General features: G+C 37.2%; 92 protein-coding genes (2 of these 92 only partly in view). All 92 read left to right on the top strand.

Translation table 11 applies throughout. The features are described from left to right. Positions 1-52, top strand: the final stretch of a protein-coding gene (locus tag AC1Q8N_RS26495) for a hypothetical protein (protein WP_176523179.1). Its footprint begins 116 nt before the window's first position; the window shows 52 of its 168 coding nt (coding positions 117-168); its start codon lies beyond the left edge, outside the window; it ends in the stop codon at positions 50-52. Continuing rightward, entirely contained in the window at positions 49-255 is a 207-nt protein-coding gene (locus AC1Q8N_RS26490; protein WP_098392861.1) for a hypothetical protein, read from the top strand. The genes AC1Q8N_RS26495 and AC1Q8N_RS26490 overlap by 4 nt, the downstream gene beginning before the upstream one ends. After that, positions 252-551, top strand: coding sequence for a hypothetical protein (locus tag AC1Q8N_RS26485; RefSeq protein ID WP_016094882.1), 300 nt, complete (start codon positions 252-254; stop codon positions 549-551). Before AC1Q8N_RS26490 ends, AC1Q8N_RS26485 begins: the two co-directional genes overlap by 4 nt. Positions 552-576: 25 nt before the next feature. Further along, positions 577-735: a hypothetical protein gene (locus tag AC1Q8N_RS26480; RefSeq protein WP_180228904.1), complete on the top strand. Its 159-nt coding sequence runs from the start codon at positions 577-579 to the stop codon at positions 733-735. Positions 736-743: 8 nt separating this feature from the next. Beyond that, a complete protein-coding gene (locus AC1Q8N_RS26475; RefSeq protein ID WP_098392860.1) occupies positions 744-1154 on the top strand; it encodes a hypothetical protein in 411 nt (136 codons plus the stop codon). Beyond that, positions 1154-1501, top strand: coding sequence for a hypothetical protein (locus tag AC1Q8N_RS26470; RefSeq protein WP_098392859.1), 348 nt, complete (start codon positions 1154-1156; stop codon positions 1499-1501). The genes AC1Q8N_RS26475 and AC1Q8N_RS26470 overlap by 1 nt, the downstream gene beginning before the upstream one ends. Next, positions 1494-1757, top strand: coding sequence for a hypothetical protein (locus tag AC1Q8N_RS26465; protein ID WP_098640114.1), 264 nt, complete (start codon positions 1494-1496; stop codon positions 1755-1757). The genes AC1Q8N_RS26470 and AC1Q8N_RS26465 overlap by 8 nt, the downstream gene beginning before the upstream one ends. A gap of 82 nt (positions 1758-1839) precedes the next feature. Continuing rightward, positions 1840-2436: a YorH family phage-derived protein gene (locus AC1Q8N_RS26460; protein WP_098392857.1), complete on the top strand. Its 597-nt coding sequence runs from the start codon at positions 1840-1842 to the stop codon at positions 2434-2436. Positions 2437-2529: 93 nt separating this feature from the next. Next, a complete protein-coding gene (locus tag AC1Q8N_RS26455) occupies positions 2530-4002 on the top strand; it encodes a hypothetical protein (RefSeq protein WP_493521470.1) in 1473 nt (490 codons plus the stop codon). A gap of 15 nt (positions 4003-4017) precedes the next feature. Next, complete coding sequence (locus AC1Q8N_RS26450) at positions 4018-5076, top strand: DNA primase (protein ID WP_098392855.1); 1059 nt, start codon at positions 4018-4020, stop codon at positions 5074-5076. A gap of 79 nt (positions 5077-5155) precedes the next feature. Continuing rightward, positions 5156-6772, top strand: coding sequence for a single-stranded-DNA-specific exonuclease RecJ (locus tag AC1Q8N_RS26445; RefSeq protein WP_493521469.1), 1617 nt, complete (start codon positions 5156-5158; stop codon positions 6770-6772). 128 nt (positions 6773-6900) lie between these two features. After that, positions 6901-7104, top strand: coding sequence for an Acb2/Tad1 domain-containing protein (locus AC1Q8N_RS26440; RefSeq protein ID WP_098392853.1), 204 nt, complete (start codon positions 6901-6903; stop codon positions 7102-7104). Positions 7105-7122: 18 nt separating this feature from the next. Continuing rightward, complete coding sequence (locus AC1Q8N_RS26435; RefSeq protein ID WP_098640117.1) at positions 7123-7437, top strand: hypothetical protein; 315 nt, start codon at positions 7123-7125, stop codon at positions 7435-7437. A 12-nt stretch (positions 7438-7449) separates the two neighbouring features. Continuing rightward, positions 7450-7665, top strand: coding sequence for a hypothetical protein (locus AC1Q8N_RS26430; RefSeq protein WP_098392851.1), 216 nt, complete (start codon positions 7450-7452; stop codon positions 7663-7665). A 495-nt stretch (positions 7666-8160) separates the two neighbouring features. Then, positions 8161-8304: a hypothetical protein gene (locus AC1Q8N_RS26425; protein ID WP_176545316.1), complete on the top strand. Its 144-nt coding sequence runs from the start codon at positions 8161-8163 to the stop codon at positions 8302-8304. Positions 8305-8362: 58 nt separating this feature from the next. Further along, the gene (locus AC1Q8N_RS26420) at positions 8363-8944 is read left to right on the top strand and encodes a hypothetical protein (protein WP_098640118.1); all 582 of its coding nucleotides are present in this window, start codon (positions 8363-8365) and stop codon (positions 8942-8944) included. Positions 8945-9183: 239 nt separating this feature from the next. After that, positions 9184-10320, top strand: a complete 1137-nt coding sequence (locus AC1Q8N_RS26415; RefSeq protein ID WP_493521468.1) for an RNA ligase — start codon at positions 9184-9186, stop codon at positions 10318-10320. Continuing rightward, a complete protein-coding gene (locus AC1Q8N_RS26410) occupies positions 10313-11317 on the top strand; it encodes an AAA family ATPase (protein WP_098640121.1) in 1005 nt (334 codons plus the stop codon). The genes AC1Q8N_RS26415 and AC1Q8N_RS26410 overlap by 8 nt, the downstream gene beginning before the upstream one ends. Positions 11318-11329: 12 nt before the next feature. Then, positions 11330-11689, top strand: a complete 360-nt coding sequence (locus AC1Q8N_RS26405; RefSeq protein ID WP_098392846.1) for a hypothetical protein — start codon at positions 11330-11332, stop codon at positions 11687-11689. A 135-nt stretch (positions 11690-11824) separates the two neighbouring features. Beyond that, complete coding sequence (locus tag AC1Q8N_RS26400) at positions 11825-11953, top strand: hypothetical protein (protein ID WP_255287555.1); 129 nt, start codon at positions 11825-11827, stop codon at positions 11951-11953. Positions 11954-12146: 193 nt separating this feature from the next. Continuing rightward, entirely contained in the window at positions 12147-12326 is a 180-nt protein-coding gene (locus AC1Q8N_RS26395) for a hypothetical protein (protein WP_493521467.1), read from the top strand. Continuing rightward, positions 12323-12466 carry a hypothetical protein gene (locus tag AC1Q8N_RS26390; protein ID WP_176545317.1) on the top strand — a complete coding sequence of 48 codons (144 nt, stop codon included), beginning with the start codon at positions 12323-12325 and terminating at the stop codon, positions 12464-12466. Before AC1Q8N_RS26395 ends, AC1Q8N_RS26390 begins: the two co-directional genes overlap by 4 nt. Then, complete coding sequence (locus AC1Q8N_RS26385) at positions 12467-13471, top strand: hypothetical protein (protein ID WP_098640124.1); 1005 nt, start codon at positions 12467-12469, stop codon at positions 13469-13471. Then, positions 13471-13656, top strand: a complete 186-nt coding sequence (locus AC1Q8N_RS26380) for a hypothetical protein (protein ID WP_098392842.1) — start codon at positions 13471-13473, stop codon at positions 13654-13656. The genes AC1Q8N_RS26385 and AC1Q8N_RS26380 overlap by 1 nt, the downstream gene beginning before the upstream one ends. Positions 13657-13690: 34 nt before the next feature. Further along, complete coding sequence (locus AC1Q8N_RS26375; protein ID WP_098392841.1) at positions 13691-13969, top strand: PQ-loop repeat-containing protein; 279 nt, start codon at positions 13691-13693, stop codon at positions 13967-13969. A gap of 200 nt (positions 13970-14169) precedes the next feature. Then, on the top strand, positions 14170-15246 hold the full coding sequence (locus tag AC1Q8N_RS26370; RefSeq protein WP_098392840.1) for a DUF2325 domain-containing protein: 1077 nt from the start codon (positions 14170-14172) through the stop codon (positions 15244-15246). Between the two features lie 154 nt (positions 15247-15400). Continuing rightward, positions 15401-15553 (top strand): hypothetical protein, encoded by a 153-nt coding sequence (locus AC1Q8N_RS26365; protein ID WP_176523175.1) that lies wholly within the window; start codon positions 15401-15403, stop codon positions 15551-15553. 2 nt (positions 15554-15555) lie between these two features. Further along, positions 15556-16389, top strand: coding sequence for a prohibitin family protein (locus tag AC1Q8N_RS26360; RefSeq protein WP_098392839.1), 834 nt, complete (start codon positions 15556-15558; stop codon positions 16387-16389). A gap of 10 nt (positions 16390-16399) precedes the next feature. After that, on the top strand, positions 16400-17275 hold the full coding sequence (locus tag AC1Q8N_RS26355; protein WP_493521466.1) for a 5'-nucleotidase, lipoprotein e(P4) family: 876 nt from the start codon (positions 16400-16402) through the stop codon (positions 17273-17275). Positions 17276-17310: 35 nt separating this feature from the next. Beyond that, a complete protein-coding gene (gene nrdI / locus AC1Q8N_RS26350) occupies positions 17311-17688 on the top strand; it encodes a class Ib ribonucleoside-diphosphate reductase assembly flavoprotein NrdI (RefSeq protein WP_098392837.1) in 378 nt (125 codons plus the stop codon). Then, positions 17667-19775, top strand: a complete 2109-nt coding sequence (gene nrdE / locus AC1Q8N_RS26345) for a class 1b ribonucleoside-diphosphate reductase subunit alpha (protein ID WP_493521465.1) — start codon at positions 17667-17669, stop codon at positions 19773-19775. The genes nrdI and nrdE overlap by 22 nt, the downstream gene beginning before the upstream one ends. 44 nt (positions 19776-19819) lie before the next feature. Further along, positions 19820-20794 carry a class 1b ribonucleoside-diphosphate reductase subunit beta gene (gene nrdF / locus AC1Q8N_RS26340; protein WP_493521464.1) on the top strand — a complete coding sequence of 325 codons (975 nt, stop codon included), beginning with the start codon at positions 19820-19822 and terminating at the stop codon, positions 20792-20794. A 23-nt stretch (positions 20795-20817) separates the two neighbouring features. Continuing rightward, entirely contained in the window at positions 20818-21075 is a 258-nt protein-coding gene (locus AC1Q8N_RS26335) for a thioredoxin domain-containing protein (protein WP_493521463.1), read from the top strand. A 387-nt stretch (positions 21076-21462) separates the two neighbouring features. After that, positions 21463-21621, top strand: a complete 159-nt coding sequence (locus AC1Q8N_RS26330) for a hypothetical protein (RefSeq protein ID WP_176545319.1) — start codon at positions 21463-21465, stop codon at positions 21619-21621. Further along, entirely contained in the window at positions 21618-21923 is a 306-nt protein-coding gene (locus tag AC1Q8N_RS26325; RefSeq protein ID WP_098640132.1) for a hypothetical protein, read from the top strand. The genes AC1Q8N_RS26330 and AC1Q8N_RS26325 overlap by 4 nt, the downstream gene beginning before the upstream one ends. Before the next feature lie 68 nt (positions 21924-21991). Further along, positions 21992-22714, top strand: coding sequence for a dCTP deaminase/dUTPase family protein (locus AC1Q8N_RS26320; protein ID WP_098640133.1), 723 nt, complete (start codon positions 21992-21994; stop codon positions 22712-22714). A 20-nt stretch (positions 22715-22734) separates the two neighbouring features. Continuing rightward, positions 22735-23190, top strand: a complete 456-nt coding sequence (locus AC1Q8N_RS26315; RefSeq protein ID WP_098392830.1) for a nucleoside 2-deoxyribosyltransferase — start codon at positions 22735-22737, stop codon at positions 23188-23190. 68 nt (positions 23191-23258) lie between these two features. Further along, positions 23259-23930: a deoxynucleoside kinase gene (locus tag AC1Q8N_RS26310; protein ID WP_493521462.1), complete on the top strand. Its 672-nt coding sequence runs from the start codon at positions 23259-23261 to the stop codon at positions 23928-23930. 13 nt (positions 23931-23943) lie between these two features. Further along, positions 23944-25134, top strand: coding sequence for a NupC/NupG family nucleoside CNT transporter (locus tag AC1Q8N_RS26305; RefSeq protein ID WP_098392828.1), 1191 nt, complete (start codon positions 23944-23946; stop codon positions 25132-25134). A 135-nt stretch (positions 25135-25269) separates the two neighbouring features. Further along, positions 25270-25800: a LysM peptidoglycan-binding domain-containing protein gene (locus tag AC1Q8N_RS26300; RefSeq protein WP_493521461.1), complete on the top strand. Its 531-nt coding sequence runs from the start codon at positions 25270-25272 to the stop codon at positions 25798-25800. A gap of 120 nt (positions 25801-25920) precedes the next feature. Further along, entirely contained in the window at positions 25921-26244 is a 324-nt protein-coding gene (locus AC1Q8N_RS26295) for a hypothetical protein (protein ID WP_493521460.1), read from the top strand. Further along, entirely contained in the window at positions 26216-26707 is a 492-nt protein-coding gene (locus AC1Q8N_RS26290; protein ID WP_493521459.1) for a ribonuclease H family protein, read from the top strand. Before AC1Q8N_RS26295 ends, AC1Q8N_RS26290 begins: the two co-directional genes overlap by 29 nt. After that, positions 26688-27101 (top strand): hypothetical protein, encoded by a 414-nt coding sequence (locus AC1Q8N_RS26285; protein ID WP_098640137.1) that lies wholly within the window; start codon positions 26688-26690, stop codon positions 27099-27101. The genes AC1Q8N_RS26290 and AC1Q8N_RS26285 overlap by 20 nt, the downstream gene beginning before the upstream one ends. A 14-nt stretch (positions 27102-27115) precedes the next feature. Continuing rightward, positions 27116-27496, top strand: coding sequence for a hypothetical protein (locus AC1Q8N_RS26280; protein WP_098640138.1), 381 nt, complete (start codon positions 27116-27118; stop codon positions 27494-27496). A 9-nt stretch (positions 27497-27505) separates the two neighbouring features. Further along, entirely contained in the window at positions 27506-27685 is a 180-nt protein-coding gene (locus tag AC1Q8N_RS26275; RefSeq protein ID WP_098392822.1) for a hypothetical protein, read from the top strand. Position 27686: 1 nt separating this feature from the next. Further along, positions 27687-27845, top strand: a complete 159-nt coding sequence (locus tag AC1Q8N_RS26270; protein ID WP_176523171.1) for a hypothetical protein — start codon at positions 27687-27689, stop codon at positions 27843-27845. 13 nt (positions 27846-27858) lie between these two features. Beyond that, positions 27859-28110, top strand: a complete 252-nt coding sequence (locus AC1Q8N_RS26265) for a hypothetical protein (RefSeq protein ID WP_098640139.1) — start codon at positions 27859-27861, stop codon at positions 28108-28110. A 6-nt stretch (positions 28111-28116) separates the two neighbouring features. Beyond that, complete coding sequence (locus AC1Q8N_RS26260; protein ID WP_098640140.1) at positions 28117-28305, top strand: hypothetical protein; 189 nt, start codon at positions 28117-28119, stop codon at positions 28303-28305. A 40-nt stretch (positions 28306-28345) separates the two neighbouring features. After that, entirely contained in the window at positions 28346-29068 is a 723-nt protein-coding gene (locus AC1Q8N_RS26255) for a VWA domain-containing protein (protein WP_098640191.1), read from the top strand. A gap of 2 nt (positions 29069-29070) precedes the next feature. After that, the gene (locus AC1Q8N_RS26250; protein ID WP_098640141.1) at positions 29071-29286 is read left to right on the top strand and encodes a hypothetical protein; all 216 of its coding nucleotides are present in this window, start codon (positions 29071-29073) and stop codon (positions 29284-29286) included. 17 nt (positions 29287-29303) lie between these two features. Next, positions 29304-29480 carry a hypothetical protein gene (locus AC1Q8N_RS26245; RefSeq protein WP_176545320.1) on the top strand — a complete coding sequence of 59 codons (177 nt, stop codon included), beginning with the start codon at positions 29304-29306 and terminating at the stop codon, positions 29478-29480. Positions 29481-29503: 23 nt separating this feature from the next. Next, positions 29504-29770: a hypothetical protein gene (locus tag AC1Q8N_RS26240; protein ID WP_098392815.1), complete on the top strand. Its 267-nt coding sequence runs from the start codon at positions 29504-29506 to the stop codon at positions 29768-29770. Positions 29771-29816: 46 nt separating this feature from the next. Next, positions 29817-31874: a DUF2135 domain-containing protein gene (locus AC1Q8N_RS26235; RefSeq protein ID WP_098640142.1), complete on the top strand. Its 2058-nt coding sequence runs from the start codon at positions 29817-29819 to the stop codon at positions 31872-31874. Between the two features lie 73 nt (positions 31875-31947). After that, entirely contained in the window at positions 31948-32226 is a 279-nt protein-coding gene (locus AC1Q8N_RS26230) for a hypothetical protein (RefSeq protein WP_493521458.1), read from the top strand. Between the two features lie 145 nt (positions 32227-32371). Continuing rightward, positions 32372-32557, top strand: a complete 186-nt coding sequence (locus tag AC1Q8N_RS26225) for a hypothetical protein (RefSeq protein ID WP_098640144.1) — start codon at positions 32372-32374, stop codon at positions 32555-32557. 8 nt (positions 32558-32565) lie between these two features. Next, positions 32566-32787, top strand: a complete 222-nt coding sequence (locus tag AC1Q8N_RS26220; RefSeq protein WP_493521457.1) for a hypothetical protein — start codon at positions 32566-32568, stop codon at positions 32785-32787. Between the two features lie 31 nt (positions 32788-32818). Next, positions 32819-33058: a hypothetical protein gene (locus AC1Q8N_RS26215; RefSeq protein WP_016094821.1), complete on the top strand. Its 240-nt coding sequence runs from the start codon at positions 32819-32821 to the stop codon at positions 33056-33058. Beyond that, complete coding sequence (locus tag AC1Q8N_RS26210) at positions 33051-33224, top strand: hypothetical protein (RefSeq protein ID WP_154214024.1); 174 nt, start codon at positions 33051-33053, stop codon at positions 33222-33224. Before AC1Q8N_RS26215 ends, AC1Q8N_RS26210 begins: the two co-directional genes overlap by 8 nt. Before the next feature lie 34 nt (positions 33225-33258). Beyond that, on the top strand, positions 33259-33543 hold the full coding sequence (locus AC1Q8N_RS26205; protein ID WP_016094820.1) for a hypothetical protein: 285 nt from the start codon (positions 33259-33261) through the stop codon (positions 33541-33543). A gap of 4 nt (positions 33544-33547) precedes the next feature. Further along, the gene (locus AC1Q8N_RS26200) at positions 33548-33739 is read left to right on the top strand and encodes a hypothetical protein (RefSeq protein WP_493521456.1); all 192 of its coding nucleotides are present in this window, start codon (positions 33548-33550) and stop codon (positions 33737-33739) included. Positions 33740-33759: 20 nt separating this feature from the next. Beyond that, the gene (locus AC1Q8N_RS26195) at positions 33760-33963 is read left to right on the top strand and encodes a hypothetical protein (RefSeq protein WP_493521455.1); all 204 of its coding nucleotides are present in this window, start codon (positions 33760-33762) and stop codon (positions 33961-33963) included. An 11-nt stretch (positions 33964-33974) separates the two neighbouring features. Further along, a complete protein-coding gene (locus tag AC1Q8N_RS26190) occupies positions 33975-34193 on the top strand; it encodes a hypothetical protein (protein ID WP_493521454.1) in 219 nt (72 codons plus the stop codon). 162 nt (positions 34194-34355) lie between these two features. Then, a complete protein-coding gene (locus AC1Q8N_RS26185; protein WP_493521453.1) occupies positions 34356-34622 on the top strand; it encodes a hypothetical protein in 267 nt (88 codons plus the stop codon). 9 nt (positions 34623-34631) lie between these two features. Then, positions 34632-35051, top strand: coding sequence for a DUF1653 domain-containing protein (locus AC1Q8N_RS26180; RefSeq protein WP_493521452.1), 420 nt, complete (start codon positions 34632-34634; stop codon positions 35049-35051). Positions 35052-35226: 175 nt separating this feature from the next. Then, positions 35227-36528 carry an ATP-dependent DNA ligase gene (locus tag AC1Q8N_RS26175; protein WP_493521451.1) on the top strand — a complete coding sequence of 434 codons (1302 nt, stop codon included), beginning with the start codon at positions 35227-35229 and terminating at the stop codon, positions 36526-36528. A 39-nt stretch (positions 36529-36567) separates the two neighbouring features. Further along, positions 36568-36915, top strand: coding sequence for a hypothetical protein (locus AC1Q8N_RS26170; protein ID WP_493521450.1), 348 nt, complete (start codon positions 36568-36570; stop codon positions 36913-36915). Between the two features lie 30 nt (positions 36916-36945). Further along, on the top strand, positions 36946-37191 hold the full coding sequence (locus tag AC1Q8N_RS26165) for a hypothetical protein (protein WP_098392799.1): 246 nt from the start codon (positions 36946-36948) through the stop codon (positions 37189-37191). Next, complete coding sequence (locus AC1Q8N_RS26160) at positions 37188-37481, top strand: hypothetical protein (protein ID WP_493521449.1); 294 nt, start codon at positions 37188-37190, stop codon at positions 37479-37481. The genes AC1Q8N_RS26165 and AC1Q8N_RS26160 overlap by 4 nt, the downstream gene beginning before the upstream one ends. Beyond that, complete coding sequence (locus AC1Q8N_RS26155) at positions 37481-37846, top strand: hypothetical protein (RefSeq protein ID WP_098392797.1); 366 nt, start codon at positions 37481-37483, stop codon at positions 37844-37846. Before AC1Q8N_RS26160 ends, AC1Q8N_RS26155 begins: the two co-directional genes overlap by 1 nt. A gap of 108 nt (positions 37847-37954) precedes the next feature. Beyond that, positions 37955-38536 carry a thymidine kinase gene (locus AC1Q8N_RS26150; RefSeq protein WP_098392796.1) on the top strand — a complete coding sequence of 194 codons (582 nt, stop codon included), beginning with the start codon at positions 37955-37957 and terminating at the stop codon, positions 38534-38536. 28 nt (positions 38537-38564) lie between these two features. Next, a complete protein-coding gene (locus AC1Q8N_RS26145; RefSeq protein WP_098392795.1) occupies positions 38565-38783 on the top strand; it encodes a hypothetical protein in 219 nt (72 codons plus the stop codon). Positions 38784-38814: 31 nt separating this feature from the next. After that, the gene (locus AC1Q8N_RS26140; protein WP_098392794.1) at positions 38815-39018 is read left to right on the top strand and encodes a hypothetical protein; all 204 of its coding nucleotides are present in this window, start codon (positions 38815-38817) and stop codon (positions 39016-39018) included. 32 nt (positions 39019-39050) lie between these two features. After that, positions 39051-42182, top strand: a complete 3132-nt coding sequence (locus AC1Q8N_RS26135; RefSeq protein ID WP_493521448.1) for a PHP domain-containing protein — start codon at positions 39051-39053, stop codon at positions 42180-42182. 49 nt (positions 42183-42231) lie between these two features. After that, positions 42232-42666, top strand: a complete 435-nt coding sequence (locus tag AC1Q8N_RS26130; protein ID WP_098640161.1) for a hypothetical protein — start codon at positions 42232-42234, stop codon at positions 42664-42666. A gap of 3 nt (positions 42667-42669) precedes the next feature. After that, the gene (locus AC1Q8N_RS26125; RefSeq protein WP_493521447.1) at positions 42670-42969 is read left to right on the top strand and encodes a hypothetical protein; all 300 of its coding nucleotides are present in this window, start codon (positions 42670-42672) and stop codon (positions 42967-42969) included. 434 nt (positions 42970-43403) lie between these two features. Continuing rightward, a complete protein-coding gene (locus AC1Q8N_RS26120; protein WP_016094801.1) occupies positions 43404-43682 on the top strand; it encodes a hypothetical protein in 279 nt (92 codons plus the stop codon). Beyond that, positions 43682-43825: a hypothetical protein gene (locus AC1Q8N_RS26115; RefSeq protein ID WP_176545322.1), complete on the top strand. Its 144-nt coding sequence runs from the start codon at positions 43682-43684 to the stop codon at positions 43823-43825. Before AC1Q8N_RS26120 ends, AC1Q8N_RS26115 begins: the two co-directional genes overlap by 1 nt. A gap of 4 nt (positions 43826-43829) precedes the next feature. Continuing rightward, positions 43830-44264 (top strand): BC1872 family protein, encoded by a 435-nt coding sequence (locus AC1Q8N_RS26110; RefSeq protein WP_098392790.1) that lies wholly within the window; start codon positions 43830-43832, stop codon positions 44262-44264. Beyond that, entirely contained in the window at positions 44236-44466 is a 231-nt protein-coding gene (locus AC1Q8N_RS26105) for a hypothetical protein (RefSeq protein WP_098640163.1), read from the top strand. Before AC1Q8N_RS26110 ends, AC1Q8N_RS26105 begins: the two co-directional genes overlap by 29 nt. 44 nt (positions 44467-44510) lie before the next feature. Then, positions 44511-45320: a ribose-phosphate pyrophosphokinase gene (locus AC1Q8N_RS26100; protein WP_493521446.1), complete on the top strand. Its 810-nt coding sequence runs from the start codon at positions 44511-44513 to the stop codon at positions 45318-45320. After that, positions 45299-45799 (top strand): macro domain-containing protein, encoded by a 501-nt coding sequence (locus AC1Q8N_RS26095; RefSeq protein WP_255287557.1) that lies wholly within the window; start codon positions 45299-45301, stop codon positions 45797-45799. The genes AC1Q8N_RS26100 and AC1Q8N_RS26095 overlap by 22 nt, the downstream gene beginning before the upstream one ends. 15 nt (positions 45800-45814) lie before the next feature. Then, positions 45815-47563 (top strand): nicotinate phosphoribosyltransferase, encoded by a 1749-nt coding sequence (locus AC1Q8N_RS26090; protein WP_493521445.1) that lies wholly within the window; start codon positions 45815-45817, stop codon positions 47561-47563. Positions 47564-47636: 73 nt separating this feature from the next. Next, positions 47637-48071 carry a hypothetical protein gene (locus tag AC1Q8N_RS26085; protein WP_493521444.1) on the top strand — a complete coding sequence of 145 codons (435 nt, stop codon included), beginning with the start codon at positions 47637-47639 and terminating at the stop codon, positions 48069-48071. 38 nt (positions 48072-48109) lie between these two features. Beyond that, positions 48110-48412 (top strand): hypothetical protein, encoded by a 303-nt coding sequence (locus tag AC1Q8N_RS26080; RefSeq protein ID WP_493521443.1) that lies wholly within the window; start codon positions 48110-48112, stop codon positions 48410-48412. After that, positions 48405-48827 carry a GatB/YqeY domain-containing protein gene (locus AC1Q8N_RS26075; protein WP_098392783.1) on the top strand — a complete coding sequence of 141 codons (423 nt, stop codon included), beginning with the start codon at positions 48405-48407 and terminating at the stop codon, positions 48825-48827. The genes AC1Q8N_RS26080 and AC1Q8N_RS26075 overlap by 8 nt, the downstream gene beginning before the upstream one ends. A gap of 218 nt (positions 48828-49045) precedes the next feature. Then, a complete protein-coding gene (locus AC1Q8N_RS26070; RefSeq protein ID WP_098392782.1) occupies positions 49046-49300 on the top strand; it encodes a hypothetical protein in 255 nt (84 codons plus the stop codon). Continuing rightward, a complete protein-coding gene (locus AC1Q8N_RS26065; RefSeq protein WP_493521442.1) occupies positions 49294-49479 on the top strand; it encodes a hypothetical protein in 186 nt (61 codons plus the stop codon). The genes AC1Q8N_RS26070 and AC1Q8N_RS26065 overlap by 7 nt, the downstream gene beginning before the upstream one ends. After that, the gene (locus AC1Q8N_RS26060; RefSeq protein ID WP_098640172.1) at positions 49476-49703 is read left to right on the top strand and encodes a hypothetical protein; all 228 of its coding nucleotides are present in this window, start codon (positions 49476-49478) and stop codon (positions 49701-49703) included. The genes AC1Q8N_RS26065 and AC1Q8N_RS26060 overlap by 4 nt, the downstream gene beginning before the upstream one ends. Next, positions 49704-50219: a hypothetical protein gene (locus AC1Q8N_RS26055; RefSeq protein WP_493521441.1), complete on the top strand. Its 516-nt coding sequence runs from the start codon at positions 49704-49706 to the stop codon at positions 50217-50219. Between the two features lie 70 nt (positions 50220-50289). Further along, a complete protein-coding gene (locus tag AC1Q8N_RS26050; protein ID WP_098392778.1) occupies positions 50290-50646 on the top strand; it encodes a DUF2493 domain-containing protein in 357 nt (118 codons plus the stop codon). 16 nt (positions 50647-50662) lie between these two features. Then, the gene (locus tag AC1Q8N_RS26045; protein WP_493521440.1) at positions 50663-51064 is read left to right on the top strand and encodes a hypothetical protein; all 402 of its coding nucleotides are present in this window, start codon (positions 50663-50665) and stop codon (positions 51062-51064) included. Between the two features lie 21 nt (positions 51065-51085). Further along, positions 51086-51355: the 5' end (the start) of an HD domain-containing protein gene (locus tag AC1Q8N_RS26040; protein WP_493521439.1), read on the top strand. Its footprint extends 336 nt past the window's final position; the window shows 270 of its 606 coding nt (coding positions 1-270); its start codon is at positions 51086-51088; its stop codon lies off the right edge, out of view.

Genomic DNA, 51355 nt, shown 5'->3' with positions numbered 1-51355 from the left:
AGAATCAGAAAGAAAAGAAAAACTAGAATTATTTATGCGAGTGAAATTATGAATAGGGAATTGATAGTTGAGTATGCAGTAAAGATTTTAAATGAACATACAGAAGACATTAACTTCACTGTCAAAGACGCTGTATTTCAATCCCTAACAAAAAATATTCCGAACTATAAAATCACAAGTGATAGAGAATTTTTCGAACTTGTAAATGAAGTATGTGCAAAATTTGTGGGTGACAAGGAGAAGAAAAGAACATGAAACGATTATATGCAGAAGAGTTTTATACATCAACATCAGAAGATGCAGTAAATCGAATTAAATGGCTACGTGAAAAGCAAGAAGGATTAGATGAAGAAAAGGCTCTTCAACTACAGAAGATTGTATATAATGCTATCCGCTTAGAGTTAGGGACTACGAAGTTGATTGGTGCTTTATTACATAAGGATGGAAATGAAATTGGTATTCCAGTGTACAATGTAGAAGCTACAGGAGATAATGCATACACTCATCATTTTGATGAAGAACGTCAAGAGTTTTATATCGAAGTAGAATAACAAATAACATAACAAGGTGGACACTATGACAATTAAAAATAACGAATCATACAAATGTAAAGAATGTGGGAAGGACTTCACGCTTGAAAATTTGGTGAAACATAGTTGCGTACCATTAAACGAAATGCCTTCATATGAAGATATAAAGGATGATATTAAAATAGAAACATACCGTAAGAAATAGGTGAGAATATGGAAATCATAGCAAGCGTCAAGGTTAAGCTAAGTGAATATTCAAGAGGAAGCTGTGTAAGAGTAACAATACGTTTCATCAATCCATTAAAGAGACGATTCATACCTTTAGAGCTTAAACAAACACTTAGCGAGATATTCTATCCGTCTCTGCCTCCTAGTTTTATATTAGGAGAAGAAGAATTGTTATATGTAATAGGGAGAGAGTTTGGAGAAACCGAAACAAAGTTTTTTGATAGAGTTGCGGAATGTCTGAAAACAAAACATCTGAACAGGATTGTAGAAAATGAAATTCGTAATTATATGGGTGATTACATGGAGAAGCATAAGCTAGAACTGATTATGAAAGAAATTAATCAAGGATGCAAGGTCGTCGTAACCATAAAAGATGAGAAGGAGAAAGTGTCCTAATGAATACAGTCAAAATTAAAGTAAGAATAAAGCGTATGAAGCTCGATTATGGTACTGAATGGCTTCGTATCAGAATGTGGTTCATCAACCCATTTGAATCCAATATATTTAAAAGAGTTACTATGTTAGAGACATCATTTAATAGCTATGATTACAGCAGTAATTTTGAGGAGAAAGCCATGATATATCTTAAAGAAAAGATGGTAAATTCGGTGAAAGTTAAGGTAATGGAGTACTTAAAGAAAAGTCACAAGCAGAACAACCTTGACGGTCTAATTTTAGATTTGAACCGAAGCTTAAAAATTGAAATCACTTCAAAGGAAATGAAGGAGTATATGGATGCTTAAAACATACGAATATCATTCAAGTATAGATGATACCGTCATAGCAAAGGGGCTATGTCATTTTGAGAATCAAGAACAAGCAGAAGAATATGCATTCCAATTAGCTTGCCTAGAGTATGCTGAGAAGGCGAGTGACGGGAAGTATCCTACGATATTTGACTTCTATAAGCAAGGATATACGCCTAGTGAAGCTATTGATAAATACTATGAGGAACAATTAAATCACATTAAATTTAATGTAAAATTGCTTTCCCTATAAGTGTAAAAAATAATGTAAAATACATAAATCAGTGGATGTTTATTATGGTGAGATAGCATCCACTGCAAAGAGGAGGAATAGTATGGCAAGACCGTTGATGTGTCAGATTTGTAAAGAAAAGTCACCGAGAGAAGAAATGGAAGTGGATGAAAAGATATCTCCAAAGTCGGGTAAGGTTTCCCGAAAGTACTACCACAAAGGAGAGTGTTGGGAGACGTTCCAAGAACAGAGAGCATTCACCGATAAGGAGAATGAAGAATGGGATTATCTTTGGAATGTATTCGAAGAGGTTTATGGATTCCCAGTACCATCGAGATTCGTTCCATTCTTACAAGATTTACGAAACGGCACTATCCGAGTAGGAAAAGTGAGACGTCGTACTAAGCGTGGTTATCCATTCAAATTGATTGCTGAGACATACAAAGCTTGTGAATCAGATATTGAGTGGGCAAAGAAGACCAAGGATTTCAAAGGAACTCTACAAGAGTGTCAGTATGGATTAGCAATTGTTGCTAACAACATCGTAAAGGTGAGAAGCAAAGCCGAGCGTGAGAAACGACAAAGAAAAGCAATCCAAGAGCAAGTAAAAGAAGAAATGCAATCTGAGACCTTCTTTACGAGTGTTAAATACGATAAGAGCAAGCAAACGAAGAGAGTAGATATCTCAGATTTGTTGTAATTAGAAATGGAGTTGTAGCGATTGACGAAAAAGAGTACCACAGAAGAAGTCATAAAAAAGTTGGCTAAAGAAGCCGAAATTTCCGAAGCTCTGTTGACGGGTTTGTTTTGGCAAAACCCCGAAGAGTATTACAATTTATACAGCAAAGAAAAACTGAATCATTCCACATTCAGAAATCCACACTGGGGATTCTTTTTTGAGTTAGGAAGAACAATGTTCGATGCGGATATCCGTGTATTTGATGATATCGCAACTCAAAAAACATTGAATGATTTAAGTAAAAAGCACGTAAAACTCTACGATAGCTATGGTGGATTCGATACGATGAAACAGGTCATGGTAGAGGTAAAACAGCGTGCAGAGAACTTTGAAGCCTATTATGAGGAAGTTCAAAAGTACAACACAGTCAAAGAATTATACGACCTATTTGGTGAGAAAGTCGTTACTAAAGATGGGAACTACGACTACAAATTACTAGACAGTGAGACTATTTGGAATTACTGGGTAGACAAAGTTAGTAACGTACAAACCACACAAGGTGAGAAGTTCGATGAATGTAGTTTATTAGAGGGAATGGATGAAGCAATTGATATTTGGGATAAGAATGTCGATGCAGGAATGCCTTTCTATCGTAGTCCACAATTAACAAAGATATTCAGTGGATTTGCACGAGGAACTACTTACATATTAGCTAACTATTCGGGTGGTGGTAAAACATCTTTCACTATCAGCAAAGTTATTATGTCTCATATTGAACAGAAAGAGAAACTACTTATCATTGCGAATGAGCAGGATGAAATGGAATGGAAGAAGATGCTACTCATTACGGCGATGGGACAGAGTGGTAATATAATTGACCGTCAAAGGTTAAATGAGGGTGAATTTACAGCAGAAGAAAAGCAGAAACTTAAAAATGCTTCTGCATGGTTGAAGCAATTCACAGAGGGTGACGATAAGCTTATTACTCTTGTATTCTTAGAGAACTACACAACAAAAAATGTTGAACGTGTAATGCGTAGACATGCTCGAAGAGGGACGGGAAGTGTCATTGTCGATACGGCTAAGCCACCCGATGATGATATGTATTCTTCACGTTGGGAAAGTTTCTACGAATCTATCAAGAAGATGTATCAGCTTTCTCGTAAAAATGCAGGAGGATTAAATCTGAGATGTTGGATTAACGTACAGCTTGGAGATAACACGATTGGTCGCAGATACCTAGATGAAACGTGTCTTGGTGAATCTAAGAAAATTAAGAACGAAGCAGGTCAACTTTTATTGGCTCGTTGGGCTTATCAATCTGAGTACAGAGAAGGTAAGAATGAATTGCTGTGCTACCATTATGTAAAAGATGAAAATAATCCTTTCGCTAAAAATGGATGGGTAAAAGAAGAGTTCACCTTAGACCCTAAGAGGAAATATCAGATTCTATTTGTTCCTAAGAACCGACGAGGGAAAGCAAATAACACAGGCTTGAATATGTTGGTATTTGAAGTCAATATGGCAACAAATACATGGATTGAAAGAGGGTTCACAATGGTAGAAGATGATAGAAACAGTAAGTAGGAAGTTGGTATTGCGGTGTCTGATTTAAAGAAGATTAAACAATTTATCTTAGAAAAAGAAAAGATAGATTTCGTCCTTGAGGAGCTTGGATGTAGTCATATTGAATTACGAAACAACCGCTATGAGGCTCAATTACCTGATAAGTTTAATAGTAACAATAGGCGTAGTGTTCAAGTGCGTATCAATGACAATTTATCTGCTCATATACGCTCAAGAGGCATGACAGGAGATATCTATTCACTAGTATCCTACATCAAACACGACTGTAAAACAGAAGATGAGATGCAAAATGACCTCTACAGAGCAAAAGAATGGTTAGTCGATATTCTTGATTGTCATCACTTGTTGAGCAAAGACAAGAAAAAGAAGAAAGACTTGTTACATTGGTTGAAACCAATCAAGAAGAAACGTACAAGAGTCGTAGACTTAGCTGAGATAACGCCTAATGATGTATTGGATGAAGAAGAAACCTATAAATACTATGACATGTGTCCTGCTCAATGGTGGATAGATGAAGGGTTATCATGGGAAACACAATGTGAATTTGAGGTCGGATTCGATATCTTGAGTGAACGGATTGTGTTTGCTATCAGAGATGTAAGAGGAGAATTGGTTGGAGTCAAAGGAAGAACAGTCGTGAATGACTCAAGGAAATACCTTTATTTACATCCATGTAATAAGAGTATTGAGCTGTTCAACCTGTATCGTGCAACACCAATAATCAAAGACATTAAGAGAGTTATCATCTTTGAATCTGAGAAGAGTGTAATGTTTGCTCATCAATATGGATACGGAGAGTGTATAGCAATCTGTGGTGATGAATTAAGTGATGTACAGGCTCAATTAATTAAGAATCTTGGTCACGATGTACAAATAATCTTTGCGATGGATAAAGATAAGGATGCTGAATTTGTATACAGCCAAGCTGAGAAGATTACTAATCGTGAAATACATGCGATTTTTGATGTAGAAGGCTTGCTAGAAGGAAAGGAAGCACCAGTAGATAAAGGACAAGAAGTCTTTGAGAAACTACTTGAAGAGAACTGTTTCTTTGTACGTGGAAGAGAGCTATAGGCTCTAATAAATGCGTTACAAGTGTAAAAAATAATGAATAGGCGAGCTTCGGCTCGTCTTTAAATAAGGAGAGTGTTTGATGGATTGGATTAAAAGAAAACCAACTAAGAGAATCTTGAAAGCGGATTCACTTATGAAGAAGATAGCAAAGATAAGAGGTATTGAGAACATTGAGGAGTTTCTAAACCCACCAATAAATGTTTTGCATGACCCATATCTGCTGAACAACATTCGTGAAGTTGCTGAGCGAATTAAAGAGGCTGTATTAAAAGGAGAAAGAATTGCGGTCAGTGCTGACGTAGATGCCGATGGCGTAACATCCACTGCAATCCTCGTCGATTATCTTTCCCAGTTTACAGACAATGTATATTACGTTTACCATCAGCGTGCAGAAGGTCACGGTGTCGAGTATCAGGTGGACAAAATTGATGATGAGACAAAACTAGTTGTTGTATTAGATTCATCTACGAACTCAGTAAAAGGATGTAAACAGCTTGTGGAGCGTGGCATGGACGTACTTGTAATTGACCACCATGATTTCGAAGTAGAAAATCCATATGCAACGATTGTAAATCCGCAAATGGACGATTACCCGAACAAAGCAATCAGTGGTGCAGGAGTTACATATAAAGTAGTTCAAGTGCTTGATGATAGCTTTGGTACTGGAATGGTCGAAGATTACTTAGATTTAGTTGCAGTTGGTATTGTAGCCGATGTAATGAATCTATCTGTAATGGAAAATCGTCGATTAATTATGGATGGTATCACAAACATTCAAAATGAAGGACTTAAAGCTATCTTGGACAATGCCAATGTAAAATTTGATGAAGTATCATCTACTACTATTGGATTCAGCATTGCGCCTCTAATTAACGGTGTAGCTCGAATGGATAAGATTGAATTAGCAATTGAACTTCTATTAGAGCGTGACCCATTAGAGTGCAAGAAGATTGTCAAACAGATGGTTAAGCTGAATGATGACCGTAAGAAGAAAGAAATCGAGCTTATGAAGATGTACGAAGAGCAAGTTAATCCAAATGACAAGATTATCATTGCGATTGGTAATGACCCGTCAAAATCATTTAATGGATTAGTAGCCAATAAGATTGCTCAGAAATATAAGCGACCTGCTATTGTAGCTCGTGATTTTGGAGATAAGATTGCAGGAAGTTTCCGAAGTATGGGAGATTTCAACATGAACAGCTACCTAAAACGAACTGGACTTGTAAAGAAATCTGTTGGTCATCCATTTGCAGGCGGTGTGGAAGTTGTAGCTGAGAACGTAGAAGAGCTACGAGAATATTTCAATGAACACATTAATATGGACATCTTCCTAGATGACATCGAATACGACCTAGAAATGAAAGGTCGAGATGTAACGATGGGATTCGTAGAGGAATTGCAAGAGATTAACCGTATTGCAGGTAATGGCTTCGAGAAAGTCAAAGTCCGAGTAACTGATTTGATGGTTGATGAGCGCAAAGTAATGGGCAAAAACAAAGACACAGTTAAGCTTGTTACCAACTGTTTAGATGCGATTCGATTCCGTGAGAACAGTGAGTATGCTAATGATGTAGATACGTTCGACAATATTGAGATTGTTGGAGAGCTGAACATCAATGAGTTCTTCCACTGGGGATATCGTAAAAACATCGTTACGATTCAAGTAATCTTAGACGATTACCGACATATGTAAAATTTGCCGAACAAGGGTTAACAGTAGGCGAGCTATAAACCTGTAACCCCGAAAGACCCACAGCCTCATATGAGGTGGTTGAAGCAGTTAGATAGCTCAGTATTTTAGAAGAAAAGGAGATTAATATTATGAAAGAACAATTGAAAAATAACTTTACACATCACCCACCGAAAGAGGGGCAAGTGGAGAAGTATGTAGATATTAGAAATGAAGCTTTACATTTTGCTAACTTAATTGATAGCTTATGTCCTAACAGCCGTGAGAAGTCATTAGCTATCACGAAGATTGAAGAAGCTGTATTTTGGGCTAACGCATCAATCGCACGTAATTAATAGAGAGGAGAAAGAGATATGTATCAATTTTTAACGTATGAAATCTTTGGAATGCAATGGTGGTTATTCCTGTTATGGATTGTCTATGTGATTTTCACATTAGTAAATGCATTTGGATTATATAGCAAGTACCATTACTACACGAAGCGACAACCGTTCCCAATGACAAATGCAATTAGACAGACGTTCTTTGAGCGTGAATACTTTACTTTGTATGATTTACTTCGTACACCGCTTGTATTACCTGCAATTGTATTAGGTGTATTTGTACTGTTCTTGCAAGGATGTTTGAAGAAGTTCTTGAAGGTAAAACTATTTAAGTTTAAGAGTTAGGAGAGGGAAAGAATGCTTAGAACTAAGATTGTAACAGCTAATACAGATTTGCGATTAGAGAGCAACTTAAATGAAGTACTGGAAACATTAGGAGACAAAGTGGTCAAAGTAAGCTATCAAATGTCTTCTAATGGGAAATTTAGTGCGATGGTCTTGTACAATCACACGATGACATACGGAGAGGCAATCAGGAAGATGGAGAGAGAGAATTTACTGTACGCTCATTAATGTAAAAAATAATTAATTTTAGGGTTTACAAGTGTTTAAAATAATGATAATATATATCTTGTAAGCAAAACAAATCAAAGCTTACACAGAACATAAGTTGAATTACTTTTTTATACTATTTCCTATTATTTTTTCGAGTTTGGGTTTTTAAAAGTTTGTCTCATGAAGTAAAGAAATTACTACCAACTAACTACAACACACACAACAAAACACCTGCTAGTGGCGTTAGCAGATGAGGAAGAGGGCTTTGCGAAAGCGAAGCTCTTTTTCGTTATTTGACGTAATATTATATCAAAGGTATAATAAGAAATCATAGGCGTGTATTGCAAAATACACAGAAGAAGAACCTTCCAGTCGGAGGGTTCTTTTTTGTTTAAAAGATGAGTTTTATACAAATATAATGTTTTAATAAGTGTAAAAAATAATGAAATTTATTGTTGACTTATGCTCATATGTGAAATATAATGAACATATACCTTTTAGGAGGGAATAAATATGTGCTTAGTAATCGTAGGAATCATACTTACTATGGCTCTTCTACTTGGTATCTTAGGCATGTTCATCGGAAGTGGTTGGGGAGTTATTACTCTCACATTACTAGTCGTATGTGCATACTATGTATTCTTTAAAAAATACTGAGGGATGAGTCATTGTCCTTCATTACAAGTGTAAAAAATAATGAAACGAGGGATAAACAATGAACGTAACAAAACATTTCAAAAGACGATATGCTCAGCGTATCAAGAACATCAAAGGGAAAGAAGAAATCAGCTTATTCGTAACTACGAATCAAGACAAGATTTCCGAGGACGCCAAAAAGATGATGGAACATGCCATCTTCATTTGGAAGGGACAGTTGGGTGAATCAAATATCACTCGAAATTTCTATATTAACGGTGACATCATTTTAGTAGCTGACACAGACAACACAGCGTTAGTTACATTATATAAAACGGATTACGGTTATCCTGACAAAACAAACCGCAAGATTGCAAAAGATTTACTTGAGAATATTCAAGGTTTAAATGCAGAACTAGAAGTTGCTGAATTAGCAATGCAAGAGGAATTAAATAAGGTGGATATTGAGATTGATAGTTTAGATGTTCAATTGAAATCTTTAAAAGCTCAAGCAGAGTTAGTGGAAAGCCGAAAGAAAGCGAAAGTAAGTGAGCGCAAGTCATTATTCACTAAAACTCGTACTGTGAAGGAAGAGATTGAGAAGTTCGCCAAGATGCTATGCAACTCAATTGAGTACAAAGTTGACGTAAAAGAGATGTAATTGGATGTTTAAGTGGCTTAGATGGCTTAAAAGCTGTGAACACGATTGGAAGCGTCTCGATGAAGAAAGAGAATTAGTTTGGACAGGATACACTCACAAAAGTGAGATAAAGATTATATGCTTTTGTCCTAAGTGCAAAGACACTATGAAGGTGAGTACTAGGAAATGGATGCAGTATCTAAGAAAGCGTGAAATTATAGAGGAATATAAAAAACAGAATAAAGAATAGAGGTGTTCGAATGCAGTTCACTTTAGCAGATTATAAGAAGTTTCAACTTGAAAAAGAAGAGGGCTACATTACTGAGAAACGACATCCTTGGTTTAAGAATCTAGTAATTCTCAATTACACGAACCGAGCAGTTGTTGACCGTCGATGGAACAACGAAACGATGATGGCACGAGGATTAATCCTCGATACGAATACATTAGAGGTAGTTGCTAAGCCGTTTCCAAAGTTCTTTAATATGGATGAGAATTTAGAGTATCAGCGTGATATTCCACGATGTGACTGTAATCCACCAACGCTAACCGTGAAGCAGGATGGTTCACTAGGTATCAGTTACATGATGGGTAATGCTTTATTTTGGGCTACTAGAGGTTCTTTTGAATCCAAACAGGCGTTTATTGCGAATGAGATTTGGGATAGAAAATATGCTACCAAAATCATTAAGGATGAAAAGCTCCGTGAAACGCTACGAGGAATCACTTTATTAGTTGAAATCATTGACCCTAAGACACGAATTGTCGTGGATTATGAAGGAATGTCTGACTTAATTCTTATTGGAGCTGTTGACATTCGAGGTAAGTTCCCGATTGATTTAACAATGGATTCGTTAAAAGCTATTGGTCAAATGTTAGATATGCCTGTGACCGAGCAAGTAGATTTAACAATAGATGAAGTAATCAAAATGAAGAGTGAAATTCCTGCTAATGAAGAAGGTTGGGTATTGCAGTGGGATAATGGCAAGCGATTGAAAGTAAAGGGCGATGATTATATGGCTGTACACCGTGTAGCTTATGGATTATCACTCAAGCGAAAACTAGAGGCTTGGCACACTGGCAAAATGAAAGAATTAATCGAGCAAGTTCCCGAAGAGTTCCGTAAAGAAGTAGAAGCATTCCAAGATAATTGGGACGCACTTGCTATGACAATTACTGAAAACCTTCAATACATATTAGATGAGTGTCTTGCTAATGCAGAGACTCGTAAAGATTTTGCTACAAATGTAAAAAATAATGAATCTCTAGAGAAAAGATATCAATCTCTAATCTTCACTGGTTATGACACGAAGAAGATTAACATTGATGTAATCAAGATGTATATCTACAAAAACTACAGAGATTTCATCGAAGAGGGAGAAGAAGAAGATGCTTAAATTCATGATGATGGTAGGCATCCCTGCAAGCGGAAAATCAACGTTCGCAGAGCTTCTAGCGGAACAAGATGACGCAATTCTACTTTCCTCTGACGTTGTTGGTAAAGAGTTACATGGTGAAGACAATGAACGCAATAACGAAGAGGTGTTTGCTCTAATGTTTGAGCGAACCGTAGAAGCTCTAATGCAAGGGAAGAGTGTTGTATATGATGCAACAAATATCAATCGTAACCGTAGAATCGGATTACTTCAACGACTTAACCGTACTTTCAAAGCAACTGGTGCTATGAAGTTTGTATACTACATTAATACGGCTGTTGAGGTAGCTCTTTTAGATAATGGATTAAGAGGAAAACCAGTACCACCTTTCGTGATTGAGCGCTCGTACAAGAGTTTAAATGTGCCAATCAAAGAGGAAGGTTGGGATGATGTATATATCATTCAGCGCCAAGAAGGTGTGTTTGATATTGAAGACCGCAAAGACATTATGAAGATTGTTCAAAGTGGCGGAACTCATGAGGAAATCATGACAGGTCTTATGGGGTATTTCCCTGAGTTCCTAGCCATGTATAACATGCCACAGGACTCGAAATATCATTCATTCTCTGTGAGTCGTCATGTATACCATGTATACAAATATGTCTTTGACAACTTTGATAATGGGAGTGAATATGACCGATTAGTGATGCTGTGGACTGCACTGCTTCATGATATCGGCAAACCATACTGTAAGAATTTTGAGAGCCGTGACGGTGAGGAAACACGCTATGCAAACTTCATCTCACATGAGAACGTAGGAGCGCAAATAGCTAGCTCAATTCTTGCTAAAGCAGTACATAATGATGATTTTATCCTTCAAGTTACTAAGCTGATTCAGTTCCATATGGTTCTGTTGAATGCAGGTGAAAAAGGAAAGAATCGACTAAGACGATTAGTTGGAGATAAAACATATGAGATGCTAGAAATCTTGCGAGATGCAGATACTCTAGCACACTAAGGAGCGATTTAGATGGGAAGTATTACATTTAACGGAAACACGTATTACGGTAATAGCATCCACATCAGTAACGGAACAGTCATCATTGATGGTGTTGTTCAAGCTCAAGGACTAAAGGGACACTTAGACATTAAGGTTGAAGGAGATATCCGTGACTTAACAACGGATGCTCCAACAACTATTGATGGAAATGTATTAGGAAACCTACGAAGCAGAGGCTCTGTTACTTGTCGCAATGTACAGGGTTATGTAGATGCAGGCGGTAGCGTAACAGCTCATGACGTGGGTGGAGATATTGATGCAGGTGGCTCAGTTCGATGTGGTAGAGTCGGAGGTTCTATAGACGCAGGAGGAAGCGTCAGACACGGTTAGGAGGAAAAACAATGGGTTTTGTAATGGGATTCATTATAATCACAGGATGGTTAGCTGTTCTTGGATGTGGAATAGGTTATTTCATCCATTGGATGGAAACTAAGAATAGGAAGAGAAGATAACAGGAGGATTCAAATGGGATTCGTAGGCGGATTTGTTGTAATCACAGGATGGCTAGCTCTCATTGGAACATCAGTGGTTTGTGCCATTAAATACTTTTGGGAATGGTGCGACGAGCGTTTTTTAGGAGAGTGTACTAAATGAAGTTTATCAAGTTTTTAAAAAGAAATCGCACTTTCATGATTGCTCTATGCGTTTGCAATTTCATGATAGGATTTGTAACGAGTTTTGATATGGTTTACTCCATTTTTTCAACTATATTTTCAATGAGTTTTACATTAGCGGTTTTATATTTCATTGATAGAAAGGTTTTTGCGAAATGAAGCTTATAAATTATATGGAGAAGAACATCTTCACTATCCTTGCAGTGGGCATCCTTAGCTTTGGCACAGGTTTAGCAGATAGCGGTGATGTACTTGCTTCAATTGCATCAACTTCTGTCTCATTAGGTGTAACAATACTAATTATGTATGCAGTAGAGAATGCGGTTAAATCTTGGATGAGCAAGAAGCAATGAGGAAGATTGAACCAATGATAATAACCGAGGAGCAAGCAGAGTGGCTTCAACGGTATTTAGAGAAGCCTTCTGATAGTCCTAGAGTGAAAGAAGTTAGAAAGAAACTAAAAAATTACTTGAAACAAAAAGAAGGTGAGTAAGTGTTATTACCAAAGAAAGTAACCTTCTATTGTAAATCTGAGAGTACAGATGGTGTTCTTCATGCGTTCCCTGTTGATTCAGAGGCGACTAATCATGATACAGCAGAGAAGTGGGCTACTGAGAATAAGTTTGATTACAATTATGAAACTCATAAACGAGAAAATGAGCGGACTATTCCACCGACTGTGTTCGAATTAGAAAACAAAGGTTTTGATAATGTTGTTATCACAGACCTCAAGCAACGTGGAAACGGTGGAAGAGCTTATCAAGTAGTTTTAGACCTTGGAGAACATAAGGTACGTGTAGATTTACGTGAGAAGGCGTTAATGGATGTAATTAATAATGCAGGTATTCTAGCAGGTGGAAAACTTAGTGGGACTTTCTGCTTCATTAAAGATGGCGCACAGACCAACCTTGTACGAGAAGGTTCGAAAGACCATCAAGAAGCTGTTAAAGATACTAATAAGAAGAAGACCTTCACAAAGAATATCAAGAAGAGTGACTTGAAGGTCGGCTATGAATATGAAACTTTAAGTGGAAGTAAAAGTGTTTTCTTAGGATTCGTATACACTGCTGACGTGGATATTCATACAGGAGAGTTATCTAAGCCGTACAAAGCCATGTTATTTGTGAGAAGTGGTCACAACTTCGAAGAGATGAGCAAAGATTTGAGAAGCGATGACAAAGATGCTCTAGCGAGGAAAGAAAATCTGTATTTATGGGATTTTAAAATATCGAAAACTCATTCATTTAAAATCGAGAATGAGAGACGCATAGATATCGAGACAAGTGAAGTGCTAGAGAAGATAAATGCTTTCGGTGAAGCTAAACGTCAAAGATATCTCAAGACGACATACTTTGGTGACGCTCTTGAAGGTCATAGATTAGGATGTCTCGTCGCTGACAAGAAAGACATGAATATAGATAATGATGGTCTGTCGGAAGTTGTTAAGGCACAACGAGATTACGAAGATAGACGCAGGCATTATTGGAGTAGATGGTAATGTTAAAAGAGGAAGAGTCTATTATAAATAAGACAGCAGAGATATGGAATGAGTTTACAGCATTAGAACAGACTCATCCGTCGGATGTAGATGACATGGCTAAAGCTATTCATCAGATTCAGCATATAATCTCTATTAGAATGGCTCGACGAACTCATCCAAATATCTTCGTAACTATTAAATAAAAGGATGTTTTTATTTGAAGGAGGTGAGTAAGACGTGGAAAAGTTATTACTAGAATTATTGCCGATTATTGCAACAGTATTCTTATCAATCTGTTATATCCCTCAGATTGTTAAAAACTATAAGACTAAAGATGTTAGTAGCATCTCATTATGGTTTTGGGTATTGTTAAACATTGCATTAACTCTTATGTTCACAAATGCATTTATGATTTATAACAAATTTGGAACATATGGCTATCTGATTACAGAGACGTTTAACTTAGGGCTAGCTATGATAGTACTTATTCAAGTGTTGATTTATCGAAAGAAATAAATCATTTTAATTACAGGTGTAAAAAATATTTTAAATACAAGTGTGAAAAATAATTAAAAAGGTATTGCTAAAGTCGTTTTTCTAGTGTACAATAACTATTGTAAGTGAGTTAAGACATGACAGACAAAGGTTACAAGTGAGAAAAATAATAACAACACAACTTACTTATAACATTACGAACATAGGGATGGTATCACAAAATGGAAAAACAAATTATAGAATCAGCAAAACAAAACATTATAAAAATAGTAGACTCTTTAGAAGTTTCAAATATAGACCAAGTTTACAGTGATGTTGTGAAATACTTAGACTTTGCAAAGGCTTATAGCCAACTACCTCATATCATCAATGGGTTAAATGAAGTGAGTGAAGAAGCGAATGAGCCTAATCAATCAAATGTCGTTAATTTAAGTGGAGATACAATTCAGCTACATACAGAAAACAAAGTTGAGGGTTACGAGTTTAAGAGAAACATCAAAGGTGGCTATTTAGATGGAACGGATATATATGTTCCCGAAAAGTTCATCAGAGAACTTGGACTACAGCATGGAGACATCGTTAAAGCCGATAAGATTGGTGAAAAGCGATATAAATATACTGTGTTAGATGATTGTGGTTGTGATAGTTTGTCCGATGTAATTTCGATTAAGATGGCTGTCGTAGAATACGACCCTTCAAGTAATCGCTATACAGCTAGTAAGGATTGGATGGATAATCCTATTATGATTAACGGTCATAAAGCAGAGATTATTATCTCAGACAATGACTTTAGAAACTTTAGCATCATGACAGGGGATATTATTGATATCAGCGTAGATAAAAATGACCTTGATTTCAGTCGTGTTGTTTGGAAACATGCAACAACAGATGAATACAATAGACAGTATACATCAAGTATTAAAAGAGAACCTAAGAAGCCTATTATAGAGAAGAAGAAGCATGAGCAATTCTTCGCAGGTAAAAAGATTGTTATGGTTGGATTTGATGTAGAGAAAGCTAGTTTCAGAGATGCAGTTGAAAGACATGGTGGACAATTTGAATGTCTTCACGGAATGGAAGATGAATCAAGATTTGAGGCAACTATGAAGGATGCAGATGCAGTTGTGCTAATGCTGAGCTTCGTTAAACATAGAGCTACTATCTTAGCAAATCAACTATGTAAAGATAATGGTATTCCATGTGATTCTTTACATACCAAGGGTAAAAGTGGATTTGTAAGAATGGCAAAAGAACTAATAGATAAGAAAGCAAAAGAGGTACATGTTACCTTAAAATAATTATCACAAGTGTAAATAATAATAAATAATGAAATAAATAATGAAAACTTGTAGTGTTGGTGGTTAGAAGATGCTTTGCTTCTATCGTAAGGAAGGTGTCTTCTAACCACCAACCACAGGTGTTAAAAATAATGGTTTGAGGTAGGTGTTTAAATTGCCTGTAGTTGCAGGTTTCATCTTAATTGGCGTTGCTCTTATATCTATTGCAATGGTTCTTGGAAAGTTAGGAATCTTAGACAAGATTGAGAAGACGTCAGGAAAAGCAAAGAACACATTAAAAAAAGAAGAGAAAAAGGAGAGTATTTAACAATGGCAATGAAAAAAGGTGCAGTAATTTTCTTAGCAGGTAGTATTTTTGTAGGCGGTATTGTGGGTATGTGTACAACTAAAATTTCGCAAGGTCAAGCAGGTGTTGTTTACAGTGCAAGCGGTGGAGTTAAAGGTGAGACATTATCTCAAGGTTGGCAAACAGTATCTCCATTTAGCCGAGTTACAGAGTATCCGATTTCTACATCTACAGTTAACTACAAGGATTTAGCAATCGCTACGAAAGACGGTAAGCCGTTAACAATGGAGATTACATACGACTACTTCAATGATGTAGAGAAATTGCCTCATATCTTCAACAAGTTCAAAGGTGCAAAGCCTGAGGCGATTGAAGATTCATGGTTAAAATCACGTCTAAAAGAGAGTGCTTTATCTGTAACATCTAAGTACACGATTCTAGAAGTGTTCCAAAACCGTGAAAATATCCGCACTGAGATTCAAAAGAGATTCCAAGAGGATGTTAAGAAGCATGGATTCATTGTTGAGAATGTAACTTTAGGTAATCCAAAAGCTGACGGTCAAACTGAGCAAGCATTACAGAAAGTAATTGACCGACAACAAGAATTAGAAGCTTTAGAGATTGAGAAGAAGCAAGCTGTTGTTAAAGCTGAGAAGAAAATTGAAGAAGCAAAAGGTGAAGCTGAGTCTAAGCGTATTCAATCAGAAGCAGAAGCAAAAGCCAATGAAACTGTTAAGCAATCATTATCTCCTGAGATTGTGAACTACGAATCAATCAAGAAGTGGGATGGTAAATTACCAAGCGTTACAGGCGGAGCAACACCAATGGTAACAATTCCTCAAGGTGAAAATAAGTAATTAACCTACTATGGAGCGGAATCTTCTGCTCCATAGTTTAATGAATAAAAGGAGTGTTGAAATGAAGAAGAAGTTAATCAGCGCAACTTTAGCAGGCTTAATTATTGGCGGTGGTATCAGTGGAGCTGTAGTTCATCAAGCTTTCCCAAAGGAAGTTGTGAAGACTGAGGTTAAAACTGAACAGGTTGGTTCATTGGCTAAGCAAAATGCTATGGCTACCCTATGGACTCAATCATCTGCTGAGGCAAATGCATTACGTTTACAGGCGTATAATGTTGCTAAAGAGCGTGTAGATGAAGCTGTGAAGAATGGAATCGTTCATAAGGCTGTAGTACTCGATATTGACGAAACTATTATCAATAATATGGACTACATGGCGTGGGCTGTGAAGAATGAGAAGAAATTCCCTGACCAATGGTCTGAATGGATTAAATCTGCTCAAGGTGAAGAGATTGCAGGAGCAGTTGATTTCATTAAACATGCACAGGAAAATGGTGTAGAAGTATTCTTAGTTTCTAACCGAGACAAGAGTGAGATGGAAGGTACTCTAGAGAATCTGAAAAAGATTGGCTTAGGAGATATCGACCGTGAGCATATCATGCTAAAAGACAAGAGTTCTAGTAAGCAAGAACGCACGGATATGGTAGAAGTCAATCACAATGTATTATTGTACATTGGAGACAATCTAGCTGACCATAGCGATGATTTTTACAAGAAGAATGTCTCAGAGCGTGCAGAAGCACTGAAAGCTCATAAGGATGACTTCGGTACTAAATATATCATTCTTCCAAACTCTGCATATGGCGAGTGGGAAGGAACTATCTATAATCATGATTACAGCAAAGACCAAAATAAAGCACGAATGGATGCTTTAAAAGGATTCTAACAAGTGTAAAAAATAATGAATTGGAGTTGGCTGAATTGCTTATTGTGTATGACTCAAAGACGAAGAACGTTGAGAGATTTGTGCAAAAGCTAGACATGCCCAACACAAAGATTCATAGAGACTTAGTGGTTAGTGAGAAGTTCGTCCTGATTACATATACGACGGGCTTCGGAGCTGTCCCTAAGTCTACTATTGATTTTTTGAGAAATAACCCCAAGCACGCTGAAAACATCGTAGGTGTTTGTGCTAGTGGCAACAAAAATTGGGGCATGAGATTCGCTTTTAGTGCCGACAGAATCTCAGAGGAGTTTGAAGTAAATATATTGCACAAATTCGAGATGTCGGGGCTAGACAGCGACGTTGAAAAAGTTAAATCAGAGGTGAAGCGAATTTGGCAAAATATTACGAACTGAATAATGAAGTAAAAATTGAGAAAGATGGAAGATTCCAATTCGAGAAAGACTTGGAAGCAGTAAAGAGTTACTTTGTAGACCATGTTAACCAAAACATGCAATACTTCCATACTCTCAATGAACAATTAGAGTACATGTTTGGTGATAATTCAACCGAATCAATCTACTATGACAAGAAAATCTTTGACATGTATAAATTCGAAGAGGTAGAAGAAATCTTCAAATATGTATACGATAAGGAATTTAGATTTGCATCATTCATGTCGGCATTTAAATTCTACAACAATTACTCGTTGAAGACAGATGATGGTACACGATACCTAGAGCGATATGAAGACCGAGTAGCTGTAAATGCATTGTTCTTTGGTAAAGGTGATGTGGAGAAGGCTAAGAGGTTTGCAACTGTATTAATCCAACAAGATTATCAGCCTGCAACGCCCACGTTCTTGAATGTAGGAAGATATCGTGGTGGTAAATATGTATCATGTTTCCTTTTAGATACACAGGATACAACAGAAAGTATCTTCTATGCTCTGCAATCAGCAGGTCACTTGTCACGTATGGGTGGAGGAGTTGCAATCAACTTATCTAAATTACGTAGTGCAGGAGAAGATATTAGTGGAACTGAGAATGCCTCTAAGAGTGTTGTTGGCGTAGCTAAATTATTTGAAGGTGTATTCAATCAGTTCGACCAAAAAGGTCAACGTAAAGGTGCAGGAGCGGTTTACTTAAACATCTTCCATCCTGATATTATCGAGTTCTTGTCTACGAAAAAGATTAATGCCGATGAGAATATTCGATTAAAAACACTTTCTCTTGGTCTTATTATTCCAAACAAGTTCTATGAGCTTGCTGAGAAGAATGAACCGTACTTTACATTCTATCCTAATAGTGTCCGTAAAGAGTATGGAATTTATTTAGATGACATGGACATGGATGAATGGTATGAGAAGTTGCTTAATAACCCACGAGTACGTAAGAAGCAAATGCTCCCTGCTCGTAAGATGCTTACAGATATCGCTAAAACTCAAATTGAGAGTGGTTATCCATACCTAATCAATATTGATAATGCGAATGAACAACACACGCTTAAAGGGTTGGGCAAAGTCAAAATGTCTAATTTGTGTGTGGAAATTTTCCAACTGCAAACTGAGTCTGATATCCAAGGGTACAAGGGTGAAGATAAGTTTGGATACGATGTTAACTGTAATCTAGGTTCTATCAACATCGTAAATGTTATGGAAAATAAGAATATTAAAGAAGCTGTACGATTAGCAGTTAACGCTTTAACGACAGTATCTATTGAATCTGCAATTGATGAAGTACCAACTGTTAAGAAAGCAAATGAAGCACTTCACTCTGTTGGTCTTGGAGCTATGAACCTACATGGATATTTAGCTAAGAATAAAATCCTATACAGTAGCGAATATGCACGAGACTTTGCGAACACATTCTTTATGATGATGCGTTTCTATGCGTTAGAAGAGAGTAATGACATAGCTAAAGAAATGGGCGAAACATTTACAGGATTTGAGAAGAGTGAGTACGCAAACGGAAATGCTCTCAAGAAATACTTGGAAAAGAGTTTTGCTCCGAAGACTGAGAAGGTACAGAAATTATTTGAGGGAATTTATATTCCAACTCAAGAGGACTGGTCTGAATTAAATGAAAAGATTTTGAAACACGGACTGTTTAATGCCTATAACATGGCAATCGCTCCGACTCAATCCATCTCATATGTTCAGAACGCTACTCAAAGTGTACTCCCTGTCATCGAACCAATCGAGACTCGTACATATGAAGATAGTACAACGCATTATCCAATGCCGTACATCTCGAATGAGAATTTCTTCTTCTACCAATCAGCATATGACGTTGATATGTATAAACTGATTGACTTAATGGCAGTAATTCAAGGTCACGTTGACCAAGGAATTTCAACAACATTATATGTAGATGGAATGACAACGACGACACGAGATTTAGCTAGATACTTTATCTATGCACAGAAAAAAGGACTGAAATCTCTGTACTATACACGTACAAAGAAATCAGATATTAGCGAATGTAGTTCATGTTCAGTTTAACGGGTTTCCGTTAGGCTGAACTTATATTAAACCGAGGTGAATTTATGCATAAAGCAGTTAACTGGAACATTGAAGAAGATAGTTTTACACAGATGTTTTGGCAACAAAACGTTGCTCAATTTTGGCTAGATACGGAAATTCCTATTTCCAATGATTCAAAGTCTTGGAGATTACTATCTCCCGAACAACAAGAGACTTATAAGAAAGTATTAGGTGGTTTAACACTACTAGATACCAAGCAATCTATCGCAGGGATGCCTAAGATTTCTGAGCATATTCCTGATTTACAGCGTAAAGCAGTTCTATCATTCATGGGAACTATGGAAGCAGTACATGCAAAATCTTATTCTACTATTTTTACGACACTCATCAGTCCACAGGAAATTGACGAAGTGTTCACATGGGTAAATGAGCATCCACGACTGCAACAAAAAGCAGACCGCATTGATAGTTTGTATCAGAATATCAATGATGAGCTAAGCCTGTATATGGCTATGGTAGCGAGTGTATTCCTAGAAAGTTACTTATTCTATAGTGGATTCTTCTATCCCCTGTATCTTGCAGGTCAAGGAAAGATGGTTGCTAGTGGTGAGATTATCAATCTAATTTTACGTGACGAAAGTATTCACGGGGTTTATGTTGGTCTCCTAGCTCAAGAAGTATTTGAAGAGCTAACAGAAGAAGAGAAACAACATGCACACAACATGGTAATTGAGCTATTAGAAGAATTGATGGAAATTGAGTTCCGCTACACTGAGGAAATCTATGCTCCAATTGGTTTAGACCACGAAGTAAAGAATTTCTTACAGTACAACGCTAATAAAGCGATGATGAATCTAGGTCTTGAGCCAATCTATGAAGAGAAGAAGATTAATCCTATCGTTGAGAATGGGTTGAAGACTGATACGAAGAACCATGATTTCTTCTCAACTAAAGGTAATGGCTATTTAAAAGCTATTTACGAAGATTTAAATGATGATGATTTCCACTTCCCACAATTGGAAGCTGAAAATAAATAAATAACACGAAAGGAAGTATAGCAATGAAAGTAATTAAGTTTTACCAAACACCATGTACACCATGTAACATGCTTGTTGACACTATGGGACGTTTAGGTGTGAAAGCAGATGAGGAGTACAACGTAAAAGAAGAAAAAGGTATGGAAATGGCAGGAGAGTTTGGCGTTATTAAAACACCAGTACTTATTCTGTTAGACGATACTGGTGCAGAAGTACAGCGTTATCAAGGCGTAGGTCAATCAAAAGTGACTGAAATCTTTACAAAGCGTGGATTACTGTAAGCAGTGATTGATGTACAAGGGAACGCAGAACTCAAAGAACTGATAGAGAATAATCCTGACTGGGAGATTGTACCTCTTAGTGAAGATATGGTACTTGTTCTACCACGTCAAGAAAAGATGATAAAGGTTGTTTTTGAACCACCTGACGTTAGTGATTGGAGGATATTATGATTAGTGCATTTGGATTTGTTTGGCGTGAAATTAGTGTCGATTATATTAAAAAATGTTTAGGTAAAGACGATTTGATGTGTAAGTACGATGATGAGTTCTTTTTCATTGAGAAGACAGATGTTCCGCCCGATTATATCAGATTCGACTTTCTAATCAAGGGTTCTTGGTTCATCCGAGTGCAGTAAAATGACAATTTTATTTAAGGGAGGGAGCATCATGAACATCAAAAAAGAGCTTAAAAAGACTCTACAAGAGCTTGATGTTAGATTGCAAAACTATTGGTCACGAGAAGAACGTGCGATGCTGTATATTGCCAAAAGCAATACCTTAATGGCTCTACAAAAATACGAAACTAGCGAGGAGAAAGCAGAATGAGCAAATACAGTTTAACTAAGAGACCTGCTGTTGAAGGGTTTAAAGTGACAATTGTCGCAGATTCAAATGATGCGGACTACATCACAACAATCAATACATACACAAAGAGTGAATTTGAAGATGGTATTATTGATGAACTAATTGATTTACAAGAAAACCATAGTGGTCACTATGAGCTTGAGAAATTCCATTATGACCACCTACAAATTCCATATGGTGACATGGACATCTGTCACACACTATCGAGTATTGATGTAGAGTACACGGACGCAGAAGGAAATGTGTGGGACGTAGTATTTTAAAAAAACCACAAGTGTAAAAAATAATGAATTTATCCCCTCGTAATGAGGGGAAGCGGAGGGAAAACACAATGACAAAATTAAAGAAAAAGAAAAACTATTACAAAGCAGGCGAGTTAGTAACTCTAAAGGAAACTAAGGAGACTGTGAAAGTTAAAGATGTAAATCTTACTAGCTATGAAGCTACTGTTACATTCAAGGATGGCAAAGAGAAAGTTGTTAAGTTATGGGACATCCGTAAGTTGCCAATTCGCAAAGATTCTCACAAGGACACTGTGTTATTTGCACGAGTTCGTGAGGATGCAATTATCCCAACTAAGCGTGATGAAGATGCAGGATTTGATTTATATGCGAACCTAGAGACTGCACGAGTGGTTCAAGAAGGGGAAGAGCAAGTTCATGTACGTGAGCTATTGCTTCCAAAAGGTAGACCGACGTTAGTACCAACAGGTATTGCAACATCTATGCTTCCTAAGTACTACATGAATCTTAAACACGAACGTGGTTCTACTGGGAAAGTAGGCATGAACATTTTAAGTGGTGTCGTGGATAGTGGATACCGTGGAGAAATCTTCATCAATATCGTTCCTCTTTACAAGGATATCGTTCTTACATCTGCCGTAACAGAAGTTGAAGAGCATGAGAATATGATTCTTTACCCATACAACAAGGCTATTGCTCAAGCAACAATTGAGTATGTGCCACCAGTACGAGTGAAGGAAATTTCATTTGAAGAATTAAAAGCAATTCCGTCTGAACGTGGTGAAGGCAAGTTAGGTTCAAGCGGTAAATAAAACTAGAGGAGCAATTACATATGGCATACGAAAATACAGGCGCAAAGAAGATTTATTTAGCATCACCTTTCTTCTGTGAGGAAGAAATTGAAAGAGTAGCATTCATGGAGAAGTTGTTACGTGAACAAGGATTCGATGTATTCTCTCCACGAGAAAATCAATTCGACCAGTACGAACTTTTCTCAAAAGAGTGGCGTGAAGCAGTTTACTTAAATGATATGAAACACCTAATGGAAGCTGATATGGTAGTAGCTATTTATGATGGTGAAGGCGAAGGTTCTGACCAAGGAACAATCTTTGAAGTTGGAGCAGGTATCGTAGCAGGTAAATTTGTGATTGTATTCACAGAGAAGCATGATGGCATCAACTTAATGCTTACTGACTCTTGTCACGCATTCCTAAAAGGTCGTCAAGAAGCTCTAGATTATGACTGGAAGAACCTACCGACTAACTACTGGCATGGCGGAGTTCGCTAATTACTGTTAATTGCTGTGGGGCTTTATGCTCCACGGCTAATAAATAACTAACATTAAGGAAGTGGGCGATGGCTATTATCTGTGTAGGTGGAATGATTTCTTTAGGGAAATCTAGCATGGCTAAATTATTAGGTGAAACATTAGAAAGTGAAGTGTTCTACGAATCAGTAGACAACAACCCTGTATTGGAGCGATTCTATACAGCAAGCAAAGAGGAAGCAGAAGCAGAGCGCTTAACATTCCTACTGCAACTGTGGTTCTTGAATACGAGATTTGATTCTATCAAGAAAGCCTTGATACATTCTCACAACGTATTAGACCGCAGTATCTATGAAGATATCTATTTCATGAAGCGTAATCAGCAATATGGACGACTAATTGGAGAAAACCGCATTACTGATTTAGAGGAAACAATCTACATGGGACTCTTTGAGAACATGATGGAAGAGCTTGAGGAGTTACCAAAGAAATCTCCTGACCTTATGGTCTACCTAAAAGGAAGCTTTGAAACAGTATTACATAGAATCAAGCAACGTGGACGTGAGTTTGAATTAGATGAAAAGCTAATCAAGTACTACAGATTCCTATGGGAAGAGTACGACGAGTGGGTAATGAAACACTACAAAGCTAGCGAAGTCTTAATCATTGATGTAGACAATCTAGATTATGTTCACAACGAAAAGGACAAAGAGTATGTAGTGAAGCTTGTAAAAGAGAAATTAGAGGAATTAGGTATCTAGGAGGAAAATAGAAGTGCAGATTTTAATGTCAGTATTAGGTCTTATTGGTCTAATAGGATTAGCATTCTTGCTATCTGAAAATAAGAAGAAAATTAAGTGGCGAACAATTGGAACGGCTTTAGCTATGCAATTCCTATTAGCCTACCTGCTAGTAACAAGTGCAGGTCAACAAGCAATGAAATGGTTATCGGATGGCTATACAAAAATCTCAAGCTATGCAACAGATGGAATCATGTTTGTATTTGGCGGATTCTTTAATGAGCATACAACATTTGTATTTGCAATCAATGTATTGATGGTAATCGTATTCTTTGGAGCGTTATTCGCTGTGTTATTCTATCTGAATGTCATTCAGTTCTTTGTTAAATATGTGGGCGGTGCATTATCTAAACTACTTGGTACTACACGAGTAGAAACATTTAGTGCAGTTATGAATATCTTTGCCTCACAAAACGAAGTTCCGACATTCATTAAACCATATCTGAAACATCTGACGAAAGCAGAACTGTTCGCAGTAATGGTTGCAGGAACAGGCTCTATGGCAGGTTCAATCTTAATTGGATACAGCTTAATGGGTATCCCGTTAGAATGGTTGCTTGTAGCATGTTTCATGGTTACAGGTTCCAGTTTATTAGTGGCAAAACTAATTGTTCCCGAAACAGAGGAGAGCCAAACGAACGGCAAGATTGAGCTTGACCGTAAGCAAGGTTCAGCTAATATTTTTGAAGCAATTTCAAATGGTGCAATGAGCGGTATGCAAATCGCTTGTGCTACAGCTACAATGTTAATTGCTTTCGTAGCATTAATTGCATTAGTAAATGGTATCTTAGGAAACTTTGGCGTATCACTTGAGCAGTTGCTTGGATACTTATTCTATCCACTTGCATTCCTAATGAATGTAAGCCATGACCAAGTAATGACAGCAAGTCAATTATTAGGTCAGAAGTTCGCAACGAATGAGTTTATTGCTTATTCTGCAATGGCAAAAGAGATGTCACAGATGGATACTCGTACAATTGCTATGTTAACTATTGGTATCGGTGGCTTCGCTAACTTCTCATCTATTGGTATTTTACTGGGAAGCATTGGCGTTCTTGTTCCTGAGAAACGAGGTATTGTTGCTAAGTACGGACTTCGTGCGATTGTAGCAGGACTTTTAGCAAATTTAATCAGTGCAACTATCGTTGGTATTTGGTTGCTGTAACATGGAGAGAGGGGAGAAATCCTCTCTCTTTTTATTTGCTTAAATACAGATGTAAAAAATAATAAAAAAGGTATTGCAAGTGCATAAAATAGATGATACAATGTGTATACAAGGTTGAGGGAAGGAGTGAAATGGTTGAATCAAAAGCTCTTAAAGCTTTACAAGTATGGTTGGAGCTTGAGAGATATATCAGACGAGTTCGGTATTACCGAATCGGAGATTAAAGCAGAATTGTTACGTTACAAAAGTTCTAGTAGGGTTATCGGGAAGAAGTTAAGTGATGACTTCAAGATGTTCTTGATGGAGCGTTTTAACAACACGAATGAAACTTTATCGGCAATCGCAAAGTTGTTTGATATGTCGAACTCAACGATGACCAAGATTAATCGGGAATTTGGTACTGCTGAATCCAAGAAGGTCGAAGAGAATGAAGATGATGCATTCAAGCCGATTGACTGGGACAGTTGGGATACATGCCCGACATGTAAAGGTTCAAATGTAAATCAACTGAACAACACATACATAGAAGAAGATATTGTGGAAGATAACAATATCTATAATTCCTATTGCCTTGACTGTCACACTGAGTGGTTATTGCATGATGGAATAGTAAAACAAGTTGTTTGGGAATTGTTAGAGAGTGCAGAAGCTCTCGATGAAAATTAATTATAAGTGTTAAAAATAATGAATATAAATACACTGATTGTCGTTTTATAAATAGTACTCTTAACCAAAGAGTCATTTAAAACTCAACAGATGTAAAAAATAACGAAAGGGATGCTGTGAATGTCACGTACAACAACTACAATGGAAACACGAAAATCTTCATACGATGAAATCAAAGAATCTTTGTCAGAACGTCAGAAAAATGTTTTCAACGAATTGACCAAATACAAAGACGGTGCAACAGCTAGTGAGTTAGCTATGAATATGTGGAAGAAAGATGTTATTAAAACACCTGACCGCAACAATGTCCATCCTCGTTTAAATGAATTGGTTGAGAAGGGCGTAGTTACTGTAGAAGGGAAACGTGAATGTTCTGTGACTGGTAAAACGGTTGCTATTTATACAGCTCCTAAGAATGGAGTGTTGGATGAAGAATTACATTGACGTATGGACTGACGGCTCATGTGACAACAAGAACAACGAGTTTGGTGGCGTTGGAATTGTCATGAATTATAAGAGTCATAATAGAGAAATTTCTAAGGCATTTGGTGGAGGACAAACCAATAACACGATGGAAATGATGGCTGTCGTAGTAGCTCTAGAAAATATCGCAACAACAAACATTCCTATAAAAATCCACAGTGACAGCGCTTATGTTGTTAACTGCTTTTTACAAAAGTGGTATGTGAACTGGCGTAAGAACGGTTGGAAGAACAGCAAGAAGAAAGCTGTTGAGAACAAGGATATATGGGAACGAATGATTGAATTGGTTGAGAAGCAGAAAGATGTAGAGTTCGTAAAGGTTAAAGGACATATAGGTATTCCTCTGAACGAACGCTGTGACCAATTGGCGAAATCAGCAGTAAAGAAAGCGAGAGAAAAGAAATATGGCAAAGAAGCGAGTTAACAAACAAATAGAGAGCAAACCACCTTTAAAACGACCAGTAGAAGATAACCTACTGACAGTTGCAGAAAACAAGATGATTGAAATGTTGGACAGCAAGAAATACAAAGAGGTGGATGAGTTCTACAAGTTTGAAGCTTCGTTCATAGATACACGAACAGGTACAGCAAGACCATCACATGCCAAGATGGATAAAACACGAACTGAGGTTGTGGAGATTAGCAGAATTGCGAGTAAAGGAGAATTTTATGGCTGTAAAATTTCATATACCGTATTGAAAAAGCGTCATAAAGAACCAACAACCGTAACTATGCTAGTAGCATTCCGCACCGAAGACATGGAAGTGTTAGATGAACCTGTGAAAGAACCGATAGAAGAACAACTAAGCATGTTTTAAAGGAGAAAGCAACGATGAGTGAAGCAATTAAAATGATTCCGATTGAGATAATGGCTCAAGGAGAACAAGAGGTTGAAGATTTCAAACGTATCTTTGGTGCATTTCTTTCAAAAGGGAAAGAGCGAGAAGGGCTTATAGCTCAATTCAAGAGTAAACAAATGTTTATCGTTAAGAAAATGTTTGACTACAACCAATTAAAGTCATTGAAGAAAGATACTACATTCGACATTTATATTCATGATTTCACTAAGGATTGTGACGTGAAAGATATTTGGACAATGCAGGAGACAATGAAATCTCTTATGGATACAAAGCTTGATATGAAGCGATTAGAGACAGAGATTAAAGAATTGCAAGACGAAATCATTAAGCGTGGTTGGATGCGTTATTGGTAGGAGGTTCACATGCAAGCTTTAACATACGGAGCAATCATTATGGGCTTCATGTTCACCTTCGGATTTGTTGACATAGCGTTAATAGTTAAGAAATCAAAATTTATTGACTTCCTAGTGGTGATGGTATTCGCAATTATTTATGCCATCATCATGATTGGATGTATCAAAGAATATTGGGTGTTGTATTGATATGGAGCAATTACAAGGATGTATATTCGGATTAATTATATTTATCTGTTCCTTCATTCTCATAGTTGGAATACTCATTGGTAAGTATGGATTTGTAGGTGTTATTTACGCATTAGCCATAACAGGATTCTTATGGTTAATTTCAAAAATCTTTATCTAGGATGGTGTAAACGATGTGTTGTTTTGGAGCAGGTCATATCAGAACTCATAGAGCAAGTAAGACAGGCGAGAAATCTCTTTCTAAGATGCAAGGTGAGTTATGTGCTGAGATTAGTAAAACGATTGCTAGATTCTGTGAAGAGAATGGTGTTCATGCTCGTGAGGGCGCTAGCTACACTCACTGGGGCAAAGGTGATGAAGAAAAGATTAGTGTTAATGTCACATTGTCTACAAATGAATTTCAAGTAATGAAAATAGGAGAGTAATTCACTATGAAATCTAGAGAACGTTTAGAGGTTGTAGGAAATTTTCAAAAGAAGACAACATGGTCTCATAGCAATGGATTTAAACAGAAATTATTCTTGAATGGTTTAGAGGTTGAGAACTACTTTAACGGATTCGCAGGAAAAACGGTTAAGGTGACAGTCGAAGTCATAGATAGCCTTTCAAAGAATGATTGAAGAAAAGTACGATTTTATCCAACAAAGGAGCGAAACATCAATGGTGAGTTTAATTGATTTAAGCAAGAAAGCACAGATAGTTTTAGAGAAAAAGGAAATCTTCGGTGAAAAGGCTCAAGTTGCAGTAGTCGATGATATCTCTATTTCTATGGAAACACTCTACATGAACGGCACAATGCAAGAGCTAAACGATAGATTGCTAAGTATCGGTATGAATCTAGACGTCGATAAGAGCATTGATGTATTTGCGTTCGGTAAGCATTCACATGAGATTGGCACTGTAACAGAAGGGAATTATCAAGGGTTCATTAACAATGTTCTGCTACGAAAAGTGTCACTTGAAAGCTATACATACTACGCAGGAGTCATGGATAGAATCGTGAAGAAGTATGGTCAACCTGTGCAGAAACAAGGATTCCTTTCACGGCTAATTGGAAGTAAACCTGCTGAAAAACCAACTGTGCCTACATTAGTATTCTTTGTAACAGACGGTGATAACTTTGACAAAGATGAAGCTGAAAAAATTATCCGTGAATCATCAAATCAAGCAATCTTTTGGCAGTTTATCGGAATTGGAAGAGCGAAATTTGAGTTCTTGGATAAGCTTAATAAAATGTCAGGAAGATTTCTAGATAATGCAAACTTCTTCCACGTTAATGACTTACGTCAAATCAGTGATGAAGAGTTTATGAATAGAGTGCTAAATGAATTTCCACAGTGGATTAAAGAGGCACGAAATAAAGGTGTGCTACAGGAGGGCTAAAAGTGAACGAGCTACTAGCTGAATACAAGCATCTTATTGATTTCAAAGATAAGATGCAGAAAAACAATTTCAAGTTTGTTGAGAAATATCTGAGTTATGAAAAGCGAAAGAATCGTGACGGATGGGAAGAGGGTTGCATTGCGTTTCTGAAAGGTGCAATTTCTGTCCAAAAGGAATTAATCAAGGTCATTCAACAGAACAGAGTGTTGTTCGGCTAAAACGGGAGGTTGATGATATGAAGCAAGAGAAGTTTGATATATGCGTGGATGACGATAAAGTGGAGATTTTAGATTGGATTCAATCACACTTCTACAATGGAAATTCACATAAACTTTTTGAAGCTACTGTCACATTACGTGAGGTTGATTATGTGGAAGAAAACGATGATTTAAAGCGTGTGTACATTGATTAGAAGTTAAACAGGAGGCTTAAACAATGAACGTAGTAGTAGATGGTCAAACAAAGAGAAAAGTAGTAGCAGGAGATGTTATTGAATACGAACATACGAGTCACAGAAATCATGGATTCTATATGATTTGCGAGTCTAAGATGGACGGATTCTTCATTATCAGTCTCACAGGTCAGAAGAGTAAATTGAAATTCTATGACTCTGCTGAGGAATTACTAGAGGCTCAAAGAGGTATCGCACGTATTTATCCAAAGAAAGAATGGGAAATGCGTCTAACGAAACTTCCACAGTAAGTAAAACTTATCTCAAACAAAACAAACAACAAGGAGCGAATTAATCATGACAAACTACCAACAAATTATCAATAATCCTTTTGGAGCATACGACGACAGAAAAGATAAATATCCTGAGTTTGAAGACAGCTTGAAAGTATCTTTCGAGGAAGCAATTCATGGAGGACAGAAGCTATTCACTACTAATGTAGAGGATTTATACGAAGTGTATTTAAACCATCTTCCACAGGAATCTCGTCAGAATTATAGCTGTAACGAGTGCCGACGATTTATCAATCGCTTTGGCGGTCTAGTGACAATTGACGTAGAAGGCAATGCTCATTCTGTAATGTGGGATGTAGAAGCTGTACCACCATTCTTCAAGAAAGCAGTTCAAGCTATGCAGAATGCAGTATTAGATGCAAAAGTAACTGGCGTGTTCTTAACTGAGGAGCGACGATTAGGGACTCCAAAGACTGGGAAATGGACTCATCTTTCCGTAGACCTTCCAAGTCATATGCAATTCCATGACATGCTGAAAACAGCAGGACAAGCTATGGCTCAGAAGCGTGAAGAGTACAACATGTTAATTAATGCACTATCAAGCTACACTCTTGAGAATGTTGAGCAAGCACTAGCATTAATTCAATCAGAAACACTATATCGTTCAGATAAAGTCTATGACACTGCCAGATGGTTCAAGAAGGTAATCGAGAAACGTGAAAGCCGTTTAACTTCTGAGCAAAAGCGAAATATCGTGTGGCAAGCTGTTGCGACTGCACCTACAGGATTTACTCATATCCGAAGCGGTATGCTTGGAACATTACTTGACGATATCCAAGATGGATTATCAGCACGAGTTATTTCGGCTCGATTCGCTGAAAAGATGAACCCTGAGAATCACATGCGTTCACAATCTGCTCCAACTGCAAACGCAATTCTTGAAGCAGAAAAGATTGTTGCAAAGTTAGGTATTGAAAGTTCTCTACAGAGACGATATGCAATGTTTGGAGAGTTACCACACTTCCTATGGAAGAACAAGGCAACGAAAGCAATTCAAACGACAGCAGTTGGTGGAGTGTTTGGTCACTTGACACCACGAGGTAAAACGCAATCAAATGTAATGACATTGCCAACATCAGTGATGACATGGGAGAAATTCCAACGCACTGTGATGCCAACAGCCGATAAGATGGAAGTCCTCGTGGACAATCCAAATCGTTTAATGGCATTAGTTACAGCAATGGATGCGACAGCTCCAAATATCTTACGATGGGATAACACATTTAGTTGGTACTATCACGGTGGTATCGACGGAGAAATGAAGCGTCGTGTAGAAGAAGCAGGCGGACGATATGAGAACAATGAAATCCGATGCTCACTATTATGGGAAGGTTTAACTGACCTTGACTTGCATTGCATTACTCCATCGGGAGAGCATATCAAATACAATCATAAACGAGGTCGTTGTGGTGGTTATTTAGACCTAGATATGAATGGTTTAGATGAGAGCAGTGAGAAACCAGTTGAAAACCTGAGATGGTCTCAAAATGCACCTGAGGGTAGATACCGCATCTATGTTCACAATTTCACTGAGAGAGTGAATCATCGTCAAGGTACTCCATTCAAATTAGAATTAGAGATTAACGGTCAAGTTTATCGTCATGAAGGAGAACCGTTAAAAGAGAAGCAAAGTGTCACAGTGTTTGAGTTTGATTATGTACGAGGACAACAACCAACTATCCGAGGAAACTCTCATTCTACTGAAAGTGCATGGTCTATTGGAACAGGTGAATTTGTGAAAGTAAATGGTATCACGACTTCTCCTAACCTATGGGAAGAGAAGAAAGTTATCGGAGCAGGGACACATGTATTCTTCCTACTAGATGGAATGAAGGATATGTCAGAAGGTAAAGGTCGAGGCTTCTTTAACGAGATGTTGAAATCTGATTTACGACAAATCCGTAAGACATTAGAAGCATTCACTGCTAACACTCCAATCGAGGGTGGCGATAAAGCTGACGCATGTGGAGTTGGTTATTCTAAAGACACTGAGTGGAACTTGACTGTGAAAGTAACTACAGGTAATTCTACTCGAATCATCAAGATTGATAGATGGGATTGATGATATAAAGTTAAAGGCTTTGTGTTCCTGCTTATCAGAGTGGGAACACAGTCCTTAATAATGAGGTGAAAAAGTGAAGATTGTACAGTTAAAAGAAGCAATTCAAATTTTTGGTGATTTCAAATTAAGCGAAATTATTAAAATGCAAGACAGACCTTATGAATGTCCAAAGTGCAAAGGAGAGGGTAGTTTACAGGCTAAATACGATGCTTATCCAAAGGGTCTTCCTGATAGCGGTTGGGCGCAGGATATAAAAACCAAAATTGTAGAATGCGAGATTTGTCAAGGTCATGGATATACAAAGAAACAAATGAGACCAATAGTTAAAACTGAAATACTAGGGTATGAGTAAGTTATGTTGTTACTTTGGAAAAAATGCGACTTGTGTACTAAGTATTTTAGTAAGAGAGACATGATTCACAACATAAGAATTGGAATGCATTACCCTTGGTCATTTTGCCAAAAGTGCAATAAAGAGTTTTTCGAGGAGTGGTACGATGCAATGGGGCAATACAAATAAACCAAAATATCTCAGTTTCGTATTTGGAAGGGAATGGGATAAAGAAGATTTCAAGTTTTTCTCATTCAGAAAAACTCCTCTAGGTTGGGCAATGAATATTTGGCGGTTTGCAATTGACTATGATAATTATGCAAATGTGAAGCCACGTCGATATAGAGGATGATTATTGACATGACAGTAAAAATAGAAGAGATTATGAAGAAAATTAATTATGAACTTGAGAAGTTAAGGGTATCTCATTACCATGCAGTAGAGCCTAGTCCACATTTGAGTGAAGAATCAGGCTTGAGTGTATGTTTGACGGTTTTAAGACATCATAAAAATCAGGTGATAATTGAAATGGAGAAACTAGAGGATGATTTGATAGAGAGAATTAATCGAATATCTAAATAAAATCATTCTTTGATTTAAGGAGAATATGAAGATGAAAGCTTATTTTGTACGATTTGACACAGCAGGAACGTCAGGGTTTGCAGAAGTGTTACTTGTAAACGATGAGAAAGATTTAGAGACAGCTTTAGAAGCGAAGTCGTCAAAGGACTTTAAAGCGACATGTAGTTATTCAAAAATTACTTATAAGAAAGAGATTCCTCTTAGCCGAGTGAAGATTCAAGACTTGTCTGTTGTTGAGTTTCTTCAAATACAGAATATGACAAATGAATAAAGCGATGTTGAAGGAAGCAATATACCAAGAATATCAACGCTGTTATAGTCATCTGTGCGAAAAGCTAGGTAAAGAAAGAGTTGATACAGTATTTGCATTATTTGATGAAGCACTGGAAGAAGCTTTAAAACACCAGTTTGATAATTTTGCAGAACATAAAGAGTGAATAGAAAGATGATTTGATTTAAGGAGCGAAACGAATGACGAAAAGAGTATTTTTATTAGTCAGTGGTGATGGAGATTTTGATGCTATGAATTTTGAAAAGAAATTCGATAAGCAAGAAGTCTATGAAAACATGCTGAAAGATGGTGTGACAAGAACGGTTGTCTTTAATGAAGAAGAGTGGGGCGTTGATAACATATATGTATCTATTCATGAGTTTGATGTAATAGATTCAGAGTTTATCGGATTCATGGTAACGGAGTTCCTAGATTACGACTATCTAAAAGCAAAGAACTTCTATGAAGTTGAAGTAAGGAGTTAATAGAATGAAAGTTATCGGCACAGCTACAGTTAGATTTTGTGTTGAAATTGATGCAGAAGATATCTCAACTAATTCAATGAGTATAGCGGAGTCGGACGAGCTTATTGCAGAAGCCGTATTTTTAAAGTATGGACTCCACGTAAATTTAAATAGAGATATAACCGTTGAAAAAGTAGTGAGAGGAAATGAAAATTAGTGTTTTATGAAGAGCAGTTAATGATTGAAAAAGTAATTAATTCTTTTGCCAAGGTAGATAAAGTTAAGGGTGAAAGATATCAGATTAAAGTTAGTAATTTTGAAAGTGTGAAAGATGATTTCGACTACGGATTTCTCGTTGTCGGTTTACATAGAGAGGGATATATCGTCAGCCTGCTAAGAGAAGGCGGAGAGCTGGCATTAACAGTAACTTTAATAGCATAGGAGGATTAACAATGGTTTGGATTGCATTAATTATGGTTGTATTACTTTTAGCGCTTATTGCAATGGCATCATCAGTATCAAGTGGCTCATCAAGTAAAAAACGTCGAAATGGTTCGAGTGGTGGAAGCAGTTATCACGATAATTCTTCATTCTTTGCTTTTAGCGATGGAGATGGTGGAGGTTCAAGTTCAAGTTGCGGAGATGGCGGAGGCTCAATCTCTTGTGACTAAGCGAAAGGCTTTGATATAGATGTTAGTGTTTGGGATTATCATGTTATGTTTATCCGTGCTGTTTGCACTTTATTATATATGGGATAAATCTACTGGGAAGGATTTCTTTATCCTAGAGATTATCTGTGAAATTATTGTAGCTATTTTAGAGGGGATGATTGGATGAATAAGAGACAGAAGAAAAAGCAAGCAAAAAAAGCTATGCAAAAGAACGAGGTAACACCTCAAGTCAAAGATGGATACGGAATCATCATTGGGAACAATACAAATGGTTTACTTCACTATTTCGAACAAGGAGTATTAGTCCGAATTGATGGCTTGAGTCTTGGTGGGAATATTGAGTGTACTTGTGAAGTAGCAAATCTGCAACAAGCTGTAGATAAGAATGATATTGAGATGTCAGCTAAAACTAGAAATTCTCTTAAATGAGGTGAGTAAATGATTTACCAACATTATAAAGGTGGCTATTACAATGTACTGCAAAAACCCGTAAGTGTCCGTGAAACATATTTAGGAGAGCAATTCGGGAGAGAGCAAGTTTTCATTGCTAAGCACACTGAGACAGAAGAAGAGATTCCCGTCTATCTAACTAAATGGTCAGAAGGATATGGACTAAATTTCTATTCAGTAGACAAGCAGTATGTTATGGAAAAGCCGTTGATTCTATATGAAGGTATCAAAGGCGAGAAATGGTTACGACCATTAAGCATGTTCCTTGAGCATGTGGAATTTGAAGGCAGATATGTTGAAAGATTTAAAAGGCTTAAAGATGAAGAAGTCTATGACATCATCCGAGAGCTTCAAAAAAATAATACAAGTGTAAAAAATAATGAAAATGAGAACATTGAAAATGACTAAACCAACAGCTTTCCTGTTTGGGATTTTAATAGGGATGGCATTAACAATTGCTATCCCAGTTCTCATCATCGGAGGTTCACCAGTGTTGGGTTTCGCATGTGTAATTGCACTAGTTGGTTCTATCATAGTTCCAATATTGATGTCTAGCACAGCCAATAGTAGCAGGAGGGGTTAAATGGAAAATGTAATTGAAATTCTAGAGCGAATCAAAGCGGACTCTAGCAGAACTGTTAAGGAATCAATCTTAAAGCAACATAAGGAAAATGAGGAACTACGATATGTATTGGACTTCCTTTACAATCCATATGTTATTACAGGATTAAGCAAGAAGAAAGTTAATAAAAAGCTAAGCACAGAGAGATTCTTAGAATTGCCTACTGAGCATAAATTCGAAAATGGATTAGATGTACTCAAGTATTTAAAAGAAAATAATAGCGGTCGTGATAGTGACATTGCTGTCGTTCAATACTTCTTAGGTACATTAATGATTCCAAGTGAAATTGTATTCTTCAAGGAGCTGTTCACGAAGTCATTCAAGAGTGGTATCACTGCAAAGACTATTAATAAAGCATTTGGAGAGAAATTCATTCCTGAGTTCAATGTACAGCTAGCTAAAGCTTACTCAGATGAGGCACATAAGTTAACTGGTGAATTTGCTGTTACAGAGAAATTAGATGGAAACCGAGTAGTATGTGTCAAGGAGAATGGAACGATTAAATTCTTCACACGACAAGGACAACCAGTACTAGATTTAGTTGAAATTACAGCAGAGATTGCACTGTTACCCGAAGGTTTTGTGTATGATGGAGAACTGCTTCTTAAAAATGAAGAAGGATTATCAAGTGATGACCTATTCCGAGCTACGCAAAAGGTTGTTAGAAAAGATGGAGAGAAGCTTGGCTTAACGTTCCATATCTTTGATATCTTAACAGCAGATGAGTTCCACGAGGGACGTTCAAAGGTAATCTACAAAAAGCGTCGTAAGAAGTTAATGGAAATCTTCGCATCAACATTTGTACAGTTCAAGCATCTAGAATTAGTTCCGTTGCTATATGTTGGCTCAGATAAAGAAATGATTGCTCATTATCTTGACCAAATGATTCTAGAAAATAAAGAAGGTGTCATGGTAAACCGAGTAGATGGAGTTTACGAATGTAAACGCACAAGTAATCTATTGAAAGTTAAGAAGATGCATACAGTTGACCTTACAATTCTTCGCATGGAAGAAGGAGACGGTAAGAACAAGGGCAAACTAGGTGCAATGGTTGTTGATTATAAAGGATTTGAAGTCGGTGTAGGCTCAGGATTCACAGATGCAGAGCGAGTAGATTTTTGGTTCAACCAAGAAGACTATATCGGGAAAATTGCAGAGGTTCAGTTCTTTGAGGAGAGTACAAATCAGGATGGTGGAATTTCATTACGATTCCCAGTGTTCCGCACGATTCGTACAGATAAAGACGAGCCAAGTTATATTTAAAACAAGTGTAAAAAATAATGAATTAAGGGAGAGAAAACAATGCGAGTATTAGAACCACAAACACAACAAGAAGAGTCATTTCCACGAATTGAATTAGGAGACATGTTAGTAACAAAACGAGATACATACGTTTGCATTGAAGTGACAGGACTTTACCGTTTCCACTCTATGGCAGGGAAGGGCGCTTATAACGGTACTTTTAAATCATTAGAGCGATTAACTCAATCGGTTCAAGTAAATATCCTTCGTGGAGCGCAGAAGCTTTACCGTGCAAGCGAATATGATATGCAACTTATTCCACGTCCAAAGCAGTGTAACGGAGTAGTTATTGCAAATGGAGTAGTGGCAGTAGGTTGTATGAAAGAAGAGGACGTTTTGTGGGATTAATTCTCACAAAACAACTACAGGAGGGAAACTATGACATACACATTAGTAAACTTTAAATCAAATAACAACTCAAGCAATTGGCAAGAAGAATATGTTGGACAGGAGTTCACTGTACAAGGAGCAGAACTTGGATTATCAGCAGTTTTCACATTAGTGGACGGTAGTGGAAGAGGTCTTCGTACTTCGACTGTTGTACAGGTATCAAGAAACCAAGTAGGCGGATTGATTGTGGCTACACGTAATTCTACATATGAATTTGAGGCTGTGAAGCAATGAAATTCCTATTAGAAGACCTAAAAGATACAGTTTTGAGTGGATGGAGTCATGGTGCAAGTGATTTATATGAAGTTGAATCACCTAAATGGACTCAAGGCGAACATGATAGTTATCAGGAACGCACAGTAATCTTTATGCATGGTGGCAAGCATTATGCATGTAAAGGAAAGCGTGTTGAGCGTTCCTATGGATGGGAAGAGCAATATGTAACTGATTCAGATGGATACATTGAATGTGAAGAAGTAGAGAAAGTTGAAGTAGTATCTCATATATGGAAGGCTGTGAAATAATGGTTAGAAAAGGCGAAGAGTTAATCCATGCTGTATTCGGTCGTGCCGTATTTGAAGGAGAATTTGGTGGTGATATTCAATCTCTTCTTGAGTGTCACGAGGATGTCGAATATCACCAAGAAACGGATTCGGTTGACGGATGGTATGAACACGGTCGCTATGTAATCGAGTATAAAGGACGAAAGTTTGAAATGGATTACCGTGACCATACATCGGACAATGTTTGTGATTTTACGCTAAACGTTGACTCATTCCGTGAGAAGGAAGCAGATGATACAGAGCTTCTAGAACATGCTTTAAGATTATTAGATATGACAAAAGAGGAAATTAAAGTTTCACTATTTAATCGAACGATTTCAGAGTGATAGTTTGAAGGCAGTGATTAATTTTACTGCCTTTTAGCATGATTAATAATGAATCAAACACTTTACAAGTGTAATAAATAATGATAATATAATGAGGAGAGATTTAGAATGGCTGAATTGCAGTATATTCACACAACAATGAACGGTCGAAAATCAGCAGAGCTTATCATGCGAGTTTTCAGCTTACAAGGACAACAGAAAGAGGTTCTTGTATTCAAGCCAAAGTTAGATACACGAGATGGAGATGCAGTTAAATCACGAGCATTGGACACTGAAATTCCTGCAACATTAGTTGGCGGAGAAGAAAAAGGCAAGATGTTTGAATTAGCGAAGAAGCATCGTCCGCTTTACATCTTTGTTGATGAAGCTCAGTTCTTAACAACAGAGCAAGTACTAGAATTAGTAAGCATCGTTGATGAATTGAAGATTGATGTGTACAGTTATGGACTGCTAGTTGATTTCAGAGGAGTTCTATTTGAAGGCTCTAAAGCATTAATTGAGAATGCTGATACAATCTCTGATATGCCTAACGTGTGTATCTATTGTACGAATAAAGCAATCCGAAACATGCGATTACTTAATAGTAGACCAGTGTTCCACGGAGAAGTGGTTCAAGTCGGGTTCGAAGAGAGTTATCGTAGCATTTGTCGTGAATGCTATAACTCTTTCCAAGCTACCTCTCAAATGTAAAAAATAATGAAACTAGAGGTGTTTAAAAATGTTAAAGTTTCAAAAAGGTGATGAAGTTATTTTGCGTGGTGGCGAGGATGATTTTCTCTATGAAATCGTTGGTATCACTTTGAAAAGTAAGGTTGAAGTAGGAAATGGAGTGCTACAGTTTCAGTTGAAGTCTGTTGAAAAGCATCCATTTGCTAATGGTAAATTTGACTATGTTGAGATTTCTGCTTTTGAAAGCGAGTTGCGACACGCTTATTAATCACCTACACAAGTAGGAGAGGTTAACAGCAATGATTACAAAGCAACAATATGAGGAATTACGTGGTTTAAAAGGATATTCGATTAAGGATATCCTTAAAGACCCAAATATAAATATTAGCAAAGAAGAATTACGATACTTGAGATGCATGTGGTATGGAGATTTAAGCAGAGACCCGTTCTTTGTTCCGTATTACATGCGACAAGTCGTTAGTTATGTTGCTAAACAAGTGTAAAAAATAATGAAAGAGTGATGCTAGTGAGACTTGTGGAACATAGAAATGTCCTTACAAATTTCGATATTAGATATGAGAACTGGCACAAACACACTCACTACAGCAACATCTTTACGGTTGATTGTATTATTAAACCCGAAGATATTGCTAAGCGTGCAGTGGAGCTAGGACACAAAACACTATCTACTGTTGAACATGGATATGCAGGAAATATTTTTGAATACTATGATGTAGCTAAGCAATACGGATTAAAATACATCTTTGGAATCGAGTTCTATTACGTTAAGAACCGCTTCGAGAAAGATAAGACGAATACCCATCTGTTAGTTATGGCTCGTAATGAACGAGGTATGAAGCAGTTGATTACTATTATGTCAGAAGCAAATAAGACAGGCTATTACTATAAGCCACGTATTGATGAAGAGTTATTATTCTCATTGAATCCGAAAGATGTAGTTGTCACATCAACATGTGTGGCGAGTCCAGTTAATAAGTACGACAGTGAATATGCTGATTGTTTCATTTGCAAATGTCACAAGTACTTTGGTGATAATTTCTATCTAGAGATTCAACCTCACGTTCACCCAGTACAGAAAGCATACAACGAAAAGATTCTAGCTTTTCACGAGAAATATAATATCCCATTAGTTCATGCTAATGATACACATTATATCTATCCCGAAGATGCTCAGTATCGTGATTTACTCCTACAGGGTAAAGGAATCTTCTATGACGATGAAGATGGATTCATTTTAGATTATCCAAGCTCAGAGACGTTATATGAGCGTTATGATGCACAAGGTGTATTCACACAGGAACAGGTCACACAAGCATTGCAGAATACATGTATTGTAGATGACTTTGAAGAGATTGTACTGAATAAGGACATTAAGATGCCTACGATTTACCCTCATTTATCACATAAGGAGAAGGTAAATAAGCTCAAGAAGATTGTTCAGAAAGAGTGGAACAAAGATAAACAGCACATCCCAGTTAGTCGCCATGCAGAATACATCGAAGCGATTAAGTTTGAGATGGATATCATTGAAACTACGAAAATGGAAGACTATTTCCTGCTGAACTATAAAGGAATTAAACGAGCAAAAGAAAAAGGCGGAGTCTTAACACGTACAGGTCGTGGTTCTGCTCCAAGTTTCTACATAAATAAGTTGCTTGGATTCACAGAGATTGATAGAGTGGATGCCCCTGTTACATTGTATCCAACACGATTCATGTCTAAATCACGTATTCTTGAGACGAAATCTTTGCCCGATGTGGATTTCAATACTGCTGACGCAACACCATTCGCAGAGGCATGTAGAGAATTTCTTGGAGAAGATAATGTTTATTACATGACTGCATTCGGAACAATGAAGCGTCCATCTGCATTCCGTAACTTATGTCGTTCAAGAGGAATGAAAATGAGTGAATACAACGATGTAGCGAAGAATCTTGAGGACTACGAGAATCATCCACAATGGAGAGGCTTAATTGAAGAAGCTAACCGATTCGTTGGAGTAATTGACTCTGTATCACCTCATCCATGTGCATTCTTGTTACTAGATAAACCAATTTCAGAAGAGGTTGGAGTTATCAAAGTTGGAGATGAGATGTGTGCAGTCATAGATTCATACACGTCAGATGTATGGAAATTTCTTAAAAATGATTTTCTTGTAGTTACGGTTTGGCGGATTATTGCAGAAACATTTGAATTAATTGGTGCGCCAATTCCCGATATCCGTGAACTAACTAAATTAGTAGAAAATAATCCCAAAGTATGGGAGTTATATGAGCAAGGATTAACCGCCACACTGAACCAAGCAGGAACAGATAGTGGAACACCTCAAGTTAAGCGATATATGCCGAGGAGTATCCGAGAATTATCTGCATGGGTATCAGCGATTCGACCATCGTTTGCATCTATGAAAGATGTGTTCTTAAATCGACAGCCGTTCTCATATGGGATACCTGCTTTTGATGAAATCCTTAAAGAGAGTGATAACTTTGTACTCTATCAGGAGAACATCATGTCAGCACTGGTATTCGCAGGCTTTAGTGAGGACGTCACCTATGGACTCCTAAAAGCCATTTCCAAGAAGGTAGAAGGCGTAATTGAGCCTATCCATGACAAGTTCATCAATGGATTCGTTGAGAAAACAGGTAGCCATGAACAAGCTCTAAAGGTGTGGAAAATCATTGAGGATGCAGTTGGATATGGATTTAATGCATCACATGCCTTATCAGTAGCACTAGACTCAATCTATGGAGCTTACTTGAAAGCAGAATATCCGCTTGAATATTACACGGTTGTACTGAATCTATATCAAGATAATACAGAGATGACAGCTAAGATTATGAAAGAGCTTGACTGTTTTGGAATCAAGGTTGCACCGATTCATTTCGGTAAGTCTTTAAGTTCTTATTCACCTGATAAGGATACGAACACAATCTATAAAGGATTAAAATCTATTAAATACTTGAATGAGCGAGTTGCAAATGAATTATATGACATCGCTCACCAAGAAGATACAAAGACTATTCTAGTAGGCGATGAGGTATTAACAGTTGATGAGCCAATTCTAAAGCTATTCATCGACATCATGGAGAGAACATCTGTTAACTCAAAACAGCTCAACATCCTGATTCGATTGAACTTCTTTAGTGATTATGGAACACCTGAAGAGTTATTAAAGATTGCGGAATTAATCCATAAAGGAAAGAACCGATACAGTAAGACTCACAAGGCTAATACGAAGATGAAACGTATTGGATTGCTAACCGAAGAGATTCAAATCATTAAATCTCAAGAGTTACCACCTTTAGATTTATTCGAACAGATTAGTTTTGAGAAAGAGTACTTAGGATACTCAACATTTAAGAAGCCGAATGTGAAGCCTTCATTCTATGTTGTAGTAGAGGTTAATACGAAATACACACCAGTTATTACTTTATACCAAGTGAAAACTGGACAAGAAGTACCTATGAAGATGAAGAAGGTTCACTACTTCGATTCTATGGGTAATCCTGCTCTAGAAGTAGGAGATACTATTAAACTTTTAGACACAGAGATGCGTCAGAAGAGCCGTAAAGTAGATGGCAAATGGGTGAAGATTGATGAGTACGACTCATACATCACTCACTGTAAGAAACTTGTAAGGGATTAATCTAATTCCTTACAAGTGTAAAAAATAATGAATTGAAAGGAAGAGATTTATGGGAGTAGATTATTATGTTTGTAAGAGTTGCGAGGACACATTCTCTGATTGCGGATACTTTGTAAGTTGTATTTGCGGATATCGTTGGTGTTGTGACGAATGTGCAGAGAATGATGGAGTTGTAGCCGAGTTTGATGAGAAGACTGGGGAGAAGCTTGATGAAAGTGAGACTTGTAAATTCTGTAGAAATGAAGATTTCACTGACTGGGAACTGTTCAAGTTTGCACGAGCATTACTAGGCAAGAGTCGTGAGGAGGTAGTCGAGCTTTATAAAGAGATGGGTAAAACTGAGCCTAAGACAGTAACCATCTCAAAAGGAGAATATGAAGGATTACTAGAGAGCCAACACTTCTTAAATTGTCTAGAAGCAATGGGAGTAGACAATTGGGGCGGTTATGGTGATGCTTGCGAGATGTCTGAAAGGGAGGAATAAGTAATGAGTGAGACTCATAACTTAGAAGATTATAAGAATGATATCCTTCTCTTTGCTAAAGAGTTATGTGGTGCAGAAGTGAAAGGTTATCAGAAAGATATTTTACGAGGATTCATGATTAACAAAGCAAGTGAGAGTAAGAGCCTTGTATTATTCCCTAATTTAAAAGCCCCTAATAAACGGTATGAGGATGTTCTATGCATCATTGTATTCTATGGATATTTTATGAAATGCTATGATGAGTATGTGAAGGATATGAATCTATTTAAAAAACACGTAGAAGATGAGTTATATAAACTCTAATCATTACGATGACTACAAGACAGATACGCCCGATAATGCATTGAGGCGTTTTTGTCGTTGTGCTTCATGCGATGAAGACATCAGTTATGGTGAGTACTGCATCCTCGTGTTGGACGAGGCATACGTGCATGAGGACTGTCTCATGGATTATTTAAAAGGGGAATTTTATTTAAGATATCTATATGCAGGAGAGTGAGATAAGCCTAGTGTTTATCTCACTTTTTTTGTTTTAAAAACTTTCAACTAAAGCATTGACAGTTGATACAAGTGTAATATATAATGAATATATCAGATGAGGGAAGGGGAGCGAAATGCTTAATTCTCTCAGAAGATGTTGACAAGTGTAAAAATTAATGATAATATAAAGGAGTTCACAAGCGAGTGGACTTTGAAATTTACTTACAAGTGTAAAAAATAATAAAAGGATGTATGAAATGGCGACCAACCATAAGGATAAAGACCAACCTTTTAGAATCACCGTCACTGGTGGAGATAAGCTTGAGTGTGTTAAACGTGTTATTGAGCTAGAAGGAAGAGGATATGAATGCATTAGACCAATCTTCGAAGTAGCCAATAGCGGTAAGATATACAGTTTTAAAGAAGATGGACTCAAACCAACTAGACTCAAGATGAGGAGCGGAGAAGGTGCGATGTTCAATCAAAAATGGATTGCAGTGATGCAAAAAGTTGAAGAGGTAAGTGAGGCAAGCTAATGACTGAATGTGATGATTTGAAGCGGAAATTAATAGAAGCTCTAGAGAGTTTAGACACAAATAACCCGTTTCACCAAATGACAATCGGTTCACTAGCAGATGCTTTTAAATTATATGGATTGATAGATAGAAAGGATGACTAACACAATGGATGCATTAAGTATTTGCAATGAGACAGTAAATCATCAAGTAGCAACTGAGGTTCTTGGATGGGAATTTAATTCAGAAGAAGGTTGTTATTATGAGGTTACATGTGGAGCTAAGTCACGAGTTATGGAAAAGCATGACTGGAATCCTATGATGAATATGAGTCAAGCTTGGAAAGTTATCGAGCGCCTTACAGCAAACGGCTTTGATTACAGTATGGCTAGTGTCACAGAGGAAATGGCTGAGTTTCTTGAACTCGAAATGGCACAAGTAGGAGATACAATCTGTCGCATATACAAAGACACGAACTCCTTCTTTGTCACTGATTTGCAGGAAATCATAGCAAAGACTCCAATGGAATCCATTTGTGTAATGGGAATCAAATTAGCAAAAGGAGAGTCTTCTTGTGAAACCATATGTAGACAAGGCTCTTGAAATATTAGAGAACAAATTACAGGTAATCGAATACTCTCTTATTAGAGTCGAAACTGTGTATAATGCGTTTAAGGATAACGAAGAAATTGAGAAGCAGGATTTTGAAGAAATTGAAAGACGCTATTTGTCTCTCAAGAACTCAAAAGGTGATTTACAAAATGCTCTTCGAATCTTATATGAGCAAGGAGTAACAAGGGTTTAATTTTTTACAACAAGTGTAAAAAATAATGAAGGAGAGGGAATGAAATGATTAAGATTAATGGTGCAAGACTTGATTTCTCAGAGTTTCCAAATGGTGAAACTAAAGTGGATGCAAAGCTTATTAAAGCCAATGCTCATCCTACTAAGAATACCATCATGTTCAAATATGAAACAGATGGAGATTTAATCAAATTAATGTTTGTTAAGAACTACCTAGACAATATGGGCTTAGATGCAGAATTGAAGATTATGTACATGCCTTACAGTCGTATGGACAGAGTTGAAGGTGTTTCTGCATTTACTCTAAAGGATGTTGCAAACTTCATTAACAAGATGAAATTCAAGAAGGTCTATGTTTATGAAGCTCATTCAGATGTAACACCTGCTCTATTAGACCGATGCGAGGTCATTGATTACTCTGAGCAAATTTTAGAGGATGTAATTGAAATCGTTGGGTTTGATGAGAAAAGAGATTATGTTTTCTTCCCCGATGCAGGCGCATCTAAACGTTACAAGTCCGCTAAAAAGTATCGCCACCTTGTAGGTCACAAACAACGTGATTTCGATAGCGGAAATATCGAAAGTCTTGAAGTGATGGGTGAAGTTGATGGCGCAGGATTCACAGCAATTATTGTGGACGACCTTTGCTCATTTGGTGGCACATTCTTACGAAGCGCTACAGAGTTAAAAAAATTAGGAGCTTCTAGAATCTATCTAGTAGTCACTCACTGTGAAAACTCTATTTACAAAGGTGAGTTATTAAAGACTGATTTGATTGATGGAATTTTTACAACTGACAGCATCTTGAATGAAGAAGAGTATGACGACAGATTGTGGGTGCGTCCATTACTATGATTGAAATTGTAGAAGGCAACTTATTAGATGCAACAGAGGATGCTATCGTACAGCAAGTGAATTGCCAAGGTGTGATGGGGAGTGGATTAGCTAAGCAGATTAGAGCTAAACATCCCGAAGTATACAAAATGTATCAAGCACATTGTGATGGTAAGAATCCACAGGCATTACTGGGAGATATTCAAGCTATATATCTTCGAGACGAAAACAGCAAACCTCAAGATGAGTATGAGTTCGTTGTGAATATCTTTGGTCAATTAAACTATGGACGAGAAAATGTTTTATATACAAATTATGATGCATTGCGTAAAGGCTTAGTGACGCTCAGAGATGATGCTAGCGAATTAGGAGTATCAATTGCTATTCCATATAATCTAGGATGCGGTCTAGCTAACGGTGACTGGGATAATGTTGTTTATCCAATGATTCAAGAGATTTTCAAAGATTATGGTGTAACAATCTATAAATATAAAGGTTAAAAGGGGCTAATAATTATGACAGACTTTATTCATTCAACTGAAATGGAAAACTTTCTTCCACCAACTTTACTGTGCGATTTCTACAAACTATCTCATCGCCCACAGTATCCGAAAGGTACAGAGGTAATCTATTCAACTATGACACCACGTTCAAACAAACATATGCCTACGATTGATAAGGTAGTAGTATTTGAGATTCAATCATTCATCAAGGAGTTCTTAATTGGTTACTTTAACAAATACTTCTTTGCACGTAAGAAAGAAGTTGTCTTAGCAGAGTACGCACGAGTTATCAAATTCTGCTTAGGTGAAGAGAATCCTGACACAACTCATATTGCTGAGCTTCATGATTTAGGATATTTACCAGTACGAATCAAAGCTTTAAAAGAAGGTACGCTAGCACCAATGAAAGTTCCAGTGATGACTATCGAAAATACGATGCCAAAGTTCTTTTGGATTACTAATTACTTAGAAACATTACTTAGCACTGAGATTTGGCAAGGGATGACTTCTGCTTCAATTGCGTTGCAGTACCGTAAGATTTTAAATGAGTACGCTATGAAGACAACTGGAAGCACTGACGGTGTTGTATTCCAAGGACACGATTTCTCAATGCGTGGAATGAGTTCTCTGCAATCAGCACAGAAAAGTGGAGCAGGTCACCTATTATCATTCGTAGGAACGGATACTGTCCCTGCAATCTTATACTTAGAGCAGTTCTACAATGCAAACATCGAGAAAGAGCTTGTAGGAACGAGTATTCCTGCTACAGAGCATTCGGTAATGTGTGCGAATGGTCAAAATGAGTATGAAGTATTCAAGCGTATGATTACAGAGGTTTACCCAAAAGGCTTTGTATCTATTGTTTCTGACACATGGGACTTTTGGAACATTGTCGGTGAGATTATTCCACGACTGAAAGAAGTAATTGAAAACCGTGATGGTAAAGTTGTTATCCGTCCTGACAGTGGTATTCCTGAGGATATTCTTTGTGGCACTCATATCCCTGACCTTACAGGATTGAAATATGTAGATAACTTAGAAGATGCTAAAGAGTACTTCTATGAATATCTAATGGAAGAATTACGTGAAGATACTCCGCATGGTGAACATGGAGATACTGAAACGTCAGGGCAATTTAAGTTTGAAGGCAAATACTATGAATTAGACATCGAAGTTGAGTATGACCGTCATGACAAGCGATTCTACTACATTTGTGACGACAGAGTAAAACGTTTTGAAGAGTTCACTCCAAGTGTTGCAGATTTAGGATTAATTGAGGCACTTTGGAACATTTTCGGTGGAACTATCACAGAGCAAGGATACAAAGTATTAGCACCTTGTATCGGAGCAATTTATGGAGATGCAATCACATTAGAGCGTTGTAAAACAATTTGTCATCGTCTTGCAGAAAAAGGTTTCGCATCTACTAACGTAGTGTTCGGTGTTGGTTCATACACATACCAGTTCAACACACGAGATACGTTCGGATTTGCTATGAAAGCTACATATGCAGTGATTAATGGCGAAGAAAAATTAATCTATAAAGACCCGAAAACAGATGATGGTACGAAAAAATCTCAAAAAGGTCGAGTAGTAGTAATTGAAGAAGAAGGCGAACTGAAATTAATTGACGGTTTAAATAAAGAAGAGCAAGTAAGTTACTTTGGCAAAGACCAATTAGAGCAAGTATTCTTCAATGGTCAACTGCACCGTGACGAAAGTTTACAAGAGATTCGTGAACGAGTTGCAATGAACTTTTAATTTTTAATAACAAGTGTAAAAAATAATGAATTTGCAGAGGTGTCCAAGTGATGCTTCTGCAAATAACAACAGAATGGAGAAAACGAACATGTTTAAAGACCGTAATTTCATTGTGAAGATTCAAGGAGAGTATGTTACATCCTTAATTCCCACTAGAGAAGGGAATCTTAGATATTTTAGAACCAGTACAGATATGGAAGATGCAAACGTTTTTAAAGCAAGCTCACTTAGAGGACACCTTCCTTATTCTACAAATAATCTATTGGAGAAACACTTCGGGGATGTGGGCTATGAAATCATTCCTGTGAAATTAATGGTGGATTACGAGAATCCTATCTTTTTAGAAGGCGAATCAGTTGTAGCTAAGTTTGACCCTATGGTTGAAGGTAGAATTGTTTCAACATTCCCATATGGCAATCACAATGTTCGAGTAGAGTTAAACACTGCTGAGGGAAAGACTCACGTACTAGATTTACCACCACACATGTTAGTTAAAGCACACGGTTAAAAATTTAAACAAACGTTTGATTAAAAGGAGAGAAAACAATGTTAGGAATCATGGAAAAACCAAAAGAGCAAATCTATAAAGGGATAGCTGTGAAGCGTAGTACAGCATTGCCATTAACATTCGGTCAACTAGTAGACAAGATTAAAGTTGGAGAAGTTGCTCACGCTACATTCAATGGTGATGAGGATGAATGGTTTGTAACTCTAACTGAAAATGACTCACTTCGCTACTGTGACAAAGACGGTGGGCGTGTAGGAATTTTAGTATCAGTAACTTACAGCGTTTTAAAAGCAGATTACGAGATTATCAAATCAAAGAAAGAGGTTGAGCAGAATGATTAAAGCAATCAAGGAAGATATGAAACAAGCAATGCGAGACAAGAATAAAACAAAACTTTCAACATTACGTATGCTGATTGCATCGACAGAGAAAGAGCGAATTGCCTCTAAGGTTGAAGAGTTAAGTTCAGAAGCAGTCATTACTTGTATCAACCGTGAAATTAAAGCTATCGGTCAAGAGATTGACGGTCTTGTATTAGCAGGTCGTGATACATCTTCTCAAGAGGAGCAAAAGGCAATCTTAATGGAATATCTACCAAAGCAGTTAACAGAAGATGAGATTGCTGAGAAGGTACGTGAAGTTACTGCAACTGCTCCAAACATGGGATTAGCAATGAAGCAATTGTCAGCAGAATTGAAAGGCAAGGCAGATATGTCACTTGTATCTAAATTAGTTAAAGAAGCGTTCAGCAAATAATTAGCTAGAAGCGAGGAACAAAATAAGATGTTTATAATCAAAAAAATAATGGGGTATTGCGATGGCTGTAAGAAATTCTTCATGCTAACAAATACCGTGAATATGACTTATCGAAACGGTACAGAGGAAAAGTTGAGTTGCTGTGACGACTGCACTGACTTCTATGAGGATATGCAGAGCCATTGGAAAGAAACCGAATAATGTAAGGAGGGCTTTTGATGAAAAGGCAAATCGAAGCTCTCTCTATTGCACTTCACTATGTGTGGGAGCATTCTGACGACCCTATGGTACAGGAAGCAGGAAAAGTGCTAGAAGAAATGAGAGAGAAAGCTCAAAACGCAAGTCGTGTATTTACCGATGGAAAAGGCTTTAGAAAATATGTCGGGCAAGATAAAAAAGATACAAGCAACGCTAGAAAAGGATGGTATCAAGCAGATGTCATGATATTCAAGCGAGAAGATAATCAATGTTGAGTCCGTGGTTCAAAGAAGAGAATGAAATAATTTTAGAGAACAATGCGGTTGTCAAAGAGAGTGAAGTTCCGAAAGAAATCAATCTCGATGGTGTTCCAATAGAGATATTGATTTGGATACTACTCTCAATGATTGCATGTTTAATTATTATGGTGAGAACAAGGAGAAGAAAGAGATGAGACATTTTACGATTATTAAGAAGTTTCCACACTATGACACTGATAAGAGTGGAGAACCAACGTCAACTACACTGTACGACGAGGACGATGTAATGATTTTAACAGGTGATGATTACCATGACAAAATCGACGAGATGATTGAAGGATTCTTCCATGCTCTCGACTACATCTGTGGTACTGGAACGTACAAGGTTAAAACTATGAGTATAAATGAGGCGGAATAGATGCAAAAGTATTGGAATCAAGTAGAGATTGCTGAGATTAAATCTATTAGTGGAGTAGGCGGAAGATTTGGCGACGATATGGATATTTATTTCGTAGTGTTCATGAGAGATGGAAGCACAGCTCAATTCCACTACAATTCACGAATTGCTTACGAGAAGCGTCGAGAACTTAAAAAACTATACAACGAGTTTAATAATGTTGGTGAGACTTATCAGTTAATGAATGAAGCAGATATCCGAGTAGGCGGTGTATCAATCCCGTTCGGTGTACGTGTTGATAATAGTCTTGATGAATCAGAGATTAAGACTTTCTTGGAGATTGAAGAGTTAACAAAGCAAGGGAAAATTATTGATAACGGACGCAGACAGCTAGCTTATATCTGCTTACTAGATATTCAGAATGGCAAGATTGTTCGAGGTACATTAACAGATGCATACCGCAAACAATTGGATGCTATGGGGATTGTCTATGAAGATACTGAAATATCACGAGATGATGAAGAATATTCCCTTTAAAAACAAGGTATTTTTGGATCGGATTTATTCAGTAAAATAATAGTTTTATACAACAAAGGGAGCGATACATGTGCCGAAAGTTGTGGTCGCAGGAAGTAGAGACTTCAAGGATTATAAAACGCTCCACGACCGCTTATTAGCTAATCTAAAGAGATTCCCAAAGGAAGAGATAGAGATTGTTAGTGGTGGAGCTAGAGGTGCAGATTGGCTAGGAGAGCAGTTTGCTAAGCAGTATGGATTAAAACTTACGGTGTTCCCTGCTGAATGGGAGGAATACGGTAACTCAGCAGGACATCGAAGAAACTATGATATGGCTATGTATTCCGATATCTGTTTCTGTTTTTGGGACGGAAAGAGTCGAGGTACTAAAGGAATGATTGACTTAGCTGTTAGAAACAAAATGGAATTACATCTTTATGTAGCTTAAAGGGAGGAGCAGAGTAATGCATATTACAGAGTTATTGAATAAGCTTAAAATTGGTCAGAGAGCATACCGAATGAAAGACGGAAAAAAGGATTACATCAAACGTGAAGAGTATGGCATTGTTTTTGAATCTCCTAATTTCATGCTTGGACTATCACAAGATGTATTAGAATCTGACTGGAAAGTTGAACGAACTTATTTAACTCCAAGTGAGATTGCAGGTGCGTTAGCAGATGGTCGAGAGCTTGTCAGGTATAACTATAATGAAGAGTTCATGGGAATCTACCGATTTTCCAAGGAGCGTGGATTAATGGAGCTTTATAGCAAAGACAGTGAAAGATGGCATACGGTTCATCCTGCAATGGACGCTATCTTTACTACTAAATGGTTACATCGTACAAATACAAGACCAATTAAATAAGGATTTAAAGGAGAGGGAATTATGGAATCAACTAAATACACACAAGAGCTAGTAGGAGACTACATCACATTACACACAGGGAAGCGTTTCTACCCATTACAACCACGTAAAGAGGACATCACTATCTTTGATATTGCTCACTCTTTATCACGCATGGTGCGCTACGCAGGACACTTAGACGCATTGTACACAGTTGGAGAGCATTCACTAGGATGCTACCACTTAGCTGTTAAATTAGGATTGCCTTTACGAGTTCAGATGTTTGCTTTAATGCACGATGGTTCAGAAAGT

This window comes from Bacillus sp. GW823-FHT06B01, assembly GCF_058952315.1.
The sequence above is the reverse complement of the archived record's forward strand: the minus strand, read 5'-3'. Positions and strand labels throughout refer to the sequence as shown.

Excerpts from the sequence above, each read along its gene's own strand:
- AC1Q8N_RS26185 (WP_493521453.1), top strand. The coding sequence starts at position 34,356 with ATGAATAAGAGACAGAAGAAAAAGCAAGCAAAAAAAGCTATGCAAAAG.
- AC1Q8N_RS26225 (WP_098640144.1), top strand. The coding sequence starts at position 32,372 with ATGCAATGGGGCAATACAAATAAACCAAAATATCTCAGTTTCGTATTT.
- AC1Q8N_RS26220 (WP_493521457.1), top strand. The coding sequence starts at position 32,566 with ATGACAGTAAAAATAGAAGAGATTATGAAGAAAATTAATTATGAACTT.
- AC1Q8N_RS26045 (WP_493521440.1), top strand. The coding sequence starts at position 50,663 with ATGCATATTACAGAGTTATTGAATAAGCTTAAAATTGGTCAGAGAGCA.
- AC1Q8N_RS26400 (WP_255287555.1), top strand. The coding sequence starts at position 11,825 with ATGGGATTCGTAGGCGGATTTGTTGTAATCACAGGATGGCTAGCTCTC.
- AC1Q8N_RS26410 (WP_098640121.1), top strand. The coding sequence starts at position 10,313 with ATGCTTAAATTCATGATGATGGTAGGCATCCCTGCAAGCGGAAAATCA.
- AC1Q8N_RS26485 (WP_016094882.1), top strand. The coding sequence starts at position 252 with ATGAAACGATTATATGCAGAAGAGTTTTATACATCAACATCAGAAGAT.
- AC1Q8N_RS26145 (WP_098392795.1), top strand. The coding sequence starts at position 38,565 with ATGTTAAAGTTTCAAAAAGGTGATGAAGTTATTTTGCGTGGTGGCGAG.
- AC1Q8N_RS26125 (WP_493521447.1), top strand. The coding sequence starts at position 42,670 with ATGAGTGAGACTCATAACTTAGAAGATTATAAGAATGATATCCTTCTC.
- AC1Q8N_RS26405 (WP_098392846.1), top strand. The coding sequence starts at position 11,330 with ATGGGAAGTATTACATTTAACGGAAACACGTATTACGGTAATAGCATC.
- AC1Q8N_RS26295 (WP_493521460.1), top strand. The coding sequence starts at position 25,921 with ATGTCACGTACAACAACTACAATGGAAACACGAAAATCTTCATACGAT.
- AC1Q8N_RS26335 (WP_493521463.1), top strand. The coding sequence starts at position 20,818 with ATGAAAGTAATTAAGTTTTACCAAACACCATGTACACCATGTAACATG.
- AC1Q8N_RS26420 (WP_098640118.1), top strand. The coding sequence starts at position 8,363 with ATGAACGTAACAAAACATTTCAAAAGACGATATGCTCAGCGTATCAAG.
- AC1Q8N_RS26310 (WP_493521462.1), top strand. The coding sequence starts at position 23,259 with ATGGCTATTATCTGTGTAGGTGGAATGATTTCTTTAGGGAAATCTAGC.
- AC1Q8N_RS26480 (WP_180228904.1), top strand. The coding sequence starts at position 577 with ATGACAATTAAAAATAACGAATCATACAAATGTAAAGAATGTGGGAAG.
- AC1Q8N_RS26240 (WP_098392815.1), top strand. The coding sequence starts at position 29,504 with ATGAACGTAGTAGTAGATGGTCAAACAAAGAGAAAAGTAGTAGCAGGA.
- AC1Q8N_RS26285 (WP_098640137.1), top strand. The coding sequence starts at position 26,688 with ATGGCAAAGAAGCGAGTTAACAAACAAATAGAGAGCAAACCACCTTTA.
- AC1Q8N_RS26150 (WP_098392796.1), top strand. The coding sequence starts at position 37,955 with ATGGCTGAATTGCAGTATATTCACACAACAATGAACGGTCGAAAATCA.
- AC1Q8N_RS26180 (WP_493521452.1), top strand. The coding sequence starts at position 34,632 with ATGATTTACCAACATTATAAAGGTGGCTATTACAATGTACTGCAAAAA.
- AC1Q8N_RS26175 (WP_493521451.1), top strand. The coding sequence starts at position 35,227 with ATGGAAAATGTAATTGAAATTCTAGAGCGAATCAAAGCGGACTCTAGC.
- AC1Q8N_RS26080 (WP_493521443.1), top strand. The coding sequence starts at position 48,110 with ATGTTAGGAATCATGGAAAAACCAAAAGAGCAAATCTATAAAGGGATA.
- AC1Q8N_RS26435 (WP_098640117.1), top strand. The coding sequence starts at position 7,123 with ATGTATCAATTTTTAACGTATGAAATCTTTGGAATGCAATGGTGGTTA.
- AC1Q8N_RS26445 (WP_493521469.1), top strand. The coding sequence starts at position 5,156 with ATGGATTGGATTAAAAGAAAACCAACTAAGAGAATCTTGAAAGCGGAT.
- AC1Q8N_RS26060 (WP_098640172.1), top strand. The coding sequence starts at position 49,476 with ATGAGACATTTTACGATTATTAAGAAGTTTCCACACTATGACACTGAT.
- AC1Q8N_RS26380 (WP_098392842.1), top strand. The coding sequence starts at position 13,471 with ATGTTAAAAGAGGAAGAGTCTATTATAAATAAGACAGCAGAGATATGG.
- AC1Q8N_RS26360 (WP_098392839.1), top strand. The coding sequence starts at position 15,556 with ATGGCAATGAAAAAAGGTGCAGTAATTTTCTTAGCAGGTAGTATTTTT.
- AC1Q8N_RS26315 (WP_098392830.1), top strand. The coding sequence starts at position 22,735 with ATGGCATACGAAAATACAGGCGCAAAGAAGATTTATTTAGCATCACCT.
- AC1Q8N_RS26465 (WP_098640114.1), top strand. The coding sequence starts at position 1,494 with ATGCTTAAAACATACGAATATCATTCAAGTATAGATGATACCGTCATA.
- AC1Q8N_RS26415 (WP_493521468.1), top strand. The coding sequence starts at position 9,184 with ATGCAGTTCACTTTAGCAGATTATAAGAAGTTTCAACTTGAAAAAGAA.
- AC1Q8N_RS26265 (WP_098640139.1), top strand. The coding sequence starts at position 27,859 with ATGTGTTGTTTTGGAGCAGGTCATATCAGAACTCATAGAGCAAGTAAG.
- AC1Q8N_RS26215 (WP_016094821.1), top strand. The coding sequence starts at position 32,819 with ATGAAAGCTTATTTTGTACGATTTGACACAGCAGGAACGTCAGGGTTT.
- AC1Q8N_RS26370 (WP_098392840.1), top strand. The coding sequence starts at position 14,170 with ATGGAAAAACAAATTATAGAATCAGCAAAACAAAACATTATAAAAATA.
- AC1Q8N_RS26070 (WP_098392782.1), top strand. The coding sequence starts at position 49,046 with ATGAAAAGGCAAATCGAAGCTCTCTCTATTGCACTTCACTATGTGTGG.
- AC1Q8N_RS26490 (WP_098392861.1), top strand. The coding sequence starts at position 49 with ATGAATAGGGAATTGATAGTTGAGTATGCAGTAAAGATTTTAAATGAA.
- nrdF (WP_493521464.1), top strand. The coding sequence starts at position 19,820 with ATGCATAAAGCAGTTAACTGGAACATTGAAGAAGATAGTTTTACACAG.
- AC1Q8N_RS26195 (WP_493521455.1), top strand. The coding sequence starts at position 33,760 with ATGATTGAAAAAGTAATTAATTCTTTTGCCAAGGTAGATAAAGTTAAG.
- AC1Q8N_RS26280 (WP_098640138.1), top strand. The coding sequence starts at position 27,116 with ATGAGTGAAGCAATTAAAATGATTCCGATTGAGATAATGGCTCAAGGA.
- AC1Q8N_RS26255 (WP_098640191.1), top strand. The coding sequence starts at position 28,346 with ATGGTGAGTTTAATTGATTTAAGCAAGAAAGCACAGATAGTTTTAGAG.
- AC1Q8N_RS26100 (WP_493521446.1), top strand. The coding sequence starts at position 44,511 with ATGATTAAGATTAATGGTGCAAGACTTGATTTCTCAGAGTTTCCAAAT.
- AC1Q8N_RS26470 (WP_098392859.1), top strand. The coding sequence starts at position 1,154 with ATGAATACAGTCAAAATTAAAGTAAGAATAAAGCGTATGAAGCTCGAT.
- AC1Q8N_RS26155 (WP_098392797.1), top strand. The coding sequence starts at position 37,481 with ATGGTTAGAAAAGGCGAAGAGTTAATCCATGCTGTATTCGGTCGTGCC.
- AC1Q8N_RS26275 (WP_098392822.1), top strand. The coding sequence starts at position 27,506 with ATGCAAGCTTTAACATACGGAGCAATCATTATGGGCTTCATGTTCACC.
- AC1Q8N_RS26235 (WP_098640142.1), top strand. The coding sequence starts at position 29,817 with ATGACAAACTACCAACAAATTATCAATAATCCTTTTGGAGCATACGAC.
- AC1Q8N_RS26110 (WP_098392790.1), top strand. The coding sequence starts at position 43,830 with ATGGATGCATTAAGTATTTGCAATGAGACAGTAAATCATCAAGTAGCA.
- AC1Q8N_RS26200 (WP_493521456.1), top strand. The coding sequence starts at position 33,548 with ATGAAAGTTATCGGCACAGCTACAGTTAGATTTTGTGTTGAAATTGAT.
- AC1Q8N_RS26190 (WP_493521454.1), top strand. The coding sequence starts at position 33,975 with ATGGTTTGGATTGCATTAATTATGGTTGTATTACTTTTAGCGCTTATT.
- AC1Q8N_RS26395 (WP_493521467.1), top strand. The coding sequence starts at position 12,147 with ATGGAGAAGAACATCTTCACTATCCTTGCAGTGGGCATCCTTAGCTTT.
- AC1Q8N_RS26320 (WP_098640133.1), top strand. The coding sequence starts at position 21,992 with ATGACAAAATTAAAGAAAAAGAAAAACTATTACAAAGCAGGCGAGTTA.
- AC1Q8N_RS26425 (WP_176545316.1), top strand. The coding sequence starts at position 8,161 with ATGTGCTTAGTAATCGTAGGAATCATACTTACTATGGCTCTTCTACTT.
- AC1Q8N_RS26210 (WP_154214024.1), top strand. The coding sequence starts at position 33,051 with ATGAATAAAGCGATGTTGAAGGAAGCAATATACCAAGAATATCAACGC.
- AC1Q8N_RS26055 (WP_493521441.1), top strand. The coding sequence starts at position 49,704 with ATGCAAAAGTATTGGAATCAAGTAGAGATTGCTGAGATTAAATCTATT.
- AC1Q8N_RS26065 (WP_493521442.1), top strand. The coding sequence starts at position 49,294 with ATGTTGAGTCCGTGGTTCAAAGAAGAGAATGAAATAATTTTAGAGAAC.
- AC1Q8N_RS26260 (WP_098640140.1), top strand. The coding sequence starts at position 28,117 with ATGAAATCTAGAGAACGTTTAGAGGTTGTAGGAAATTTTCAAAAGAAG.
- AC1Q8N_RS26430 (WP_098392851.1), top strand. The coding sequence starts at position 7,450 with ATGCTTAGAACTAAGATTGTAACAGCTAATACAGATTTGCGATTAGAG.
- AC1Q8N_RS26075 (WP_098392783.1), top strand. The coding sequence starts at position 48,405 with ATGATTAAAGCAATCAAGGAAGATATGAAACAAGCAATGCGAGACAAG.
- AC1Q8N_RS26115 (WP_176545322.1), top strand. The coding sequence starts at position 43,682 with ATGACTGAATGTGATGATTTGAAGCGGAAATTAATAGAAGCTCTAGAG.
- AC1Q8N_RS26390 (WP_176545317.1), top strand. The coding sequence starts at position 12,323 with ATGAGGAAGATTGAACCAATGATAATAACCGAGGAGCAAGCAGAGTGG.
- AC1Q8N_RS26140 (WP_098392794.1), top strand. The coding sequence starts at position 38,815 with ATGATTACAAAGCAACAATATGAGGAATTACGTGGTTTAAAAGGATAT.
- AC1Q8N_RS26440 (WP_098392853.1), top strand. The coding sequence starts at position 6,901 with ATGAAAGAACAATTGAAAAATAACTTTACACATCACCCACCGAAAGAG.
- AC1Q8N_RS26205 (WP_016094820.1), top strand. The coding sequence starts at position 33,259 with ATGACGAAAAGAGTATTTTTATTAGTCAGTGGTGATGGAGATTTTGAT.
- AC1Q8N_RS26170 (WP_493521450.1), top strand. The coding sequence starts at position 36,568 with ATGCGAGTATTAGAACCACAAACACAACAAGAAGAGTCATTTCCACGA.
- AC1Q8N_RS26355 (WP_493521466.1), top strand. The coding sequence starts at position 16,400 with ATGGAGCGGAATCTTCTGCTCCATAGTTTAATGAATAAAAGGAGTGTT.
- AC1Q8N_RS26130 (WP_098640161.1), top strand. The coding sequence starts at position 42,232 with ATGGGAGTAGATTATTATGTTTGTAAGAGTTGCGAGGACACATTCTCT.
- AC1Q8N_RS26245 (WP_176545320.1), top strand. The coding sequence starts at position 29,304 with ATGAAGCAAGAGAAGTTTGATATATGCGTGGATGACGATAAAGTGGAG.
- AC1Q8N_RS26165 (WP_098392799.1), top strand. The coding sequence starts at position 36,946 with ATGACATACACATTAGTAAACTTTAAATCAAATAACAACTCAAGCAAT.
- AC1Q8N_RS26160 (WP_493521449.1), top strand. The coding sequence starts at position 37,188 with ATGAAATTCCTATTAGAAGACCTAAAAGATACAGTTTTGAGTGGATGG.
- AC1Q8N_RS26475 (WP_098392860.1), top strand. The coding sequence starts at position 744 with ATGGAAATCATAGCAAGCGTCAAGGTTAAGCTAAGTGAATATTCAAGA.
- AC1Q8N_RS26460 (WP_098392857.1), top strand. The coding sequence starts at position 1,840 with ATGGCAAGACCGTTGATGTGTCAGATTTGTAAAGAAAAGTCACCGAGA.
- AC1Q8N_RS26290 (WP_493521459.1), top strand. The coding sequence starts at position 26,216 with ATGGAGTGTTGGATGAAGAATTACATTGACGTATGGACTGACGGCTCA.
- AC1Q8N_RS26325 (WP_098640132.1), top strand. The coding sequence starts at position 21,618 with ATGAGCAAATACAGTTTAACTAAGAGACCTGCTGTTGAAGGGTTTAAA.
- AC1Q8N_RS26270 (WP_176523171.1), top strand. The coding sequence starts at position 27,687 with ATGGAGCAATTACAAGGATGTATATTCGGATTAATTATATTTATCTGT.
- AC1Q8N_RS26120 (WP_016094801.1), top strand. The coding sequence starts at position 43,404 with ATGGCGACCAACCATAAGGATAAAGACCAACCTTTTAGAATCACCGTC.
- AC1Q8N_RS26085 (WP_493521444.1), top strand. The coding sequence starts at position 47,637 with ATGGAGAAAACGAACATGTTTAAAGACCGTAATTTCATTGTGAAGATT.
- AC1Q8N_RS26330 (WP_176545319.1), top strand. The coding sequence starts at position 21,463 with ATGAACATCAAAAAAGAGCTTAAAAAGACTCTACAAGAGCTTGATGTT.
- AC1Q8N_RS26090 (WP_493521445.1), top strand. The coding sequence starts at position 45,815 with ATGACAGACTTTATTCATTCAACTGAAATGGAAAACTTTCTTCCACCA.